This is a genomic window from Vibrio sp. 10N.222.54.A3, assembly GCF_041474095.1.
Classification (GTDB): Bacteria; Pseudomonadota; Gammaproteobacteria; order Enterobacterales; family Vibrionaceae; genus Vibrio; species Vibrio crassostreae_C.
The window spans coordinates 1-57,671 of sequence record NZ_JBFRTN010000025.1; the positions used below are offsets into that span (position 1 = coordinate 1).

At 45.8% G+C, this 57,671-nt stretch carries 55 protein-coding genes (1 of these 55 running past the window's edge); 16 read left to right on the forward strand and 39 right to left on the reverse strand.

Features of this window, described 5'->3' with window-relative positions; genetic code table 11:
- From AB4507_RS07565 to fkpA, 9 genes are all read right to left on the reverse strand, one after another.
- On the reverse strand, nucleotides 1-142 hold a 142-nt coding region (locus tag AB4507_RS07565; RefSeq protein WP_242456805.1), incomplete at its 3' end, for a GTP-binding protein.
- Between the two features lie 147 nt (nucleotides 143-289).
- Nucleotides 290-2,386: an elongation factor G gene (gene fusA / locus AB4507_RS07570; RefSeq protein WP_017061101.1), complete on the reverse strand. Its 2,097-nt coding sequence runs from the start codon at nucleotides 2,384-2,386 to the stop codon at nucleotides 290-292.
- Nucleotides 2,387-2,552: 166 nt separating this feature from the next.
- Nucleotides 2,553-3,023 (reverse strand): 30S ribosomal protein S7, encoded by a 471-nt coding sequence (rpsG, locus tag AB4507_RS07575; protein ID WP_010435163.1) that lies wholly within the window; start codon nucleotides 3,021-3,023, stop codon nucleotides 2,553-2,555.
- Nucleotides 3,024-3,130: 107 nt separating this feature from the next.
- A complete protein-coding gene (gene rpsL / locus AB4507_RS07580) occupies nucleotides 3,131-3,505 on the reverse strand; it encodes a 30S ribosomal protein S12 (RefSeq protein ID WP_004737194.1) in 375 nt (124 codons plus the stop codon).
- A 182-nt stretch (nucleotides 3,506-3,687) separates the two neighbouring features.
- Nucleotides 3,688-3,963, reverse strand: a complete 276-nt coding sequence (gene tusB / locus AB4507_RS07585) for a sulfurtransferase complex subunit TusB (RefSeq protein WP_017063711.1) — start codon at nucleotides 3,961-3,963, stop codon at nucleotides 3,688-3,690.
- Nucleotides 3,964-3,971: 8 nt separating this feature from the next.
- The gene (gene tusC, locus AB4507_RS07590; RefSeq protein ID WP_017063710.1) at nucleotides 3,972-4,328 is read right to left on the reverse strand and encodes a sulfurtransferase complex subunit TusC; all 357 of its coding nucleotides are present in this window, start codon (nucleotides 4,326-4,328) and stop codon (nucleotides 3,972-3,974) included.
- Nucleotides 4,325-4,714, reverse strand: coding sequence for a sulfurtransferase complex subunit TusD (tusD, locus tag AB4507_RS07595; RefSeq protein WP_017063709.1), 390 nt, complete (start codon nucleotides 4,712-4,714; stop codon nucleotides 4,325-4,327). Before tusD ends, tusC begins: the two co-directional genes overlap by 4 nt.
- A complete protein-coding gene (locus AB4507_RS07600; RefSeq protein WP_004729851.1) occupies nucleotides 4,708-5,433 on the reverse strand; it encodes a transcriptional regulator in 726 nt (241 codons plus the stop codon). Before AB4507_RS07600 ends, tusD begins: the two co-directional genes overlap by 7 nt.
- A 205-nt stretch (nucleotides 5,434-5,638) precedes the next feature.
- Nucleotides 5,639-6,415, reverse strand: coding sequence for an FKBP-type peptidyl-prolyl cis-trans isomerase (gene fkpA, locus AB4507_RS07605; RefSeq protein WP_372182477.1), 777 nt, complete (start codon nucleotides 6,413-6,415; stop codon nucleotides 5,639-5,641).
- Between the two features lie 131 nt (nucleotides 6,416-6,546).
- Here fkpA and AB4507_RS07610 point away from each other — a divergent pair, with 131 nt between their 5' ends.
- Together AB4507_RS07610 and AB4507_RS07615 are read left to right on the forward strand one after the other, a co-directional pair.
- A complete protein-coding gene (locus AB4507_RS07610; RefSeq protein ID WP_017063707.1) occupies nucleotides 6,547-7,524 on the forward strand; it encodes a WD40 repeat domain-containing protein in 978 nt (325 codons plus the stop codon).
- 5 nt (nucleotides 7,525-7,529) lie between these two features.
- On the forward strand, nucleotides 7,530-7,757 hold the full coding sequence (locus AB4507_RS07615; protein ID WP_009848930.1) for a SlyX family protein: 228 nt from the start codon (nucleotides 7,530-7,532) through the stop codon (nucleotides 7,755-7,757).
- Nucleotides 7,758-7,937: 180 nt separating this feature from the next.
- On the opposite strand, the gene AB4507_RS07620 is transcribed toward AB4507_RS07615, so the two are convergent.
- From AB4507_RS07620 to kefG, 5 genes are all read right to left on the reverse strand, one after another.
- Nucleotides 7,938-8,903 (reverse strand): isoaspartyl peptidase/L-asparaginase family protein, encoded by a 966-nt coding sequence (locus AB4507_RS07620; RefSeq protein ID WP_372182478.1) that lies wholly within the window; start codon nucleotides 8,901-8,903, stop codon nucleotides 7,938-7,940.
- Between the two features lie 217 nt (nucleotides 8,904-9,120).
- Nucleotides 9,121-9,711 carry a peptidylprolyl isomerase gene (gene slyD, locus AB4507_RS07625; protein ID WP_017061108.1) on the reverse strand — a complete coding sequence of 197 codons (591 nt, stop codon included), beginning with the start codon at nucleotides 9,709-9,711 and terminating at the stop codon, nucleotides 9,121-9,123.
- Between the two features lie 94 nt (nucleotides 9,712-9,805).
- Nucleotides 9,806-10,006: a YheV family putative zinc ribbon protein gene (locus AB4507_RS07630; RefSeq protein ID WP_029235422.1), complete on the reverse strand. Its 201-nt coding sequence runs from the start codon at nucleotides 10,004-10,006 to the stop codon at nucleotides 9,806-9,808.
- A gap of 137 nt (nucleotides 10,007-10,143) precedes the next feature.
- The gene (gene kefB / locus AB4507_RS07635; RefSeq protein ID WP_017063703.1) at nucleotides 10,144-11,940 is read right to left on the reverse strand and encodes a glutathione-regulated potassium-efflux system protein KefB; all 1,797 of its coding nucleotides are present in this window, start codon (nucleotides 11,938-11,940) and stop codon (nucleotides 10,144-10,146) included.
- Entirely contained in the window at nucleotides 11,927-12,511 is a 585-nt protein-coding gene (kefG, locus tag AB4507_RS07640) for a glutathione-regulated potassium-efflux system ancillary protein KefG (protein WP_372182480.1), read from the reverse strand. Before kefG ends, kefB begins: the two co-directional genes overlap by 14 nt.
- Nucleotides 12,512-12,685: 174 nt before the next feature.
- Here kefG and AB4507_RS07645 point away from each other — a divergent pair, with 174 nt between their 5' ends.
- The 6 genes from AB4507_RS07645 to crp all read left to right on the forward strand — a co-directional run bounded on the left by AB4507_RS07645 (nucleotide 12,686) and on the right by crp (nucleotide 18,418).
- A complete protein-coding gene (locus tag AB4507_RS07645) occupies nucleotides 12,686-14,608 on the forward strand; it encodes an ABC transporter ATP-binding protein (protein WP_017061112.1) in 1,923 nt (640 codons plus the stop codon).
- Nucleotides 14,605-15,075: a TIGR02444 family protein gene (locus tag AB4507_RS07650; RefSeq protein ID WP_017066206.1), complete on the forward strand. Its 471-nt coding sequence runs from the start codon at nucleotides 14,605-14,607 to the stop codon at nucleotides 15,073-15,075. The genes AB4507_RS07645 and AB4507_RS07650 overlap by 4 nt, the downstream gene beginning before the upstream one ends.
- Nucleotides 15,076-15,280: 205 nt before the next feature.
- A complete protein-coding gene (locus AB4507_RS07655) occupies nucleotides 15,281-16,288 on the forward strand; it encodes a hydrolase (protein ID WP_372182481.1) in 1,008 nt (335 codons plus the stop codon).
- Nucleotides 16,289-16,386: 98 nt separating this feature from the next.
- Complete coding sequence (locus tag AB4507_RS07660; protein WP_010435208.1) at nucleotides 16,387-16,599, forward strand: YheU family protein; 213 nt, start codon at nucleotides 16,387-16,389, stop codon at nucleotides 16,597-16,599.
- Nucleotides 16,600-16,676: 77 nt separating this feature from the next.
- Nucleotides 16,677-17,546, forward strand: coding sequence for a phosphoribulokinase (locus tag AB4507_RS07665; protein ID WP_010435210.1), 870 nt, complete (start codon nucleotides 16,677-16,679; stop codon nucleotides 17,544-17,546).
- Between the two features lie 239 nt (nucleotides 17,547-17,785).
- Nucleotides 17,786-18,418, forward strand: coding sequence for a cAMP-activated global transcriptional regulator CRP (crp, locus tag AB4507_RS07670; RefSeq protein ID WP_004729651.1), 633 nt, complete (start codon nucleotides 17,786-17,788; stop codon nucleotides 18,416-18,418).
- Nucleotides 18,419-18,595: 177 nt separating this feature from the next.
- Here the strand turns inward: crp and AB4507_RS07675 are convergent, their stop codons facing one another.
- The 18 genes from AB4507_RS07675 to pilM form a co-directional block, all read right to left on the reverse strand.
- Nucleotides 18,596-19,387 carry a DUF1338 domain-containing protein gene (locus tag AB4507_RS07675; RefSeq protein ID WP_372182482.1) on the reverse strand — a complete coding sequence of 264 codons (792 nt, stop codon included), beginning with the start codon at nucleotides 19,385-19,387 and terminating at the stop codon, nucleotides 18,596-18,598.
- 213 nt (nucleotides 19,388-19,600) lie between these two features.
- Nucleotides 19,601-21,058, reverse strand: a complete 1,458-nt coding sequence (gene astD, locus AB4507_RS07680) for a succinylglutamate-semialdehyde dehydrogenase (protein ID WP_017071310.1) — start codon at nucleotides 21,056-21,058, stop codon at nucleotides 19,601-19,603.
- Between the two features lie 39 nt (nucleotides 21,059-21,097).
- A complete protein-coding gene (gene astA, locus AB4507_RS07685; protein WP_372182484.1) occupies nucleotides 21,098-22,117 on the reverse strand; it encodes an arginine N-succinyltransferase in 1,020 nt (339 codons plus the stop codon).
- 107 nt (nucleotides 22,118-22,224) lie between these two features.
- The gene (locus tag AB4507_RS07690; RefSeq protein ID WP_372182485.1) at nucleotides 22,225-23,436 is read right to left on the reverse strand and encodes an aspartate aminotransferase family protein; all 1,212 of its coding nucleotides are present in this window, start codon (nucleotides 23,434-23,436) and stop codon (nucleotides 22,225-22,227) included.
- Nucleotides 23,437-23,900: 464 nt separating this feature from the next.
- A complete protein-coding gene (locus AB4507_RS07695) occupies nucleotides 23,901-24,479 on the reverse strand; it encodes an aminodeoxychorismate/anthranilate synthase component II (RefSeq protein ID WP_010435229.1) in 579 nt (192 codons plus the stop codon).
- 200 nt (nucleotides 24,480-24,679) lie between these two features.
- Nucleotides 24,680-27,274, reverse strand: a complete 2,595-nt coding sequence (locus tag AB4507_RS07700; RefSeq protein WP_372182486.1) for an ExeM/NucH family extracellular endonuclease — start codon at nucleotides 27,272-27,274, stop codon at nucleotides 24,680-24,682.
- A 385-nt stretch (nucleotides 27,275-27,659) separates the two neighbouring features.
- Nucleotides 27,660-28,676, reverse strand: coding sequence for a tryptophan--tRNA ligase (gene trpS, locus AB4507_RS07705; protein ID WP_016796005.1), 1,017 nt, complete (start codon nucleotides 28,674-28,676; stop codon nucleotides 27,660-27,662).
- A gap of 150 nt (nucleotides 28,677-28,826) precedes the next feature.
- On the reverse strand, nucleotides 28,827-29,513 hold the full coding sequence (locus tag AB4507_RS07710; RefSeq protein ID WP_248638947.1) for a phosphoglycolate phosphatase: 687 nt from the start codon (nucleotides 29,511-29,513) through the stop codon (nucleotides 28,827-28,829).
- A gap of 102 nt (nucleotides 29,514-29,615) precedes the next feature.
- Nucleotides 29,616-30,290, reverse strand: a complete 675-nt coding sequence (gene rpe / locus AB4507_RS07715) for a ribulose-phosphate 3-epimerase (RefSeq protein ID WP_372182487.1) — start codon at nucleotides 30,288-30,290, stop codon at nucleotides 29,616-29,618.
- A 200-nt stretch (nucleotides 30,291-30,490) separates the two neighbouring features.
- Nucleotides 30,491-31,339, reverse strand: coding sequence for a Dam family site-specific DNA-(adenine-N6)-methyltransferase (locus AB4507_RS07720; protein WP_017061122.1), 849 nt, complete (start codon nucleotides 31,337-31,339; stop codon nucleotides 30,491-30,493).
- Between the two features lie 69 nt (nucleotides 31,340-31,408).
- Nucleotides 31,409-32,926, reverse strand: a complete 1,518-nt coding sequence (locus AB4507_RS07725) for an SPOR domain-containing protein (RefSeq protein ID WP_102428179.1) — start codon at nucleotides 32,924-32,926, stop codon at nucleotides 31,409-31,411.
- A gap of 79 nt (nucleotides 32,927-33,005) precedes the next feature.
- Nucleotides 33,006-34,094, reverse strand: a complete 1,089-nt coding sequence (gene aroB / locus AB4507_RS07730) for a 3-dehydroquinate synthase (RefSeq protein ID WP_017061124.1) — start codon at nucleotides 34,092-34,094, stop codon at nucleotides 33,006-33,008.
- Nucleotides 34,095-34,119: 25 nt separating this feature from the next.
- Entirely contained in the window at nucleotides 34,120-34,638 is a 519-nt protein-coding gene (gene aroK / locus AB4507_RS07735; RefSeq protein WP_017061125.1) for a shikimate kinase AroK, read from the reverse strand.
- A gap of 176 nt (nucleotides 34,639-34,814) precedes the next feature.
- Nucleotides 34,815-36,533 carry a type IV pilus secretin PilQ gene (locus tag AB4507_RS07740; protein ID WP_032545762.1) on the reverse strand — a complete coding sequence of 573 codons (1,719 nt, stop codon included), beginning with the start codon at nucleotides 36,531-36,533 and terminating at the stop codon, nucleotides 34,815-34,817.
- Nucleotides 36,534-36,568: 35 nt separating this feature from the next.
- Nucleotides 36,569-37,087: a pilus assembly protein PilP gene (locus AB4507_RS07745; RefSeq protein WP_017061127.1), complete on the reverse strand. Its 519-nt coding sequence runs from the start codon at nucleotides 37,085-37,087 to the stop codon at nucleotides 36,569-36,571.
- A complete protein-coding gene (locus tag AB4507_RS07750) occupies nucleotides 37,074-37,703 on the reverse strand; it encodes a type 4a pilus biogenesis protein PilO (protein WP_017068838.1) in 630 nt (209 codons plus the stop codon). Before AB4507_RS07750 ends, AB4507_RS07745 begins: the two co-directional genes overlap by 14 nt.
- Complete coding sequence (locus tag AB4507_RS07755; RefSeq protein ID WP_017061129.1) at nucleotides 37,696-38,295, reverse strand: PilN domain-containing protein; 600 nt, start codon at nucleotides 38,293-38,295, stop codon at nucleotides 37,696-37,698. Before AB4507_RS07755 ends, AB4507_RS07750 begins: the two co-directional genes overlap by 8 nt.
- Nucleotides 38,279-39,304, reverse strand: a complete 1,026-nt coding sequence (pilM, locus tag AB4507_RS07760) for a type IV pilus assembly protein PilM (protein WP_372182488.1) — start codon at nucleotides 39,302-39,304, stop codon at nucleotides 38,279-38,281. The genes AB4507_RS07755 and pilM overlap by 17 nt, the downstream gene beginning before the upstream one ends.
- 151 nt (nucleotides 39,305-39,455) lie before the next feature.
- Here pilM and AB4507_RS07765 point away from each other — a divergent pair, with 151 nt between their 5' ends.
- Complete coding sequence (locus AB4507_RS07765) at nucleotides 39,456-42,017, forward strand: penicillin-binding protein 1A (RefSeq protein ID WP_170963319.1); 2,562 nt, start codon at nucleotides 39,456-39,458, stop codon at nucleotides 42,015-42,017.
- A 111-nt stretch (nucleotides 42,018-42,128) separates the two neighbouring features.
- On the opposite strand, the gene oxyR is transcribed toward AB4507_RS07765, so the two are convergent.
- On the reverse strand, nucleotides 42,129-43,022 hold the full coding sequence (gene oxyR, locus AB4507_RS07770; protein ID WP_136974333.1) for a DNA-binding transcriptional regulator OxyR: 894 nt from the start codon (nucleotides 43,020-43,022) through the stop codon (nucleotides 42,129-42,131).
- Here oxyR and AB4507_RS07775 point away from each other — a divergent pair.
- The 3 genes from AB4507_RS07775 (at nucleotide 43,021) to AB4507_RS07785 (ending at nucleotide 45,715) form a co-directional block, all read left to right on the forward strand.
- Nucleotides 43,021-43,200, forward strand: coding sequence for a hypothetical protein (locus AB4507_RS07775; protein ID WP_017096544.1), 180 nt, complete (start codon nucleotides 43,021-43,023; stop codon nucleotides 43,198-43,200). The two genes, oxyR and AB4507_RS07775, sit on opposite strands and share 2 nt — an antisense overlap.
- A gap of 44 nt (nucleotides 43,201-43,244) precedes the next feature.
- A complete protein-coding gene (locus AB4507_RS07780) occupies nucleotides 43,245-43,973 on the forward strand; it encodes a glutathione peroxidase (protein WP_017061133.1) in 729 nt (242 codons plus the stop codon).
- 275 nt (nucleotides 43,974-44,248) lie between these two features.
- Entirely contained in the window at nucleotides 44,249-45,715 is a 1,467-nt protein-coding gene (locus tag AB4507_RS07785) for a dihydrolipoyl dehydrogenase (protein WP_372182489.1), read from the forward strand.
- 323 nt (nucleotides 45,716-46,038) lie between these two features.
- On the opposite strand, the gene AB4507_RS07790 is transcribed toward AB4507_RS07785, so the two are convergent.
- Nucleotides 46,039-46,386, reverse strand: a complete 348-nt coding sequence (locus AB4507_RS07790) for a RidA family protein (protein ID WP_004729674.1) — start codon at nucleotides 46,384-46,386, stop codon at nucleotides 46,039-46,041.
- An 87-nt stretch (nucleotides 46,387-46,473) separates the two neighbouring features.
- On the opposite strand from AB4507_RS07790, the gene AB4507_RS07795 reads away from it, so the two are divergent.
- Nucleotides 46,474-46,722: a DUF3624 domain-containing protein gene (locus AB4507_RS07795; RefSeq protein WP_029235423.1), complete on the forward strand. Its 249-nt coding sequence runs from the start codon at nucleotides 46,474-46,476 to the stop codon at nucleotides 46,720-46,722.
- A 255-nt stretch (nucleotides 46,723-46,977) separates the two neighbouring features.
- Here the strand turns inward: AB4507_RS07795 and argH are convergent, their stop codons facing one another.
- The 4 genes from argH to argC all read right to left on the reverse strand — a co-directional run bounded on the left by argH (nucleotide 46,978) and on the right by argC (nucleotide 52,330).
- The gene (gene argH / locus AB4507_RS07800; protein WP_017061136.1) at nucleotides 46,978-48,852 is read right to left on the reverse strand and encodes an argininosuccinate lyase; all 1,875 of its coding nucleotides are present in this window, start codon (nucleotides 48,850-48,852) and stop codon (nucleotides 46,978-46,980) included.
- A gap of 347 nt (nucleotides 48,853-49,199) precedes the next feature.
- Entirely contained in the window at nucleotides 49,200-50,411 is a 1,212-nt protein-coding gene (locus AB4507_RS07805; RefSeq protein ID WP_372182491.1) for an argininosuccinate synthase, read from the reverse strand.
- Nucleotides 50,412-50,524: 113 nt separating this feature from the next.
- On the reverse strand, nucleotides 50,525-51,313 hold the full coding sequence (argB, locus tag AB4507_RS07810) for an acetylglutamate kinase (protein ID WP_008219686.1): 789 nt from the start codon (nucleotides 51,311-51,313) through the stop codon (nucleotides 50,525-50,527).
- A 12-nt stretch (nucleotides 51,314-51,325) separates the two neighbouring features.
- Nucleotides 51,326-52,330: an N-acetyl-gamma-glutamyl-phosphate reductase gene (argC, locus tag AB4507_RS07815; RefSeq protein WP_017063685.1), complete on the reverse strand. Its 1,005-nt coding sequence runs from the start codon at nucleotides 52,328-52,330 to the stop codon at nucleotides 51,326-51,328.
- Nucleotides 52,331-52,483: 153 nt separating this feature from the next.
- Here argC and argE point away from each other — a divergent pair, with 153 nt between their 5' ends.
- The 3 genes from argE (at nucleotide 52,484) to AB4507_RS07830 (ending at nucleotide 57,397) form a co-directional block, all read left to right on the forward strand.
- Nucleotides 52,484-53,620 carry an acetylornithine deacetylase gene (gene argE / locus AB4507_RS07820; RefSeq protein WP_009848891.1) on the forward strand — a complete coding sequence of 379 codons (1,137 nt, stop codon included), beginning with the start codon at nucleotides 52,484-52,486 and terminating at the stop codon, nucleotides 53,618-53,620.
- A 252-nt stretch (nucleotides 53,621-53,872) separates the two neighbouring features.
- Entirely contained in the window at nucleotides 53,873-56,509 is a 2,637-nt protein-coding gene (gene ppc, locus AB4507_RS07825) for a phosphoenolpyruvate carboxylase (protein ID WP_170791819.1), read from the forward strand.
- A gap of 348 nt (nucleotides 56,510-56,857) precedes the next feature.
- On the forward strand, nucleotides 56,858-57,397 hold the full coding sequence (locus AB4507_RS07830; RefSeq protein ID WP_017061141.1) for a PadR family transcriptional regulator: 540 nt from the start codon (nucleotides 56,858-56,860) through the stop codon (nucleotides 57,395-57,397).
- A 124-nt stretch (nucleotides 57,398-57,521) separates the two neighbouring features.
- Here the strand turns inward: AB4507_RS07830 and metF are convergent, their stop codons facing one another.
- Nucleotides 57,522-57,671, reverse strand: the end of a protein-coding gene (gene metF, locus AB4507_RS07835; protein WP_004729683.1) for a methylenetetrahydrofolate reductase. It continues 750 nt past the right edge of the window; the window shows 150 of its 900 coding nt (coding positions 751-900); its start codon lies off the right edge, out of view; it ends in the stop codon at nucleotides 57,522-57,524.

The following is a 57,671-nucleotide window of genomic DNA, read 5'->3' on the forward strand; positions in this document are numbered from 1 at the left end:
CGAAATCTTTAGCAACACCGCCGTATACTTTTGCAAGAGTAGTACAGATAGCAGCAGTTAGAGTTGTTTTACCGTGGTCAACGTGGCCGATAGTACCAACGTTTACGTGCGGTTTCGTACGTTCAAATTTTTCTTTAGACACAATCGTGTTCCTTCCTAGTTATGATTCGCCACGTTCATTATTGAGCGAGACGCGCCAGAAATTGCTATTTTATGCGCCAACTCTCGTTAGCGCAATATTTGGACGCATTGTTCTTTCAAAAAATGAAAAAAAATGCCTTCCTTTTGTTTAACCACGCTCTGCAATGATTGCTTTTGCAACATTGTTAGGCACTTCAGCGTACTCACTAAACTCCATAGAGTAAGAAGCACGACCTTGTGTCGCAGAACGTAAATCAGTTGCGTAACCGAACATGACAGACAACGGAACTTGTGCACGAATTATCTTCAGGCCAGCTGTCCCCTCGTCCATACCTTCGATGATGCCGCGACGACGGTTAATATCGCCAACAACGTCACCCATCCAGTCTTCTGGAGTAGTTACTTCAACTTTCATCATAGGCTCAAGCAGAACCGGTTGCGCTTCAAGTGCACCCGTTCTGAAAGCCATAGAGGCAGCGATTGTAAACGCCATCTCACTTGAATCTGTTTCATGGTAAGAACCATCATATAGTGTAGCTTTGATATCCAAAACTGGATAGCCAGCAAGCACACCATTGTTCATCTGCTCTTCAACGCCTTTAGCAACTGAAGCGATAAACTCTTTCGGTACGATACCATTGGCAATTTCATCCACAAAGACAAAGCCTTCGCCAGCTTCTGATGGTTCTAGTTTCAGCCATACGTGACCGTACTGACCTTTACCACCATGTTCACGGATAAATTTACCTTCCGCTTTCGCTGTACCACGAATAGTCTCACGGTAAGCCACTTGCGGGTTACCAACGTTGCAGTTCACGCTAAATTCGCGCTTCATACGGTCAACGATGATATCTAAGTGTAGTTCACCCATACCAGAAATCAGAGTCTGGCCAGTTTCCGCATCCATATCAACGCGGAACGATGGGTCTTCCGCTGCTAGTTTACCTAGAGCGATAGTCATTTTGTCTTGATCAGCTTGAGAGCTTGGCTCTACAACGATCTGAATAACTGGGTCTGGGAACTCCATGCGCTCAAGAACAATCTTATGGTTCTGGTCACAAAGGGTTTCACCAGTAGTCACATCTTTCAGGCCAATGATGGCTGCGATGTCACCTGCTCGTACTTCTTTTACTTCTTCTCGCTTGTTTGAGTGCATTTGAACAATGCGACCTAAGCGTTCACGTTGTTTCTTCACAGAGTTATAAGCTGTTTTACCGCTTTCAACAACACCAGAGTAAACACGGATGAAAGTTAAAGTACCAACGAATGGGTCTGTTGCAATCTTAAATGCTAGCGCTGAGAACGGTTCTTTGTCGTCTGCGTGACGCTCTGCTTCGTTCTCATCTTCATCGATACCTTTAATTGCAGGTACATCGACTGGAGAAGGAAGGAAATCAACAACTGCATCTAGAACAGCTTGTACACCTTTGTTTTTGAATGCACTACCACAAGTAGCAAGTACGATTTCATTATTAAGGGTACGAGTACGAAGACCTTGTTTGATTTCAGCTTCTGTTAGTTCACCTTCTTCAAGGTACTTATCCATCAGCTCTTCATTTGCTTCTGCAGCAGCTTCAACAAGTTCTGTACGATATTCTTCAGCCATTTCTTGCATGTCTGCAGGAATATCTTCGTATGTGAAAGTCATGCCTTGGTCAGCTTCATTCCAGTTAATTGCCTTCATCTTGATAAGATCGACAACGCCTTGGAAGTTTTCTTCAGCACCAATGTTCAGTTGAATTGGAACAGGAGTTGCGCCTAAGCGGTCCTTGATCTGTTCAACTACGCGCAAGAAGTCAGCGCCGGTACGGTCCATTTTATTAACGAAAACCATACGTGGAACTTGGTACTTATCAGCTTGACGCCATACTGTCTCTGACTGAGGTTCAACACCAGATGAGCCACAAAACACAACAACTGCACCATCAAGCACACGCAGAGAACGTTCTACTTCGATTGTGAAGTCAACGTGTCCAGGAGTGTCGATGATGTTAATACGGTGGTCCGAGAACTGAGCTTCCATACCACGCCAAAACGTAGTGGTTGCTGCTGAAGTGATCGTAATACCGCGCTCTTGCTCTTGCTCCATCCAGTCCATGGTTGCTGCACCATCGTGAACTTCGCCGATTTTGTGAGAAAGACCGGTATAGAACAGAATACGTTCACTTGTGGTTGTTTTACCTGCATCTACGTGAGCAACGATACCGATATTACGGTATTGCTCTATAGGAGTTTTACGAGCCACGGTTGAATCCTCTTATTAGAGACTTAGGGACTATTGCTATGTCTAGATTAGGCGTTAAAAGCGATGCTTCGCTAAAAATTGCTTGCCCTAGAAATAGCAATAGTTCCTAGCATAAGCATAGGAACTAAAGAAGTGCTGCAAGGAACCTTGCAGCACTAAAAAGGTATTACCAACGGTAATGTGCGAACGCTTTGTTTGCGTCAGCCATGCGGTGAACGTCTTCACGTTTCTTAACCGCAGTACCTTTGTTCTCAGACGCGTCTAGCATTTCAGCAGCTAGGCGTTGAGCCATAGATTTTTCACCACGCTTACGCGCAGCTTCAACTACCCAACGCATAGCAAGAGCGTTACGGCGAACCGGACGAACTTCTACAGGTACTTGGTAAGTTGAACCACCTACACGGCGAGATTTAACTTCTACCGCTGGGCGAACATTTTCAAGAGCTTCTTCAAATACAGCTAAGTGGTCTTTACCAGACTTCTCAGCCATTGAATCTAGTGCAGTGTAAACGATTTTTTCTGCAGTAGATTTCTTTCCGTCAACCATAAGGATGTTAACGAATTTTGCCAGCAATTCAGATTTGAACTTAGGATCTGGAAGGATCTTACGCTGACCTATTACGCGACGACGTGGCATGGATATTCTCCGTTGTCTTCTTCAGGTTTTTTCCAAAACTTTTCAGAATAATAAATAAAATAGTGTTTGGCCTTACTTAACGATTTCTTTTTAAAAAAGAGAATCAATTAAGACTTAGGACGTTTCACACCGTACTTAGAACGACCTTGTTTACGGTCGTTAACGCCAGCACAGTCAAGTGCGCCGCGAACAGTGTGGTAACGAACACCCGGAAGGTCTTTTACACGACCGCCACGGATTAGTACAACACTGTGCTCTTGTAGGTTGTGGCCTTCACCGCCGATGTACGAAGTTACTTCGAAACCGTTAGTTAGACGTACACGACATACTTTACGTAGTGCCGAGTTAGGTTTTTTAGGTGTAGTAGTGTAAACACGAGTACATACACCACGTTTTTGTGGGCACGCTTCTAGTGCAGGCACGTTGCTTTTAACAACTTGCTTTACACGAGGTTTGCGAACCAACTGGTTAATAGTTGCCATTAACTAGCTCCTGAAATTTACTTGAAAGTAAGCTTTGTGAAAAATCTATCCCTAATCACAAGTCGTAATTAGGGACGCAAAATTCTATTCAGCAGTGGGAGGTGTGTCAAGAAATATACAGATCTTTTTTAGCCGTCTAGAGCTCAGGATGGTCTACTTTCAACCAAACTGATAAAACACAGCTACCAAGTGACTGATTTGTCGTTCAAAACCGTCAGTTTAACGAAGCCATCGAAGTCAACTTGATCAATGGTACTTGAGACAAGTAGTTGTAAACCTCGGCTATCGAGATCTGGTTTTAACACCGACACCTGCTCTACTGCGCAGATTTGAGTGAATAACTCATGATTGGGAAGGCAAACATACACCGCATCTTCCACCAAAAGATACTGATCTTGTGGCTGAGAATAGGTCAATGCGAGTTTAAGTTTGTCGACTGATTTTACAATATGAAGCATAGCGTCCCCTAGAAAGTCAGTATCTGTTGGCACTGAGCTAACTTCTGCGTTAACTCGTCGGCTTCAACGGTGGTCACATCGATCAGCAGGTTGTCTGCTGAAAGACCAAACTGACTCAGACTACGCTGACACACATACACCTGTTCGATGTCGTACAGGTCCATAAGTTTGAATGCAGAGATGTAGTCACGCGATAGTGTTTCGTCGGGCTGCTGCGCTTTGAGAAGCTGTGTCACGCCATCGCCAACAAAGAACACGGCAATGTCTTCACTATATGCGGACGCAGCAAGCAGGGCGTCTAACCCTTCTCTACCCGCTGCGGTCGTATGAGGGAAACTGTTAAATATAAAGGCTAACTTTCTCAAAACTGCACAACCCTATCTTGCGTTAGTAGCGCTTCCGATAAGCTCCCTAATCCGGCTTGAGTAAATCCAGTGGCTAGGTTAGAGGCACTTAGTTGATGTTGCTCTGCTTCTTCAGAGCTAATCACTCCGCGTCTTAGCGCAGCTGCCACACAGGTTTCAAGGCTAACATCGTGCTCATCAGCCAGCTTTTGCCAAGCAGAAGCTAAATCAAATTCATCGTTAGCCGGTACGGTAAGGTCTGAGCCGTTACTGACGCCATCTTGATAGAAGAACACACTGTGAAGTTTGTGGCCCTGTTTAATCAGAGCCACGGCAAACTGGTAAGCACTTCTTGCTGACTGTGAGCCATAGACTGGCCCATTCACTAGGAGTGTATAGCTTAGCAACCCTCTTCATCCTCTGTTTTACGTTGGCGGATGTATAGGTACACGGTGTGCTTAGAGATGTTCAGTCGCTCAGCAACGCGGTTGATCGCGTCTTTAATATCGAAAATACCTTTGTCGTACAGCTCCATCACGATCTGACGGTTCTTAGTATTGTTCGATACCGATTTGTCAGCGTTAATTTCTTCAATGGTGCGTTCAACCGTTTGGTCGACAAGTTCTTCAACGTCACTAGCGAAGTTAACCGATGATGCGGCTTCGTCTGCGTCTTGTGTAGGCATGAACGATTGCAGCACTTGTGAGAATGGCGCGTCTAGATTCACGTTAATACACAGTAGGCCAATCACTCGGTCTTCACCGTTGCGGATAGCAACCGTGATCGACTTCATCAACACTCCGCCTTTAGCGCGAGTGAAGTATGAACGTGAGAAGTTACGCTTAGAGCCTTCAATATCTTTTAGCATCTTCAATGCAAGATCGGTAATCGGCGAGCCAACCTGACGACCTGTATTTTCGCCGTTGGCAATTTTAATCGCAGAAGTATTGAGGTCTTCTAAAGAGTGCAAAACGATTTCACAAAACGGACCAATAAGGCTCGCAATACCGTCAACAACGGCCTCATAAGATCTTAGAATGATTTTATCGTGTTCACTGAATGGCATAACGTGGACTGATTCCATTTCAAGTAACACATCTGCATTGACTGTTTCTGTAGTAGTCACTTATTCCTTACCTTCGTGTGAAAAATCAACAAATTTATGTAAGTTTATCAGAAAATTTTAATTGCACACCTAGCTAACATTGCAACTAGTGATTTAGAACAAGTTTAAAAATCAAATACTCATCTTCAAATCATAAAAAAAGCCTAACTCAAAGTTAGGCTTTTTATTCAATCAACGTATTTTAGTACGAGGCTTTTAACCGATATTACTGTGCAGGAGCTGCTTCAGCGTTATCGATGTTTAGTAGTTCTACTTCGAATACTAGCGTTGAGTTAGCTGGGATAGTCGGTGTGTCTTGCTCACCGTATGCTAGCTCTGGCGGGATAACGAACTTGTACTTAGAACCAACTTGCATCAGTTGTACGCCTTCAGTCCAGCCTGGGATTACGCGGTTTAGTGGGAATGTTGCTGGTTCGCCACGATCGTAAGAGCTGTCGAACTGAGTACCGTCTGTTAGCGTACCTTTGTAGTGTACTTGAACGGTATCAGTGTCTTTTGGAGAAGCGCCTTCACCAGCAGTCATTACTTGGTAAAGTAGACCAGATTCAGTTTGCTTAACGCCTTCAGTTTTAGCGAACTCAGCGCGGAAGTCATCACCGGCTTTCTTCACTTCTGCAAATTTTTCTGCCGCTTGTGCTTGCATCGTTTCAGCAACACGCTTGTCTAGAGCTTCAAGAGCTGCGCGAGTTTCTTCTTCGTTCAGTGCAGTTTTCTCTGCGAATACGTCTTCGATACCTTGAAGAACCATATCTTTGTCTAGGTTAATACCTAGCTCGCTTGGCTTATCAATGCTTGTGCTTAGGTAGTTAGCGAAAGATACGCCGATTGCGTATGCCGCTTTGTCGTCTTCTGTTTTAAAGTTTACTGCTTCAACTTTAACTTCTTCTACCTGTGGAGCTTCTGCCTTTGGTTCTTCTTTCTGACAACCAACTGCTAGCATAACCGTTGCGGCAAGCAGTGATACTTTTAAAACTGATTTCATTGAATTCTCCAATTAATGGCCAAGCCATTGGTTATTGTGCACAAATCTAATGATTAGATTGGTGTGAATACGTTAGTTATAACAATATACTAGTCATATGTCTTTCGACACAAACCGGATTATTAGATGTGATGCGAATATTTTTCCACTCATTGCTATGTACAATTGTCATCACCTTGTTAAATGGTTGCTTTTTCTTCCAAGATGATGAGCAGCGTTGGGAAATTGAGCCCAATGGTGCCACCAGCTTTGCACTCAGCAGAGATGGACGCTTCGCCCTGCTCTACTCTCAGCAAAAGCAACTGCTCCTTTGGGACCTCGCCGAAGACCAAGAGTTGGCTCAGCTTGGTCCACAAGACCAGTTAGAAAACCAAGTATCGCGTATCCGTATCTCGGACAATGGCCGTTTTGCCATTACCGCTAGCCAGATGAACTTCGCCGTTTGGGACTTATCTTGGACTCAAGCACAAGGGCTCTGGTCTATCTCCGACGGCTTGATTCGCGATGTCGATATCTCTAGCAATGGTGAAAAAGTACTGCTTGGCCTTTCTAATGGAAAAGCCATCTATGTGGACTTAGTCACCGGACGCCGTCTGGAGTTCCTTGCTCACCGAGAAAAAGTGAATTCAGTCTCCCTCTCTTCTAATGGCCGCTACGCATTATCAGGCGGCAACGACTACAAAGCTTACCTTTGGGATACCGAGTCGGGCTTGGTGTTGCGCACCTTTGAGCATGAACAAAGAGTAGTACGAGTCGCGCTACAACGCGATGGTGAACTGGCTTTTACCTCTGATGGCGGCAATCAAGCGATGATTTGGGATCTTGAAACGGGCGAACCTCAAGCGCAATTGCAAAGCTGGTCTCGACAGTTGATTTTCTCGAGTGCGCGTTTTTCTGATGACGGCAGTATGTTGGTGACGGGCACACCATCCAGCCAAGTGAGTGTGTGGAATACTCAGGATGGCAAGCGAATTTCTCGCCACGATGCTGAGCCATTAAAAGATGCTCGCCCTCCTCGTGCGGTAGTGTATGATGCAGCCTTTGATGATAAGAACCGTGTGATATCGGGCACCTCTGCGGGCATTGCCCAAGCTTGGAATGTGGATTAAGAACGATGACAGAAAAGCGAGTTGAACAACTAGAAAGCCGCGTAAATGACCTAGAGTGTCAGCTAGCTTTCCAAGAACAGACCATTGAAGAACTCAATGAAGCGCTTAGCCAACAACAAATGTTAATCACGAGAATGCAAGATCAGATGAAGTTCGTGGTTGGCAAAGTAAAAAATATGGATGGCTCTAATCTAGCTGACGCATCAGAAGAGACGCCACCTCCACACTATTAAGTGCGGTTCAAAATAACCAATTAAATCTAACGACGCATATCGTTAGTTTCTCGTCCTCAATGTGTAAACACATTTCAGGACGGGACATAGAAAACTAAGAGGGCGACAGATACTTATCTGTCGCCCTTTTGTTTATTTCATCTCAGTGAATAAGCTAAAGCCAATTAAGCCGATACCAACTTAGTCGTCGGCATAAATCTTCACTTCAACACGACCTTGAGTATCAACGCTTGCACGATACATTCCTGAGCTGTTCATACCAAAATGTATATCGCCTTGGCCATCGATAGCGATCAAGCCACCTTCTCCACCCATGGTTTTCAATTCACCTTGAATGATCGTTTCACAAGCGGTGTGCACATCTTCTTTCAGATAACGCATTCGTGCTGCGACATCACTGGCGACCATTTTACGTAGGAAGAACTCACCCATCCCGGTTGTTGAGACGGCAACATTGCCATTTTCAGCGATGGTTCCTGCACCAATGATCGGAGAGTCACCCACACGACCGTATTTCTTATTGGTCACGCCACCGGTACTGGTTGCTGCCGCTAAGTTACCCGCATGGTCTAATGCGACCGCACCAACCGTGCCGTACTTTTTATCGTCGGGGTATTTCTCAGCTTGCTGCTGATCATATTTCGCTTCAGACAGAGCAAAGATGCCTTTCTCTTTCATCGACTGAAGTTGGTCATAGCGACGCTCAGTAAAGAAGTAGTCTTGCTCGGCAAAGGTGTACTCATGCTCAAACGCAAACTTCTCGGCACCTTCACCAATCAGCAACACATGGTCGCTTTTCCGCATCACATCACGTGCAAGCTCAATTGGGTTTTTGATATGGCGAACGCCTGCAATAGCACCTGCATCCATTTCGCGGCCATGCATCACAGAAGCGTCCATCTCAACAAATTCATCATGCGTTAAAACAGAGCCCCTACCGGCATTAAAGTGCGGGCTGTCTTCCATCACCTTAACCGATGCCACTACCGCATCCAGAGCATCACCACCCGATTGCAATATTTGATAACCAGCCAAAACCGATTTTTCCAAAGCCTCGGTAATACCCGCTTTTAATTCATCGCTCATTTGCTCGCGCAAGATGGTTCCTGCACCACCATGAATGGCAATTGAAAAAGGCTGTGACATACAAACTCTCCACTGACGTCGTCTTATAATGTTGTGCTATCAATACCACATCCATGGTTCGATGTCTGATAACGAAAACCAAACTTTTACGAATGCTTAGATTTGCGGACACTTAGTTTGGTAGAGAAAAGCGAGGTCAAAAAGCGAGACTCCTAAACGCAAAAAGCCTCCACAAGGGAGGCTTTCAAGATTCTTAAACTAAACCGTTAATTCGGTATTAGTGAGAACCACAGCTACCGCCGCCGCAGCAGCCGTCTTTTTTCTCTTCACCGTGGTCATGGCCTTCGCCACCACAGCAACCGCCTTCGTGGTCATGATCGTGGTCGTGACCGCCACAGCCGCCTTCTTGGTGTACGTGACCGTGTTGAACTTCTTCTTCAGTCGCTTCACGAACCGCTACAACTTCAACGTCAAACGTTAGAGTTTGGCCAGCTAGCATGTGGTTACCATCAACAACAACTTCGTCGCCATCTACTTCAGTAACTTCAACTGGGATTGGACCTTGGTCAGTATCCGCTAGGAAACGCATGCCAACTTCGATTTGCTCAACACCTTGGAATACGTCAGCAGGAACACGTTGAACTAGTGCGTCGTTGTGTTCGCCGTATGCGTCTTCTGGAGTAACAGTTGCAGAGAACTTGTCGCCAGCTACTTTGCCTTCAAGCTCTTTTTCAAGACCTGTAATTAGGTTGTTGTGACCGTGAAGGTAATCTAGTGGAGCTTCTGCAGTTGATTGGTCAACTACTACGCCATCTTCAAGTTTCACTTGATATGCAACACTAACTACTACGTTCTTTTCAATTTTCATGAGAGCTCCAAGGAGGTTTGGACTAAGCTCGAACAGTTGAGCTTAGGAAAAATTCTGTACCGGGATATTATGGGGATCAATTAACGAAACTCAATCATTCTGGCTTAAAAATACCGATCATTTCTTGATTCGCGTGTTCAGATTTCTCTACAGTTTTCGGTTTACGCTGTTCTGTGAAGTCACAATCGACACATTCCACCAGCTCGATATTATTTTCAATCCACCAACGGAGTGTGTCTTGAGTGTTGCAACTTGGGCAGCTTGCCCCTGCGATAAAGCGTTTTTTCTGTTTCACGTTCATATCCTTTACTGCTCTGGATTCGCGGTTCTTCCCACTCACTTTATTGATAAGTTAAGCAGAGACCGCGTTTATTATTAGGTTAGTTCTATAGTCTGTTATTTCTAAGCTCAAGCATGAGTTATCACTTCAAGCTACTGCCAATAGTTTCGAGATTGGTGATCGTTTTCCATCTCGTGTCCAAAGATCTCTTCAAGTTCTTTACGAGCCTCTTTCGCTCTTTGGGCTAACTCGGCATCTTCGTTATGCTGAGGCAGCAACTCTTTCAGCATACCATTATCCAACTTTCTAAAGTGTGCTTCTGCTCGCTTCGCTTTATATGGATGCATGCCAAGTTCAGTCAATGTTTGACGACCTAAATCCAATGCTCCAAGGAAGGTTTCACGCGAATAGTTACTTACACCGTGGTTAAGTAGTTGATACGCTTCAACACGGCTTCGTGCACGCGCCAAGATCTTTAAGCGTGGGAAGTGCTGCTTACATAAATCGACGGTTTTCATGATTTCATCTGGGGAGTCAGTACACAACACAATCGCCTCTGCTTTATCAGCACCGGCTGCGCGTAATAGCTCTAGGTGAGTCGAGTCTCCGTAAAACACCTTGTAGCCGAACTTTCTAAGGATGTGTATTTGGCTGGCATCACTTTCAAGGACAGTGATACGAATCTTGTTGGCATACATCAGACGACCAATGATCTGACCAAAACGACCAAAGCCCGCAATAATCACTCGAGGGCTGCGATCAACCACATCCGAAGACATCGCACTTTCACTGATTTGATTAAGCTGACGTGCAAAGAATCGGTCTTGCAGTTTAAGCATCAATGGCGTGGTCACCATAGAAAGGCTCACAACCACCAGTAAGAACGACACTTGTTCGCCACTTAAGATGCCTTGAGCACTCGCCGCAGTAAAAATAACGAAAGCGAACTCACCACCTTGGCTAAGGATCATCGCCATTCGGCTGCGTGCTTTAGCTTGAGTGCCGAAGATACGAGCCAGCGCATACAGCACCAAACCTTTCAATACGACTAGCGACGACACTGCAATAAGTATTGCGAATGGGCTTTCTGCCAGTAGACCTAGGTTTACCGCCATACCCACAGAGATAAAGAACAGACCAAGCAGTAAACCTTTGAATGGATCAATCGCGATCTCAAGCTCGTGTCGATATTCACTTTCAGCCAGAAGTACGCCCGCTAGGAAGGTACCTAATGCCATCGACAAGCCAATCCGTTGCATGATCACAGCAATACCAATCACAAGTAACAGCGCCGCGACGGTGAATAACTCACGCACACCACTCATCACTACGTATCGGAAAAGTGGTCTCAACAAGAAGTGGCCACCGACCAGTAGGCCAATCACGCCACCCAGCATCCACAGCATGTCAGCCCAGCTACCGCCGGTATTACCCGCAAGTAGAGGCAACATTGCTAGCATTGGAATAACAGCGATATCTTGGAAAAGCAGTACTGCAAAGCCCGACTGCCCGGCTTCTTTGCCGCCGAGCTCTCGCTCTTCAATAACACGCAAGGCAATCGCAGTCGAAGACAGCGCCAAACCCATACCTATCACGAGACTGGTTTGCCAGGTTAATCCAAATAGACAGGCGATGGCGGTAATAATTAGAGTGGTGATCAGCACTTGCGCGCCGCCCAACCCGAGAATGGGGGCTCGCATCTGCCACAGTTTTTTCGGGTTAAGCTCTAAACCAATCAGGAAGAGCAGCAGTACCACCCCGAATTCGGAGAAGTGCAGAATCGCCTCTACATCACTGATTAAGCCCAGCCCCCATGGGCCAATTGCCACACCTGCTAATAGGTAACCGAGGACTGAACCCAAACCAGCGCGCTGTGCGATAGGAACCGCAACCACAGCAGCCGCTAAAAATATAACGCTACTTTGTAGAAAATCATTAGTCAGAGCCATCATCTGCTCCTATATCTTGTAGCGGATCTCGCAACCAATTTCGATATTCTTCAGCGTGTTGGTAACGCGTCATATCCGAGACATTTCTAGCCCAATGTAAAACTAAAGGTGACATCCAGTGCATCTGGCACAAAGCGGCAGTTAGCTCAAACGGTTGCAAGATCTCTTGTAAGGGATACTTATTATAGCCTGCAGCACCAAACGCCTCTTCTTTACCACCCGTGGTGATAACACTGCGCCAATGCTTACCCTTAAGTGCACTCTGCTCACCGAATGCAAATCCTTTTCCTAACACACGATCAAACCACTCCTTCAATAACGAAGGACAGGAATACATAAACAGAGGATGCTGGAACACAATCACATCGTACTCTAGGAGTAAATCATGCTCATAAGGCACATCGATAAAGAAGTCTGGGTAGATGGCGTAGAGATCGTGAATTTTGACATGACCGAGCGACTCGACCTTTTTAACCATCATTTGATTAGCAATAGAGGTGTGCGGCTCTGGGTGTGCGTAGATTATTAACACCTTTGGCACGGCTTTGTCTGTCGAGGGAGTATTACTCATTCCTTTGAAACATTCCTTTGAGGGCTAAACGGTGGCAAGGCCACAAGAATTTAAGCAAAAGTTATTAATATGTTATTGGCATCATAACGCAAATTGCATTGTGATCGACTTTTATCTGGTTTCAGCCTACTATGCAGGCGTCTGTTCACCTCTAATTTCTATGCTATTTCAATTATGATTACTTTCTCTGATATTCAATTGCTACGCGGCGGTAAGCCACTCCTCGACCAAGCATCTGCGACTTTTCACCCTGGCGACAAGATCGGTTTGGTTGGTAAAAACGGCTGTGGTAAATCTACGCTATTCGCCTTAATTAAGGACGAACTGTCTATTGATGCGGGCTCATTCAGCAAACCTGCCCATTGGGAAATGGCTTGGGTTGCTCAAGAAACCCCTGCATTAGAAAGAACAGCAATTGAATACGTGATTGATGGTGACCGTGAATACCGCGGCCTTGAAGATCAACTAGAGAAAGCTGAACAAGCCGACAATGGCACATTGGTAGCAGAGATCCACGGCAAGATTGAAACCATTGGTGGTTACAGCATAAAGGCACGTGCTGCCGAGTTACTGGATGGCCTAGGCTTTAGCCAAGAACAAATGACATGGAACCTGACTCAATTCTCAGGTGGTTGGCGTATGCGTTTGAACCTAGCGCAAGCCCTACTGTGTCGCAGTGACCTACTGCTACTCGATGAGCCTACCAACCACTTGGATTTAGACGCAGTAATGTGGCTCGAGCGTTGGTTACAAAGCTACCCTGGCACGCTAGTGCTTATCTCGCACGATAGAGACTTCTTAGACCCTATCGTCAACCGCATCGTGCACGTTGAAAACCAACAGCTCAATGAGTACACGGGTAACTACTCATCGTTCGAAACCCAACGAGCGCAAAAACTGATTCTGCAACAAGCGATGTACCAAAAGCAGCAGAAACAGATGTCTCACATGCAGAGCTACATTGACCGTTTCCGTTACAAAGCTTCAAAGGCTCGCCAAGCGCAAAGCCGTATTAAAGCGCTAGAGAAAATGGAACAAGTACTACCTGCTCAGTTTGATAACCCATTCAGCTTTGAGTTTAGAGAGCCAGACGCACTACCAAACCCAATCATGATGATGGATGAGGTATCTGCGGGCTACGACGACAACCTAATTCTAGAAAAGATTCGCTTGAACCTAGTACCGGGCAGTCGTATTGGTTTGCTTGGTCGAAATGGTGCTGGTAAATCCACGCTGATTAAGTTGCTTTCAGGCGAACTGAAACAACAAGGCGGCGAACTGAGCTATTCGCAAGGCGTTAAGATTGGTTACTTTGCACAGCACCAGTTAGAAACGTTGCACCCAGAAGAAACACCGCTGCAGCACATGATGCAGATTGCCCCTAAACACACCGAGCAACAATTGCGTGATTACCTAGGTAGCTTCGGTTTCCAAGGTGAAAAAGCGCTCGATAAAGTGGCACCCTTCTCTGGTGGTGAAAAAGCGCGTTTAGTTCTGGCGCTACTGGTATGGCAAAAACCGAACCTGTTGCTACTCGATGAACCAACCAACCACTTGGATCTCGACATGCGTCAAGCGCTGACTTTTGCCCTGCAGACGTTTGAAGGCGCAATGGTTATCGTATCGCACGACCGTTACCTACTGCGTGCAACTACCGATGATTTATACCTTGTACACGACCGCCAAGTCGCACCGTTTGATGGTGACTTAAGCGATTACTACAAGTGGCTAACCGAGCAACAGAAAGTTGAGCGCAAAGAAGCACAAGCATTGGCACCAGCCAAAGACGGCGCCAACAGTGCAGCAGCGAAAAAAGAGCAGAAACGTAAAGAAGCCGAGTTCCGTAAACTGACGGCACCACTTCGTAAAAAGCTCACTCAATTTGAAAAGCAGATGGATAAATTAACGCAGGCTCTTGAAGAAGCTGAGCAAGAATTATCCGACACATCACTGTATGAAGCTGAAAATAAGGCTAAACTGAATAAAGTACTCGCTCTCCAAGCGAGCAGTAAGTCACAGCTAGAAGAAGTTGAAATGGATTGGATGTCCACTCAAGAAGAGCTTGAGCAGATGGAACAGGATATGGATAGCTTATGAGCCCAGAGCACGCCCCAATATCACTAACACTGGAACGACTATGGCAATTTAGCCTTCAGTATTACAGTGTGCGCGGTGTAAAGGATGCGTGCTTAGCTTTGCAAAACCAGTTCCACGGCAACGTCAATCTACTGCTGCTTCTCAAATGGCTTGATGAGCAGCAATTGTCTTTTGCTGAAGAAGAGTGGCATAAAGTTCAACAGTGTTTAAGCCGCTCTGAAACCCTGCTTCATAGCTATCGAGAGCTACGTAAACATCTCAAAGCACACGTTGTCGACTCTCTATACCGTGAAGCGCTAAAGTTTGAGTTACAGCTTGAAAAGCAACAACAGTCCGATCTGGTCGACTGTATAAACTCCCTACAACTGTACGCTAACCAGCAATCACCGCTCACTTTTCAGTACTGTCGTTTATTAGGGGCTGAAAACCTCTGCGACGCTTTTTCTGAACCAGCACCACAGCCCTAGCTCGTTCTCTTTCCCTTTTATTCAATCAAGATCCAAGCTTAACCTTGATATTATTCAAACGGTTACCCATAGTCTGCTTTTGTATCTCGTATAAGTGAAGCCTTGCGCTTATGCCGAGAATCAACCAAGCTCAAATAAAAACATGGGCGTTTCACTAAAAGCTCAACACTTTATCAAAGCCCATAAAAGAAGCATGGACTGTTTTATGACAATATTTACCGCAGCGGCTGGTCTCTCTAATCCGCACTTACAAACCTTAGTGCCACGGTTTATTAGAAAGCAGGCGTTATTTGATCCTCAATGGCAAACCTTAGAAACTCCCGACGGTGATTTCCTCGACCTTGCATGGAGCGAGGACCCGAAGGGAGATAGCCCCAATAGTGATAATAAAAGCAGAGGAGATGCGAATAATAAGCCCATTTTCGTTCTATTCCACGGTTTGGAAGGCAGCTTTGAAAGCCCTTACGCCAATGGACTGATGAATGCGTTTGCTAAAGATGGTTGGTTATCCGTGATGATGCACTTTAGAGGATGCAGCGGAAAACCGAATCGCTTGGCTCGCGCGTACCATTCAGGAGAAGTAGAAGATGCTCGTTTCTTTCTACGACACTTACACGCGCAATTTCCCAATAACCCAAAGGTTGCGGTTGGTATATCTCTAGGCGGAAACATGCTGGCGAACTACTTGGCTGAGTATGCGGACGACCCATTACTGTCGGCGGCAACGATAGTTTCTGCTCCTTTTGATTTAGCTTGCTGCTCCAGTCGTATTGAAAGAGGCTTCTCTAGGCTCTATAAAAAATACCTGCTCAACTCACTCAAATCGAATGCCTTGAAAAAGGTTAACCTGTTACAAGAAAAAATAGGTATCTCCGCTGAAACCATCAAAAAAATAGACAAACTGTATGAGTTTGATGAAAGGATCACTGCGCCTCTGCATGGATTTAAGAATGCTCAAGACTACTATGCTCAATGTTCAGCGCTTCCAAAACTGAATAAGATTAAGCTACCGACTCAGATCATTCATGCTAAAGACGACCCTTTCATGACTGATGATGTTATTCCAAAATTCGTACTACCAGACAATATTGATTATCGCTTGTTTCAGAAAGGTGGCCATGTGGGGTTCATTACCGGTAGCACGCTCAAGCCCAGGTTTTGGCTAGAAGAAGCATTGCCAGCCTACTATGAAAGTATCCAAGATTCGGCATAATGACCGAGCCTTTTTAAGGACTGAGTGGTAGACGTCACTAGACGCAGTAATCAACACATCAATAAACCTATTTATGAACATAAAAGAGAGAAGTATTTATGATCATCCCATGGCAAGACATTGCACCAGAAACACTGGAAAACCTCATCAAAGAGTTCGTGCTGCGTGAAGGTACAGACTACGGCGACGTAGAGGTTTCATTGCAAAACAAGATTGACCAAGTGAAACATCAATTAGCCTCAGGAGAAGTCAGTATCGTATTTTCTGAGCTGCATGAAACCGTTGATATTCAAGTCACAAAACGCTTCTAGGCTGCGCTCATAAAGGAGCCGTGTTATAGTGGTAAACGATTGCTAACAAGTAAGTTACTCAAAAGACAAGGGTTGTCATGTCCGCTAAACATCCAATTATTGCGGTGACGGGTTCATCAGGAGCCGGCACCACCACCACCTCAGAAGCCTTCCGTAAAATGTTCAATATGATGGACGTGAAGGCCGCTTGGGTTGAAGGGGATAGTTTCCATCGCTTCACTCGACCAGAGATGGATGTCGAGATCCGTAAAGCGCGCGAGCAAGGTAAGCACATCAGCTACTTTGGTCCACAAGCCAACGACTTTGGTGCGCTAGAAGAGTTCTTCCGTAAATACGGTAACGAAGGTACAGGCAAGGTACGTAGCTACCTGCACACGTTCGATGAAGCCGTTCCTTACAATCAAATGCCAGGCACCTTTACGCCATGGCAAGAGATCCCAGAAAATTCAGATGTGATGTTTTACGAAGGCCTGCACGGCGGTGTGGTTGATGGCGATATCAATGTTTCTCAACACGTCGACTTGCTGATCGGCATGGTACCTATCGTCAACTTAGAATGGATCCAGAAATTCGTTCGCGACACACGCGATCGTGGTCATTCTCGTGAAGCAGTAATGGACTCGATTGTTCGCTCGATGGATGATTACCTTAACTACATTACTCCTCAGTTTTCGCGTACTCACATCAACTTTCAGCGTGTTCCAACGGTAGACACATCAAACCCTCTCAACGCTAAAGGGATCCCAAGTTTAGACGAAAGCTTCGTTGTTATACGTTTGCGCGGCATCAAAAACGTCGATTTCCCTTACCTTTTAGCTATGATTGATGGCTCATTTATGTCTCGCCACAACACGCTTGTGGTACCAGGAGGGAAGATGAGTTTTGCTATGGAGCTCATTGTAAGGCCGATCCTACAACAACTCATCGAAACCGGAAAAATTGGTTAACAGAGCACCATTCTGGTTGATTACTTTTCATACCGTGATCATGTGCACAATTTTGCGTAAAAAATCGTAGCTTGGTCACGATTAAAATCAAGAAATAGTACCTGAAAAAGGATACTATTCTTAAACGAAACACAAGATAGCTTGCAGCGCTCAACGAGTGCTCTTATCCTACAAGTCAATCCAGGCTTAGCTAAAATACGGAAAGCGGCAAGCATACCCTGCAGAGGAAGTGAGATATTATGGTTCTAGGTAAACCTCAAACCGATCCAACATTAGAGTGGTTCCTTTCACACTGTCATATTCATAAGTACCCATCAAAAAGTACTTTGATTCATGCTGGTGAAAAGGCAGAAACCTTGTACTACATTGTTAAAGGTTCTGTGGCAGTTCTTATCAAAGACGAAGAAGGTAAGGAAATGATTCTTTCTTACCTAAACCAAGGCGACTTCATCGGTGAGCTAGGCTTATTCGAAGAAGACCAAGAGCGTACAGCTTGGGTTCGTGCAAAATCTCCTTGTGAAGTAGCTGAAATTTCTTTCAAGAAATTCCGTCAACTTATCCAAGTGAACCCAGACATCCTAATGCGTCTATCAGCGCAAATGGCAAACCGTCTACAAGTAACTAGCCAAAAAGTTGGTGACTTAGCGTTCCTTGACGTAACTGGTCGTATCGCACAAACGCTACTAAACCTAGCAAAACAACCAGATGCAATGACTCACCCTGACGGCATGCAAATCAAGATCACTCGCCAAGAGATTGGCCAGATCGTTGGTTGTTCTCGTGAGACAGTTGGTCGTATCTTGAAGATGCTAGAAGAGCAGAACCTAATTTCTGCACACGGTAAAACTATCGTGGTATATGGCACTCGTTAATCTCGATTAACTGAGCCTAAAATTTGAAAGCCACCAAATGCAAATTTGGTGGCTTTTTTGTTTTCTAAAGATCTACAAAGAAAATACGAATGAAACACCTACAGCTTCGAAGCGCAAACACTCTCGAAGCGAAGCCTATCTGCATCTTTAGGGTAAAGTCCGTACTCGTATCTTTCTTTAACCGTTAGTGCTTTCGAAGATCTTGTCAGCCGATGCTGCCACAAAACCGGTATAAAGCTCACCATTAGCCATCGCATAACGCTTAGCGAACTCATAGAAGCCTCCAGGAATCATCTCATTGCCCTCAACAAATGAAACTGGGACTTTATCTGCCATTGTTGATGATTGCTCTAATAAGACCTCTGGAGAGCCTTTAACCTGGCCACCAGATGCATTGATCGTGAAGCCTGATTCGCTCAAATAATCATTCACTGCCTGCACTTCATCAAAAGCATCGAGTTGATTAACGCTCACTGTAAAGTGGTTGGCACCGTAACCATGAGCTGCGAGCCAAGACGCGTATTCACTCTCTTTTGCAAGCACTTGGAAATCTGCGAAGCTCAAGTCCCATAGACGACCACCAAACAAGAATTCATGGCCTTGAAACTTGCTTGCATCAACCTGCTCAACTAACTTAGCAACGATCTGTTGTAATTCACTAGAACACTCTTCGACCTTCAATTCACTAATGAACACTTTTGGCTGCTTCGGGTCTGGGTGCTCGTAGTGTTTAGCCACTAGCTTCTTGCTCTCAAACAGGTAGTCGCCACACGCCTTGTAACCCAGTTCCAGGAAAGGCTTAGCTAGTGTTTCAATACCGAGAGGGGCAACATTAAAAGTACGCAGTGCAATATGGTCGTTGATCAGCGCTTCATCTTCTTTCAGCAAGTGATGCACTTTCTCAGCCGATGGACAAAGCCTGTGAATGTAATCGTCCCAAAGTGATTTAAAGAGTAGATCGGGCGTCATGGTGACTCCTTGTCAAAGGTTCTAGCAAGCTAGTAATTTGGATAAGAGAGGGAGAGGCTGAGACACAGAGTCAGCAGCCATCAGCCTGTGACATACTTTTTCTATTATTATCTACCGCCCAATCTAGGTGTCGGACGTGATGGAAAAGGAAAGCGATAACACCACTTCCCTATTTCAAGCTTAACGCATGAGCCTAAGACTCATTAGCCTAAATTAAAGCTCAATACCCGGGCTAAACGTTGCTGGAAGTTGAGTTTCACCGCCTTCCATTGAAGCCATAGGATAAGCACAGTAGTCCGCCGCATAGTAAGCACTTGGGCGTAGGTTGCCTGAAGCACCCGGACCACCAAATGGTGCATCACCACTTGCGCCAGTTAGCTGACGGTTACGGTTAACAATACCCGCACGGATATGGTCAACGAAGTATTCCCATTCAGAATCATCTGTTGATACAAGACCCGCAGACAAACCAAAACGAGTGTCGTTAGCTAGCTCAACCGCTTGCTTTAGCGATTGGTAACGAACCACTTGTAGCAGTGGACCGAAGTACTCTTCATCCGGCAGCTCAGCAATGTTGGTTGCGTCGATAATACCCGGAGAAACAAACGCCGCTTGACCCGCTTTTGCTTCTACTAGGCTGACGCCGCCTAACGATTGTAGATTCGCTTGCGCGTCCAGAATGAACTTAGCCGCAGCTTCAGAGATCTGAGGACCCATGAAGGGTGCTGGTTCAGCGAATGGCTGATCAACACGAATCTTTTGCGTCGCTGCGACCAGCTTATCGAGTAGCAGATCCCCCTTCTCGCCAACAGGCACGTACAAACGACGAGCACATGTACAACGTTGACCCGCACTGATGAACGCCGATTGGATAATGGTGTATACCGTTGCGTCTGCGTCACCATATTGGTCACTGATCACCATAGGGTTATTGCCACCCATCTCTAGTGCCAGCATCTTGCCCGGTTGGCCCGCGAATTGACGATGCAGGATATGCCCAGTATTAGCGCTACCTGTGAACAGCACGCCATCAAGACCTTTAGCATCGGCCAGTGCGATACCTGTCTCTTTAGCGCCTTGTACTAAGTTGATTACGCCAGCAGGAAGACCCGCTTCTTGCCATAATTTCATCGCAAACTCACCCGTCCAAGGTGTCTGCTCTGAAGGCTTAAATACCACGGTATTACCCGATAGCAGTGCAGGAACAATATGACCGTTAGGTAGGTGACCAGGGAAGTTATAAGGACCAAATACTGCCATCACGCCTAATGGACGGTGACGCAGTACAATCTGGTTGCCTGCCGCTTCACGAGAAGCTTCACCGGTACGCTCATGGTAAGCACGAATTGAAATAGCAATCTTGCCCGCCATTGCGCCCGCTTCAGTGCGAGTTTCCCAAATCGGTTTACCCGTCTCTTTCGCGATGATTTGCGCGATTTCTTCGCTGTTCTCTTTAACTTTCTCAGCAAAGTTCAACACGATCGCTTCACGCTCTGCAAAGCTCAGTTTTTTCCAAACCAAGAAGGCTTCACGAGCTGCTGCTACTGCAGATTCAACCTGTGCTGGTGTCGCGCTATCACCCTGCCACACTACTTCATTGTTGTATGGGCTTACTGATGTCATGGCGTCACCTTGACCTGCCACCCACTGTCCTGCTATCCACTGAGTCATACTTCTATCCTTAAAATCTTCGACAGATAATCGCCGCTCTTATTGAGCCAACATGCGAACGAATTCGCCTTCTTTTACTTCAAGAGCGCTTGCTACTTCAGATGATAAAATCACTGTGTCGCTTGCTTGGTCATACGCACCTTTCGCGGCTACTGCGCGGAAGTTCTCAAACGAGGTATTACCAATTAGGAAGTCTTTAGAGCTAGAGTGCTCTGCAATTTGAACCTGTGCTCGAATTGAGTGACGCACAGATTCGATATTTCTTAGATCACACTCAACCGTTGGGCCCCCATCAAAGATGTCGACATAGCCACGGTTGGTGAAACCTTCACGTTCCAGCAACTTAAGTGCAGGGCGCGTATTGTCATGAACCTCTCCGATCACAGCTTGAGCTTCTTTGCTCAGTAGGTTCACGTAGATAGGTAGCTTAGGCATTAGGTCAGCAATGAAGCCTTTCTTACCAATACCGGTTAGGTAATCGGCAAGCGTGAAGTCAATCGAGAAGAAATGTTCTTGCAGCCATTGCCAGAAAGGAGAATTGCCTTCCGCATCTGATACACCACGCATCTCAGCAAAGATCGTTTTTGAGAAACGCTCTGGGTGCTCAGCCATCAGTAGGAAACGACACTTAGACATCAGTCGACCGTTTAAGCCTTTGCGGTAATCAGGACGTAAGAACAGCGTACAAATTTCGCTGCAGCCTGTGTAGTTATTACCAAACGTCAACAGCTTAACCACGTTATTCACTTTAAGGCGCTGTGAAGAGTGAACCACTTTACTGATGTGGTACGAGTAAAAAGGCACATCCCAGCCAATGGAAGCTTCGACACCCGTTGTACCAGCAACTTCGCCAGTTTCAGCGTCGAAACCCACCATTAGATAGCCTTCATCACCGGGTTCGGTCACGTCTGCTTTCGCAAAGCTGTATTCAGAATGAGTAATACGGTTGGTTAACAGTTCTTCGTTAACCGGAAGAGATGTGAATCCATGACCTGATTCAACTGCACAGGTGTGCAGCGCATCGTAATCAGACAGTTTTATTGGGCGAACAACTAGCATCAATATTCCCTCCAGATGCAAAATAGGCCCAAAACCAGAAGCTTGGGCCTTTAGCAGTACGTCATGAGATCGCTCTAATGGCGATCATTCCTATGACGCCGCTCAGGCTAAACTAGCGTAGCGATTGCTTTGTCTAGTTTTGATAAACCTTCTTCAATTTCTTGTTTAGTGATAACCAGTGATGGAGTAAAACGAACCACGTTTGCACCCGCAACCAGTACCATTAGGCCTTGCTCGCCTGCTGCTACTAATACGTCACGCGCACGCCCTTGCCATTCGTCATTCAGTGCAGCACCTAACAATAGGCCTTTACCACGAACTTCACTGAATATTTGGTATTTGTCGTTAATCTTAGTTAGACCATCACGGAATAGCGCTTCACGCTCTTTTACGCCTTCTAGAGTCTCAGGTTGGCTAACTACGTCAACCACTGCTTCAGCTACCGCACACGCCAGTGGGTTACCACCGTATGTAGAACCGTGCGTACCAACCTTAAGGTGTGTAGCCAGTTCAGACGTCGTCAGCATTGCGCCGATAGGGAAACCGCCACCTAGAGACTTCGCTGTGCTTAGAATGTCTGGCGTCACGCCCAGACCTTGGTAAGCATAGAAGTTACCAGTACGACCATTACCTGTTTGTACTTCATCAAAAATCAACAATGCATTGTGCTTGTCACACAGTTCACGAACCGTATTCACGAACTCAGCCGTTGGAGAGATGATACCGCCCTCGCCTTGCAGAGGTTCCATCATGATGGCACAAGTGCGATCAGAGATATGCGCTTCTAGAGCGGCAATATCGTTGTAAGGTAGGTGAGTTACATCGCCAGGTTTTGGACCGAAGCCATCTGAGTAAGCTTCTTGACCACCAACGGTTACAGTAAAGAAAGTACGACCGTGGAAACCTTGTTTGAATGCAATGATTTCAGATTTCTCAGGACCGTGAACATCCGCAGCCCAACGACGAGCTAGCTTAAGTGCTGCTTCGTTCGCTTCTGCACCAGAGTTCGCAAAGAATACTTTTTCTGCAAAACATACGTCAGTTAGCTTCTTCGCTAGACGCAGTGCAGGTTCGTTAGTCATTACATTACTTAGGTGCCAAATCTTGTTTGCTTGCTCGGTAACAGCATTAACCATTGCTGGGTGACAGTGACCCAAACAGCTCACAGCGATACCACCAGCAAAGTCGATATACTCTCGGCCTTGTTGGTCCCAAACGCGTGCGCCTTCCCCTTTTACTGGGATCATTTCCATTGGGTTATAACAAGGCACCATCACCTCATTAAACAGACTACGTTCTACTTTATTTTCCACTGTCATCGTACATTCCTTCTCGATACCGCAAGCTTCGCAAATAAGCGTAATGGTTCATAAGTGAGACAAAGATATTTTGTCTCGCCATAATCCCGCTGCAGCATTATATTTACATTTAATTAACCTTTTCAATAGTAGATTATTCTTTAGCCATCCCTTACAACCAGCTAAACGTCACTACCTATGACTATTTATGCATCAATTAATCTGTTTTATGAAGCTTTTTTTACCTAAACGTATAACCAGCAACAGCAAAGCCTTACTGGCATTGCGGTATATTGGGTTCGAGACGAAATAACGCGAATAATTTTGCATAGGCTAAAAACTTAGCCTGACGAGGGAGAAATGTTATAAAAAGTGATCGGCGTCAGAGGGATGAAGACGCGTAGCGCCCGAATTTAAACGCTTAACGGGTAATGGAATACGTTAAACTGGCTTATTTAGACGGAGAAAGAGTCAAATTTAAACACTCAGCGTGCTAGGAAGTTAGCGAGAAGCTGGTGTCCTTGCTCTGTTTTAATCGATTCAGGGTGAAATTGGACGGCATCAATCGGCAAGGTTTTGTGTTGATAACCCATGATCTCATCCATGCTACCATCTTCAAATTCCGTCCAAGACGTCAGCTCAAAACAGTCTGGTAATGTGCCGTTTTTCACCACTAAAGAGTGGTAACGAGTCACAGTCAGAGGGTTATTGAGACCTTGAAAAACACTCTTCCCGTTATGACGAATAGGCGAGGTTTTACCGTGCATCACTTGTCTGGCTCTCACCACTTCACCACCAAAGACTTGAGCAATGGCTTGATGACCAAGACACACACCTAAGATCGGCAACTTACCCACGAAGTGCTCAATGACTTGCAGAGAGATACCCGCATCATTCGGCGTACAAGGACCCGGAGAGATAACAAGATGGCTAGGGTTCAGCGATTCTATACCCGCAATATCAATCTCATCGTTGCGAACAACTTTCACAGTGACCCCTAACTCACAGAAATACTGATACAAGTTATAGGTAAAAGAGTCGTAGTTATCGATGATAAGTAACATGGGTCGAAATCGTTTGCTAAATACTAAATGATTGAGAGATATAGGGGCGGTATTGTGCAATACCCATGGCGAAAGGCAAGTGGAAACTGCATTTCGCCAATAATTAAGGCCAACCTAAGTTGACCTTAATTGTTTACAGATAGCCCTAAGTTATCTGAATTGGCTTACTTGTATGGCAAGCCAATCTATTTGTGATTGAGCTACTTACGACGACGCCACATTGCTAAGCCAAATAGTGACATAAGAGCACCGAAGCCAAATGAACCGCCTACTCTTAGCTCAAGAACGGCAGGATCATGATCCGATGAACGGAAGTGATCTTGGTACTTAGGTAGGTCACCTTTGTACTCTTCGTTGTAGTCAAACAACGTCGACTCACCACCATTGATGTGCCAATCGGTAGCATCGACAACCCTATCTTTCAGGCTTTCGCTGATCAGCAGGTGGTCTAGAGCGCCAACTTCATCATTGTATGAGTAGCTCCAGCTGTCTGGGTGCTTTTGAGCCACAGCATTGATATAACCGTAGTTCTTCGTAATCACCGCACCGCTATCACCAAACTGCTCAACACCATCAATGTAGGTATTACGAGCTGCTTTGATCTGCTTGCCGTATTTCTCTTCCGAGTAATCGGTTAGCACCAGCATTGGATCTTCCATGCCGTACGAGTTCATATCACCCAGGATCACTTTGTGACCTTTGATGCCATCGAGCGCTTCACCTAATGCAACCGCCGCAGCAACACGGAAGTTCTCACATGAACCTTGCTTATCGGCATCAACGCCGCCTTGGCCGCCCTGCTCAATCGGAGCAGCATCTTCCCAACACTTAGAGCCTTTCGATTTAAAGTGGTTGATCGCTACGGTGAGTTTCTCTTTGGTGCCTTTAACTTTAAAGGTTGGCGCCAATGAGTCACGTTGGTAGTTCTTACCGTCTTCAATCACCTTGCCTGAATCGTCTAACACCTCTGGTGCTTGTTGGCTTGGCATCGCGATAACACGGCTGTCTTTAAGCTTAACCACCTTCTTACGGTAGATAACACCGGTTGTGATTACATCGGTACCAATCGAGTCCATCTCGTCGGTTACGCCGTCTTCGTTCGAGTCGACAGCCACAAAGGTATAACGGTCTTTCTTACGCTCAATGCGATCATTCAGTTGGTTTACAAGTTGCTGAATGGCAGAGCCTTCACCAAAGCCATTGTTCTCAATTTCCATCAAGCCAATGATGTCTGCATCTAAGCGAAGAATCGCGTTCACAATCTTCTCTTGCTGCATCTCAAACTCAGTGATGGTGTTCGCGCCACGGTTATTGCCGTGCTGATTCGCGTCGCCACCAAATGGAGAGTTGAAGTAGTTCAATACGTTGAAGGTCGCAATACGTAGGTCGCCTTCATCCATGTCTGGTTTGTCGGTACGCGGATCGTTACGCACATAGTTTTCAGCCGAGATCTGGTTAGTCGCAATTAAACGGTACTCACCGTAGCTGTAAGTCAGCACGCCTTCTAGGCCAACAATGGTGTCATCAATGCGGATGTAATCTTCTGTTGAACCATCTTGGTCGATATCAGTGCGGCCAAAATCTGGGTAGAAAGGGACTTGTCCATCAGCCGCTTTTTGATCGGTTTCAACGAAAAGACGGCGGTCTGCGTTGTCTTCAGTTTGCTGCTTCGCTTCGTCAGATCCCGCGGCGAAAAGCTGGTTCGGCTGCATGTTAATACGCTCATGCGCCAGTACCATGTTGTTACGACGACCTGCGTAGTCATAACCAAAGGTACGCGTCACACGCATATCAAGCGCTTCGGTTGTTTTCACCAACATGCCTTCGTAGCGTTCAAGCGTTGCAGCGAAGTTCTCGTCACTGTCTAGCACTTCAATCGCCGTAGCTTCAGGTGCCTGCTGCTCGCCCTGTTTTAGCCATTGGTTGTTTTCTACTTTCAGCTGAGTGTGGCTGTAGTATTCTTGAACCTTGCCTTTCACACACACTACATCACCGGCTACTAGCTCTGAGCTCGACTGGTTGGTATGAATAAATAGCCCCTCAGAAGTGCTTGAGTTGAAATCATCCTCAAGTGCTTGCAGGTAGAAGCCTTTAGTTAGGCCTGTTGTTACCGCACTTACCACACCTTTTACGAAATATTCATCGTCGGTGATGTACGGGTAGCCATCGATGAATGGCGATGTAGCGCCCTCACCTTGGATTTCTTGAATGGTGGTGAATACTGGGTCAGAGCCATCTTGTGTACAAGTGAACGCTTCTGGCAGTTCAACGCTGTCTAGTGAACCTAGGCCTTCAATGCTGTCTTTTGGTAGCGATACCCATTGTGAAGCATCAAACGTCGCAGAAGGTGTTTGTGTCGCACGAACCAAAGTAACATCTTTGCCCCAGTCCACATCGCCCATCAAACCAACAACATCATGTACCGAGCCGTCTGAATTCAAGATAGCCAGCGGGTCGTCACCATTATGATTAGCCAATGAAGCATTTAGAATGTCAGCGACCGCCTTAATCTCATCACTAGCACTGGTATGAGCAACAACAAGCACCTCACCGGGCGCTAAAACGTGGCCATCTAAAGGTAAAGTGGCGCCCCATGATCCGTTGCCATTGGCAGACTTCGCCAGTGAGTAACCATCTAAGTTAATGCTGCTATCGCCGTTATTGGCGATCTCAACCGCTTTGTTGTAGCTGCCGCCTTCCACATATTGTGAAATAAACAAATCAGCGTGTGCGCTTGTGGTTAACAAGCTACCAATTGCCACTGCTAGCAATGAAGGTTTGTGTAAAAGAGCCATCCGTTTCACCTGAGTTCATCGAGTTATAGTCACTGCCATCTATGGGCAGTCATGTATTTTGTGGTAACTATCAGGTTTATTTATGAAAGGAATAAGTCAGTTGGCAAGAAAATGAGGAACTTATCACTTTGGAATCATCAATTGTTTGGCACGTTATATATTTCCAACATATATAGAAACGAGTGTAATTTTATAAAGCTTGAGGGTACCAAATAAGATCATCTGCACAGCATTACAGCGATGGATATGCTAGCTAAATACTGGGTAAATTATCAATTCAAACAAGGGGGTTTCGAGGAAGGCAAATGGAATGGGCATGAAAAAGCCCAAAGTAAACAACAGCTACTTTGGGCTCAAATTCTCAAGCGAGTTGTGTTAGTTCACCCTATGGGCGAGTAACAAAACCTACTGCTTCGTATGCTTTTTTCAGTGTCACTGCAGCACGTTCAGAGGCTTTTTCAGCACCGGCTTTCATTACTGCGTCCATGTAGGCACGGTCAGCACGGATACGGTGATATTCAGCTTGAATCGGCTCAAGCATCTCAACCAATGCTGCGCCTACGTCTTTCTTGAACGGACCGTACATTTCAACGCCTTGGTACTGCGCTTCGATCTCTTCGAACGTTTTACCTGTCGCTGCAGAGTACAGACCCATTAGGTTAGAGATACCCGCTTTGTTTTCCCAATCGTGAGCAATGCGTGGTGGTGTTTCTGCATCGGTTTGCGCTTTGTTGATCTTCTTGATGATCGACTTAGGCTCTTCTAGCAGAGTAATCACGTTCTTACGGTTGTCGTCCGACTTAGACATCTTCTTCGTCGCGTCTTGCAGGCTCATTACACGTGCATTCACTGTTGGAATGTAAGGTTCTGGTACTTGGAAGATTGGCGTTTCAGGACCGTAGATGTTGTTGAAGCGAGTTGCGATATCACGCGCTAGCTCTAGGTGTTGTTTCTGGTCGCTACCTACAGGTACTTGGTGAGCACCGTAAAGCAGGATGTCTGCAGCCATCAACACTGGGTAGTCGTATAGGCCTACGTTTACGTCATTTGAGTGGCGTGCAGACTTATCTTTAAACTGAGTCATACGGCTCAGTTCACCCATTTGCGTGTAACAGTTAAGAAGCCAACCAAGTTGAGCATGCTCTGGTACGTGTGACTGAACAAATAGCGTGCTCTTCTTTGGATCAACACCGACAGCAAGACAGATTGCTAGTGCGTCTAGAGTCGCTTCATGCAGTGCTTTCGGGTCTTGGCGAACCGTAATTGCGTGAAGGTCTACAACACAGTATTGGCAATCGTAATCATCTTGCATCTGTTGCCATTGACGTAGAGCACCCAAGTAGTTACCGATACTTAGTTCACCAGATGGTTGAACACCACTCAATACGATGGGCTTGCTCATGGTTTTAATTCCTTTGCTTATTCGCTAAGTTTATTGAACGCTTAGCTTCTTAACTTAAATATAGAAAAGCCGCACAGCTCTTCTGTACGGCTCATCCAGTGTACTCATTGATAAGTATTTTGCTAGTAGGTTAGCTAACTTTTGTCCGCTTTATGCTGAAACTAGAACGACATCTAGTAATTGCGCGACGTTATCCGCGACATAGTCAGGGTTTGATGCTGAAATCGGCTCGCCGTGGTTATAACCGTAAGTCAGACCAAACGAGTGACAACCTGCATTCTTAGCCGCTTTAATGTCGTTGCTTGAATCGCCAACCATCAACATCTCTTCCGCTTTTACATTGTGCTTTTCTAGCAACCAGTTCAGAGCGACTGGGTTCGGTTTTTTCTCTGGGAAAGAGTCGCCACCCAACACATCAACAAAGTACTTATCAATACCGTGTTGCGCCAGTACGTCTGGTACAAACTTCGATGGCTTGTTGGTAACCAGCGCCATAGTGAAGCCGGCTTTATCCAGCTCAGCCAGCGTCTCTTTAACCGATGGGTAAAGGTGACTTAGCTTGTGACCGCCCTGCTCATAGAAATCATCAAACAGGATGCGCGCTTTTTTCAGGAGCTCTGGCTCAAGGCTTGGGTCAACCGTCAGGTTGCGGCTGAGTGAACGTCCGATAAGAACATCAGCACCATTACCTACGTAGTCGCGAACTTGTTCTTCGCTCACTGAAGGGAAGCCCAACTCCTGACAAGCTTGGTCAGCAGCAACGGTCAAATCAGGCACGCTGTCTAACAAGGTTCCATCCAAATCAAAGGCGATCAGTTTTATTGAGCTTAATGACATCTTACTTTCCTATTTATTATATTCGTCTTATGAGTTGAGCGATAAGACGTAAAAAAGGGGCAAATTAGCCCCTTAATATTCAATCTATCTGTAGTTTTACGATTATACGTTTACTTTTGCAAGCTCTGCACGCATCTCATCAATCACTTCTTTGTAATCCGGTTGATTGAAGATAGCTGAACCCGCAACGAACATATCTGCGCCCGCTTCTGCGATTTCACGGATGTTATCAACCTTCACGCCGCCATCAATCTCAAGGCGAATATCACGGCCTGACTCATCAATCAGCTTACGAACAGCACGTAGTTTATCTAGCGTGTGAGGAATGAAAGATTGACCGCCGAAGCCTGGGTTCACAGACATCAGTAGAATCATGTCTACTTTGTCTAGGATGTAATCTAAGCAAGAAAGCGGCGTTGCAGGGTTAAGAACCACACCCGCTTTACAGCCGTGCTCTTTGATTAGCTGTAGAGTGCGATCGATGTGCTCTGAAGCTTCAACGTGGAAGGTAATCATTGATGCGCCGGCTTTAGCAAACTCAGGCACGATGCTGTCTACTGGCTTAACCATAAGGTGAACATCGATAGGAGCCGTAATACCGTAGTCGCGCAGCGCTTTACAGATAGGCGCGCCAAAAGTCAGGTTAGGTACGTAGTGGTTGTCCATCACATCGAAGTGCACAACATCAGCACCAGCTGCGAGTACTTTTTCTACGTCTTCACCAAGACGAGCAAAATCTGCAGACAAAATCGATGGAGCGATTAGAAAATCTTTCATACCAAACCTCTTAAGAGTGAGTAAATTGCGAATATCACCGCCTTGTGACATCTCATATACAAATACAAGACTCAATTCCAAGACTATTTGGTGTGCAATTCTACCTAAGCAACTAAGCAGATCCTAGCAGTTCGAAAGATTAGTTTATGAAAGTACCCGTTGGTCACTCAATTTAATGAGTTCGAGGGTTATGTTGGCCGCTACAATTCTTCTGAAGCGTGTTGCTGGTTTTTCTCTTTATGAAAAAGTGCCAGTAACTCATCGACTTTATTGCGCCCTGCGCCATTACGGCTAATGGTGCGCTTAACCTTGACCACGTTCAGTTCTGCACCATGGTATAAACGGCGCGTTAAGGTGGTGTCATGGTTTGAGATCAAGACAGGGATGCCTCGTTCCATCGCTGCTTTTTCAGCAACATCCGCCAGTGCAGCTTGGTCATCTAAGCTAAAGCCATTACCTGCGTAAGAGGTAAAGTTTGCCGTGTTCGACAGTGGTGCGTATGGAGGATCGCAGTAAACCACACAGCCTTTGCGCGCGCGGCTAAAGGTTTCATGGTATCCCTCACAGACGAAAGTGGCTTTTTTCGCTTTCTCGGCAAAAAATTCCAGCTCAGCTTCTGGGAAGTAAGGTTTTTTATAAGAACCAAATGGAACGTTAAAACCGCCCTTCTTGTTGTAACGACATAGGCCATTGAAGCCAAATCGGTTCATATACAAGAAAGCCAATGAACGATACATGACGTTATCTGTACCATTGAACTCAGCGCGAATATCTAAGAAGGCTTCTTTACGGTTGTTCTCAGGACAGAACCAGCGCTTCGCTTCCGTGATATAAGTTTCAGGATCGGTTTTAAGCAGGTTGTACAGGTTGATAAGATCGGGATTGATATCTGCAAGCAGGTACTGTTCAAAGTCAGTATTCAGAAATACTGAGCCGGCACCGACAAACGGTTCTACCAATTTACGAGCAGGTGGCAGGTGACGTTGGATGTCTTCAACTAGGCCATATTTACCACCAGCCCATTTTAGAAAGGCACGCTGCTTTTTCATTTACTGCTCTATCTATCAACTCAAAAATAAGGCTGCGGAATGTAACATATTTTGAGGCTAAGCTCAGGGTTATTTCGCACGTTCTATCTCTCGATGCACTTGATTCATCGATTTTGCCCAAGGTTCCAACTGTTGAAGGGGTTTTGATAACGCACTTACCGCGTCTCTCGCCACTTGAATCGTTGGGTAATCTTGATAAGTGATAATAAACCACTTGGTGTCGTTGCGAAGTGTTGGGTAAATACGAACCTTGTTCTCAAGGTCATACTCTTCAATGAAAGACTGTACGTCGTCCAATGAGGTCATCGCACTCAACTGCAAAGTATAAGCTCGCGGAGAGATAGCTTGTAACTCTTCGCGAGAAAATGAGAATGTAATTTTCTTAGTCGGTGGCGTGGACTGTGTTAGGTCTGTTGCTTCATCGGCTGAAGGCTGTGACTCCACTTTGTCTGCATCTGATTGCGAACTCACCGCGGCACCTGTGTTTTCTTCAACAGCAGCATCAATCGCACTGGTATCGGCACTTTCAGGTTTATCATCAAGCAAGGCATCAACCACATCAGAGGTGATTACGACACGCTGCTGATCTTGTTCGACTTCTCCAACACTCGCGGTATCTTCAACGACAGTCGGTGGCAAAGATGAGCTGTCGTCATCAGCACCTTGATAACTCATGTCAGCTTCGGCTTCAGAATCGTCCATTCCGTCGATTCCAGCTTGCTCGGTACCACTTTCCACTTCAAAAGTTGGGATAGCTGTCTGTTCAATCGGAGCGATAAGCGACTGCGCTTTATCGTCTGGTGTTGGTTGACTGAACATCCACCAATAACCACCACCAATTAACAACAATAACAAAGCCACCACGATCGCGATATTGATGGGTGAGCCAATGATTGAGCGAATAATAATCCTTTTTTCCACTTTCAATTCTCCTAAAGCCATTAACTCGCCGGGCAGAGGTTGCGCTTTACTAAACGCACGTCGCACGCGAGTTTCAGACTCATCATCAACATATCTAATCACCAGTGATTCAAAGAAATGTTCAGCTTCTGGTTGCGAAAGGTCATCGATCTCAAGATCGATAGGTTTGTGTTGTTGACCGTAGCTCAAACGCGTTAATAACGTATCTAAGTGGCCAGGTTCCGAGAAGAGAACGATATTGATCGTCCATTGAGGGTTTGATTGAGCTTCCAGTACCAACATCCATAATTCGGATACCAATAGCTCAGAAAGTCGTTGGGCATCATCAACGACGATAACCACATTACACGGTTCTCCATCCAGTAACCTTGTTAGGCTATCCGATAAAGAATCATGTTGATTAAACAGGGGATCAGAAACAATTTGGCTAAGAATGAGCGCACGGCGTTGTTGATCGTCTTGGCTTGGATGACAAAGCAGTAAACACTGATTTTTTTCTGTCGACCATGCTTCCAGATAACGCTGAGCCAACCAAGATCGGCCAGAGCCAGCTTTGCCAGCAACCGTCACAAGGTTTGAACCAAAGTTAGTCAAAAGCTGTAAGCGCTCTAGCAGCTCAACTTGAGATTCTAACTCTAATACTCTTAATTCATGAGCCAAACTCATTGGGGATCCCTACTGATAAGATCGATCAGTAAAACGCTTCAGTTGCCTAGAGTTTAGCTAGGCAACCTCACAACCAAATTTAAAGAGTACGGCAGAAATCGATCGCTTGTTTAATGATATCTTGAGGCACATCAGCAACCACTTCAGCAGTACCAATACTTGTTGGTAATACCAAACGCAACTGACCAGACAGCACTTTTTTATCGCGCATCATGTGCTTCATAAAGTCTTCAAAAGACATGCTTTCTGGCGTATGGATTGGTAGTTTCGCATTCTTGAGTATAGAAATAATTCGCTCAAGTTGCTGCTGAGAGATCAGTCCCTGTAATTGAGCTGTTTTAGCTGCCATTACAGTGCCTGACGACACAGCTTCACCATGTAGCCAATTACCATAGCCTAGTTCTGCTTCAATCGCATGACCAAATGTATGACCTAGGTTCAATAACGCTCTGATTCCTGACTCTTTTTCATCTAGAGCCACCACTTCAGCCTTAATTGCACAACAACGAGCAATCGCGGTAATCAGTGCTTCTTCATCAAGTTGATAAAGTTTCTCTAGATTCTGCTCCAACCAATCAAAGAAGGCTTCATCGTAAATGATGCCGTATTTGATCACCTCAGCAATGCCCGCTGCAAACTCACGCTCTGGAAGCGTTGATAAACAGTTGGTATCGATGATCACAGATTTCGGTTGGTAAAAAGCGCCGATCATATTCTTACCAAGAGGATGGTTTACTGCGGTTTTACCACCAACAGAAGAGTCCACTTGAGAAAGAAGGGTCGTCGGGATTTGAATGAAATCAATACCGCGCTGGTAACAAGAGGCAGCAAAACCGACCAAGTCACCGATAACACCACCTCCTAAAGCAATCACCACCACATCGCGGCTGTAATTTCCTTCAAGCATGTAGCTCATCACTGAATTGAACGTTTCAAGGGTTTTGTACTGTTCACCGTCTGGCAGCTCGAGAAGAGATGTCTGACAGCCGACTTGATCCAATAGCGATAAAATTTTATCAGCATAAAGAGGCGCTACTGTCACATTACTGATAACAACAACTTTCTGCTTACCTGATAAAAAAGAAAGGTACGCCGGGTCTTCAAATAACCCGGCGCCAATAGAGATAGGGTAGCTACGCTCAGCTAGATTGACCGTAATCCGTTCCATGGGTTTGCTCTCCGAAAAAATGAACTTAACGTTCTTCTAGCATTTTTACGATCTGGTTGGCTACCACTTTTGCACTTTGGTCGTCAGTACGAACTGTGTAGTCCGCCACTTCTTCGTATAGTGCGTTGCGAGATACAGCTAGATCTTCTAGCACATCACGCGGGTTGTCTGTTTGAAGTAGAGGGCGTTTCTTGTCGCGGTTAGTGCGAGCAAGTTGCTTTTCAATTGTTGTCTCTAGGTATACAACAATGCCTCGTGCAGATAGACGGTTACGGTTTTCTTTGCTCAACACTGAACCACCACCTGTCGCAAGAACAATACCTTGTTCTTCTGTCAGATCATTGATTACAGATTCTTCGCGCTTACGGAAACCTTCTTCGCCCTCAACATCAAAAACCCATGCGATGTCTGCGCCAGTGCGCTCTTCGATCACAGTGTCAGAGTCTAGAAACTCCATATGAAGTTGGGAAGCTAGGTGTCTACCAATTGTACTTTTGCCGGCGCCCATTGGGCCAACAAGAAAAATATTGCGTTTCTCAGCCATGTTTTTAGCAGTAATTTACAACGTTAATTCAATGACATCGCCACAAGGTAGGTCAGTACAAGTACTGAAATTAAAAGGCCCGTGGCACCGATTCCTCACAGATAATTCGTGATAAGACCCGAAATTATCAAGGTTAGGTGCCACTAATGCAACTTTATTTTTAATCTAATTGTTCATTACTGAATCACAACTTTGGGTGTGACAAAAATAAGTAGTTCACTTTTACCCACATTTTCATAGCTGCGACGGAACAATGCGCCCAAAACTGGCAGGTCCCCCAACAGAGGAACTTTATCCACTGTACTGCTCACGCTGTGCTGAAATATCCCGCCAAGCACGACAGTTTCACCATTATTAACAAGCACTTGCGTACCTATTCTTTGCGTATCAATGGCGACCGCTTCACCGGTTCCAGTTTTTACCACTTGCCCTGGCCTATCTTGAGTCACGCTCAAATCCAATACCAAACGATTATCGGGCGTGATCTGCGGTGTCACCTTAAGACTCAACACGGCTTTCTTAAATGCAACCGACGTAGCGCCACTTGAAGATGACTCTAAGTAAGGAATTTCAGTACCTTGCTCAATATAAGCCGGCTTTTTATTGGTGGTGATTAAGCGTGGACTAGAAATGATTTCAGCTTTTGACTCTTGTTGCAGTGCCGACAGTTCAAGATCGAGTAAGGTATCTGAACCCAGTTTGGCCACCTGAAACGCAATACTCGAGGCGTTCGGCGATGTTGCCCCTAAATTGACGTTGAGATAGTCATCAATCACGCTGCTGCCGCTATCGTCGTCATACGGCGTAATCGCTGATGGGTGGTTACCTTCGATTGAGCCACCAACGGTGAAGCTTCCGTTGGTTGAGGAAACGCCCCAGCGCACGCCAAGCTCATCAAGATTACCCTCAGTAACTGTGACAATACGTGCCTCTATCTGTACCTGCTTCACGGGAATGTCTAACGATTCAATGATGCCTCGGATCACGGCAATGTTTTCTTCCAATTCACGAATGAGCAGTGAGTTGGTGCGCTCATCAATGGTAATCGAACCACGATCGGACAACATGCTGACCGCACCTTCACCTCCAATCATGTCAGCGATGTCGGTGGCTTTAGCAAAGTTAATCTTGATGATTTCCGATTTAAGCTCCCCTAACTCCTCTTCTAAGCGCGATTTCTCTAACGCTTGTTGCTCTCGAAGGTCGAGCTCCGCTTTCGGCGCGACCAAGATAACATTGCCATCAACACGCTTATCCAAGCCTTTAACTTGCAAGATAATGTCGAGAACTTGCTGCCAAGGTACGCCATCTAAGCGTAACGTCAGGTTTCCGGCTACCGAATCAGACACCACGAGATTGAAGTCGTTGTAATCGGCAATCAGTTGCAGGACATTTCGTACCGGGATATCCTGGAAGTTAATCGATATCAGCTTGCCCTCTTTCTCTAGAACGCTTTTTTCTTTGGTCGCTTCATCGAGCACCGGTTTGCTGATCACCACCTCAATAAAGCGCCCCTTTAGGTTGTATTCATACTGATAGTCATTGCTAATCGTCGCTAGAAGCCGAGTGCTTGGTGTCTCTTTATAGACTTCAATGCCTTCAACCAAGGTAGCGAAATCCTTCACATCCAGCAGGTAGAGCTTGTCATCATCAACTTGAGTATTGATTAGCTCGATACTTAACCCTTCCTGAGCTCGTTGAACATCCACCACTGCTGTGCTGGTCGCCAGCTCAATAATGATGACGGCGTCTTTATCCTTATTGACCCTAAAATCAATATTCTCCAATTTGTTCGGTAAGCTCTCGGCATGGCTGAGCACGCTAACAACCAACATCACAGACACAGCAAAACCTTGTAGAGCCTTGCTCACTAATCCACTTATTCCTTTAATCATATTTACATCTCATATCCACATCATGTGACATTGGTTTACTTCAGAGCCAGCCTAACGTTGCGCTTATGCCAACAACCTAAGCCATCTGGAAGAGTTTCATTAATCTGAACGTATTGGCTCGTCACCTTAGTAACTCGGCCATTGTTTAAGCCGATAAACTGGCCTTTCTTGACGTTTACCACGTTGCCTTTGGGTGTTTGCACTAAGCCAAACACGCTTGAGCCATTGCCCATCACGCCTCTTAAACGAAGCTTACTCAGCGGGTACTTCTCTAACTTGCCATTACGAGAACGGGCGCTGGGTTGCCAACAGTCTTTCTTAACCAAGGGTTGGTTTTGCACAATGGCTTCTTTAGGCAGTTCAAAGGGAGGACGCAAAGATCGGCGCTGATAAGTCGCCGCCGTGAATTCAGTTGCTGGGACAAGTTGCTCGACATCTTTTCTCGCCTTGGCTTCAACCTGCGCCACAAAATCTTGCAGTGAGTCTTGATTAGCTTTGCAGCCTGACAACGCAAGCATCAATACGATTGAGTAAAACGCGCTATTGGGTTTCATCATTAACCTCCGATTTAAACTGGTAGGTATAAGCTCGAACCCTAAAGTGCAGCGTGCTACTTTCTTGACTGACTCGCTGCCAATTCACATCATCAAAGCTAATAATACGCGGCAGCTTGGCGATGGCAGCAGAGAAGTCACCAATCTCGTGATAGTCACCTGTCAGCTCTATATTGAGAGGCAATCGATAGAGAAACTCCTTGTTCTGTTTTTGTCCCCAATCGATTCGAGTAAAGGTCAGCGAATTATCCAAGCCGAGTTCATTCACAGACGCCAACATACTTGCTAGCTCTTTTTGAACAGGCAGCTGCTCTAACAGGTAATCGTAGCGACTGGTTAGTTCATCCAGCTGACTCTGCAATTTAGGCAAGGCTGCAACCTTGTTGGCCTTTATTCGCAAGGTCGTCTTTAAGGTTTGTTCTTGTTGCTTCATCTGTTGCAGTTCATCGTCGAGTGGCAACACATAAAGCCAAGTGCCTACACCTTGGATTAACACTATCAACACCAGAATCACGAGAAGCTGAGGCAACAATGGCCATTCGGTGATCTCATCAACATCGAGATCTTGCAAGCTCATCCTGTTTTGCCTACTAATCCTATTTTGAAGGTTAGCCATGATGCGCCCCCTTATCTTTTCTGCTCGCGGTTGTGTTTTCTAAAGACACAGGGCTAAACACAAAAGAGACCTTAAAGGTCTGAAACTCTTTATTGAAGCGCTTTCGGTTATGAACGATAGAGTGCATCTCGACCCCTTTCAAAGAATCTGAACGTTCGAGGTTGTCCAACATGGTGGCGAGACGAGCAGTGCTGTCGCTGATGCCCGACATTTCAATCTCCTGACCATTCATCTTTATCTTGTCGACATAGACACCCTCTGGAATCAGCTCCGGCATCAAGTTCATGAAGTCGGTGGTCTTATTACGGCCAAGCTGCAGCGACTCAACCACATCAAGTCGAGTCAGAATGGCTTTGTGTTCTTGCTCTGCGACTTTTAACGACTGAATTTGTCGGTCGAGCTCAGCAATGTACTGATTGAGGTAATTGAGGCGAGCTTGCTGCTTGGCTTGTTGATCGTGAAAATAGTGACCAACCGCCCATTGCCCTATAAGCGCAATGATGACGCCAAGAATGACCAGATGGATAAAACGCTTCTTGTGCTGAGCACGAATCTCATCACGCCACGGCAGCAGGTTAATTTGATGCAACATGCTTCTCTCCCTGCCACTTGAGCCCACTCATCGCCATACCCGCCGCGATACCAAAGTGTTGCCAGTCAATCGGCAGTCGGCGTCTCTTGGCGACCTTATTCTCAAACAGAGACAAAGGATTCAATGACTCGCAGCTCAACTGAAAATGGCGTTCTAGCTCTTCGGTTACCATAGGGATGCTGGCGCCCTCGCCCATCAACCAAATCCCTGAGATAGGTTGCTGCGCATTTCCCGATGAATAGAGCTGCAATTGACGCTTGAGCTTCTCAATCAGGTTAACAATGAATTGATGTGTCTCTTCCATAGTACCGAACACGCTCTCGATATCACTCGGGTCATCTGAGCTGCGAAGATCTTGAGTGCCAAAGGCGATGTCTTTATAGAAAGGCGCCGAATTCTGCGGGATAACCCCTAGCGAGGTTTGGTCGATTCCAACATCCACCAGCAACCAGTTTTTCTTATCGGGATACAGGCGCGAGGCCAATTGCCAGATATTAAGTAGCCCATGCGCCTGTGTATCCACCACCACAGGTTTGAAGCCAGCCTTGGTTAATGCATCCGCTCGGCTATCCACAACTTCTTTACGAGTGGCGTATACCTGATAACTGCTTGTCGAACCTTTACCAAATCGTTTGTCTTCCAGCTCTACAAAATCTAAACTCAGCTCCTCGATAGGGAAGGGAGATTGATGGGCGAAGGTTTGATAGATAGAAAACTCTTTTTCTCTGTCTTCTAACTCACTCTCTATTTGCAGTACTTTGCTGATCACCGTGTTATCAGGTACCGAAATGGCGACGTTGCGACAGCCAAAAGGCAGTCCTTTCCTAAGTTCTTTAAGTTTCTTAACAGTTTTCTGATACTCCAAAGTATGGTTAGCTGTAAAAATGTCGTCCGAAATCGGCAGCTCTTTGTATCCCACTAGGGCATACAACTCCCCCAAGGGTTTTAGTACCACGGCTTTGATGCTGTGATGATTTATATCTATACCTGTAATTAATGATGAACCCATGTGACCTAGCTCCTGAAGTGCCAAGCATTTCGTTGATTATCTAGGGGTTGTGATTATTAGTTAAATAAGCGTTAATAAACGAAAGCTAAGTTTTTAGCCTAGAGTACAAGGGTTTGCTGCTTATCAGCCTTAACTAATCAGGGATTATCCGGTGAAGTTCATAAAGCGATTATTCATATTTACATTGATTTGCATGATTCTTGGAGTCAGTACAATTTTCGGGTTTTATTTTTACGTAAAACCAGAGTTGCCTGATGTTGCCACTTTGCGCGACGTAGAACTCCAAACGCCGATGCAAGTCTTCAGTCAAGACGGTAAGCTGATCTCTCAATTTGGTGAAAAGCGTCGTAATCCAGTCACTTATGACGAGATTCCTCGCCACTTAGTTGAGGCTCTGATTGCCACCGAAGATAGCCGTTTCTATGAACACCCAGGTATTGACCCAATCGGTATCACACGTGCAGCACTCGTGGTTGCAATGTCGGGTTCAGCCAAACAAGGTGCTAGTACCATTACTCAGCAGCTTGCGCGTAACTTCTTCTTATCTAATGAGAAAAAGATCATGCGTAAGATCAAAGAGATCTTCATTGCGATCCACATTGAGCAACTTCTTAGTAAAGAAGAGATCATGGAGCTTTACGTCAACAAGATCTTCCTTGGTCACCGTTCGTATGGTTTTGGCGCGGCAGCACGTGTTTACTTCGGTAAAGATCTTCCTGATCTCACGCTGAGTGAAATTGCGACCCTTGCGGGTATGCCAAAGGCACCTTCGACAATGAACCCTATTTACTCTGTTGAGCGCGCGACTAACCGTCGTAACGTTGTATTGCGTCGTATGTTAGACGAGAAATACATCACTCAAGCAGAGTTCGATGACGCTCGTAGCGAAGAGCTTATCTCGAAATACCACGGTGCAGAGATCGAACTGAGCGCGCCATATGTTGCTGAAGTTGCACGTGCTTGGATGGTGGAACGCTATGGTGAAGAAGCTTATACATCAGGCATGAAGGTCTACACGACCGTTGATTCGAAACTGCAAAAAGCAGCGAACCAAGCCGCAATTAAGAACCTACTTGGCTACGATGAGCGTCACGGCTACCGTGGTGCTGAAAAAGTATTGTGGCAGACTGCGCAATCAGCGTGGGATCAAGAACAAATCGTTAAACACCTTAAGTCTCAACCAACCTATGGTGACCTAGTCCCTGCTGTTGTTACCGCGGTTGATTCGAAAAGTGCTCAAATTTGGGTTAAGAACCAAGGTGAAGGCACTATCGAATGGCAAGGCATGAACTGGGCGCGTAAATTCCTAACGGATAACCGCCAAGGACCAGCGCCTTCTCAAGCGAAAGAAATTCTGGCGGTTGGTGAACAAATCTGGGTTCGCCATGAAGCCGTTACCGGCGATGAAGTCTCTGAAGAGCCGACAGAAGAGTCAGCGACTGCAGAATCAGAAACACCGATTGTATGGCGACTAAGCCAAGTACCGAATGCGAACACAGCATTTGTTGCAATGAACCCGAACAACGGCGCGGTATTGTCGATGGTCGGTGGCTTTAACTTTGTCCACAACAAGTTCAACCGTGCAACGCAATCTATTCGTCAGGTGGGTTCTGGTATCAAACCCTTTATCTACTCAGCAGCGATTGAGAAAGGCTTAACGCTAGCCTCACTGATCAACGATGCACCGATTAACCAATGGGATAAGAGCCAAGGTACCGCATGGCGACCAAAGAACTCGCCACCGACTTACGTGGGTCCAACTCGTTTACGTATTGGCTTAGCTCAGTCTAAAAACGTAATGGCGGTACGTGTACTGCGCGAAGTAGGTCTAGATGATACTCGTAACTACCTAACTCGATTTGGCTTTGATATTGATGAAGTTCCGCGCTCTGAAACCATTGCTCTGGGTGCGGGTAGCTTAACGCCAATGAAAGTAGCTCAAGGTTACTCAGTATTCGCTAATGGCGGCTACTACGTTGAACCTTTCTACATCAGCCGCATTGAGACACCATTTGGTGAGACTGAATTTGAAGCGACACCAAAAGTGGTTTGTAAAGACGATTGCCAACAGCAAATGACCTCAGACCCAATGGCTGATGTGTTTGCAGAGCAAGATGTGGATGCCAAAGTACAATACGCACCTCAAGTTATCTCTGAACAGAACGCATTCCTTGTTCGTGAAATGATGTACAGCAACATCTGGGGTGGCGGTGATTGGAGCGCAGGTACGGGTTGGAACGGTACAGGTTGGCGTGCACAGCCGTTGAAGCGTCGTGACATTGGCGGAAAAACGGGTACCACCAACGATTCGAAAGATACTTGGTACAGCGGTTACGGCCCTGGCATGGTTGCAACGGTATGGGTTGGTTTTGATAACCACAACCGCAACCTAGGCAGAACCAAAGCGAACTCAAATCTTGGTAAGAACCAAATTACGGGTGCAGAAGCTGGCGCGAAAACAGCAGAACCTGCATGGGTTGATTTTATGGGTACGGCGTTAGCGGGTGTTCCTGCTGAGCGTAAAGAGATTCCTGAGAACATCGTCCGTGTTCGTATCGACCGTGAAACTGGCTTACTGACCAACAAGTTCGATAGCTCATCAATGTTCGAGTACTTCGAGAAAGGCACAGAGCCAACCGAGTACATCACTGAACGTTTCAATGACGACATCTACTCAACCTCATCAGGTGAAGCAGTAGAAGAGCTGTTCTAACTAGGGTTTGTTGAACCTAGTAACATGAACCAATAAAAAGGGTTGATATGCATTCATATCAACCCTTTTTTTATATCTATATCTGACCAGACTAGGCTCTATACTCAAGCACTAAGCCGTCTTCTCCAGTTGAGTTCGAATCGTATCAGCCAATTGCTCGAAACGTCCCTTCAATGGAGAGCCCGGACGGTAAGCCACGACAATTCGACGTGAAGGTGTTGGATTCACCGCAGGTACGTAACACACACCATCTTTCTGCTTTTCCTTTGGCACCGATAACTGAGGTAGCAAGGTAATGCCCGCCCCTGCTGCCACCATGTTACGTAGCGTTTCTAAGCTTGTCGCTTTAAAGCGCTCGTCATCTTTTGCACCCGCAGCAAAACAGAACCCTAGGGCTTGGTCTCTTAAACAGTGACCGTCACCTAACGCCAATACTGTCTGTCCATTGAGTTGGAGCATATCAACGGTGTCCTGCTGAGCCCACTCATGGTCACATGGAACCGCGACACTTAATGGTTCGTCATACACATCAATCTCTTTGAACACCGCGGTTTCATCAACCGCAGCCAGTACCAAGCAGTCCAGCTTGCCATCTTCAAGTTGACTCACTAACTGGTGGGTCTGAGCTTCATGAAGGTAAAGCTCAAGATCTGGGAAGCTCTCTTTAAGATGAGGAACAATCTTAGGCAGAATGTAAGGACCAACGGTTGGAATAAAACCAATGTGCATTGGTCCGGTCATCGCTTCACCGTGTCCACTCGCCATATCCTTAAAAGTTTTCACTTCATTGAGAATACGCTTGGCTTGTTCAACAAGTTGTAACCCTGATTCTGTAAATATTACCTTCCTTGGACTACGCTCGGTTAACTGAAGTCCAATTTCATCTTCTAGTTTGCGTATTTGACCGCTTAGTGTCGGCTGACTGACAAAGCACGCTTCTGCCGCTTTTCGGAAGTGTTTATGCTCTGCGAGCGCCACCAAGTATTCAAAGTCACGAATGTTCATGATCAGTCTCTTACCTCAGGTTTTAATAAGAACAAGAGTTCTAATAGAAACATTTAAAAGAAAAATGCTCTTGATAGAATTTACCTATCAAAACCATAACATCAAACGATTAGAGCTATCAAAGGATTTATCTAATAATGGGCTCAACGAAACGAAACAGAGCGAAGAAAAACGTTAAGCTCTGATAGAACAAAATTAAAAATACTATTTAAGGAAATCAATATGTTTGCATCTAAAGAAGGTCAATCAATCCCTCAAGTAACATTCCCAACTCGCCAAGGTGATGCATGGGTTAACGTAACTACTGAAGAGCTATTCAAAGACAAGACAGTTATCGTATTCAGCCTACCAGGTGCGTTTACGCCAACATGTTCGTCAAGCCACCTACCTCGTTACAACGAGCTACACTCTGTATTCAAAGAAAACGGTGTTGATGACATTCTGTGTGTTTCAGTAAACGACACATTCGTAATGAACGCTTGGAAAGCAGACCAAGAAGCGGAAAACATCACATTCATCCCAGATGGTAACGGTGATTTCACAGACGGCATGGGTATGCTAGTTGAGAAAAACGACATCGGCTTCGGCAAACGTTCATGGCGTTACAGCATGCTGGTTAAAAACGGCGTGGTAGAAAAAATGTTCATCGAAGAAGACGTACCAGGCGACCCGTTCAAGGTTTCTGATGCAGATACTATGCTTAACTACCTTGCTCCTGAGCACAAAGAGCAAGAGTCAATCACAGTATTCACTAAGCCAGGCTGTCCTTTCTGTATGAAAGCAAAACAGAACCTAATCGACAAAGGTCTGAACTACGAAGAAGTGGTTCTAGGTAAAGATGCAACAACAGTAAGCCTACGTGCAATCTCTGGTCGCACTACCGTTCCTCAAGTATTCATCGGTGGCAAACACATCGGTGGTAGTGAAGAACTAGAAACTTTCCTAGGCTAATCGCTTCATCGCCGATATAGGCTTAGAAGTATCAGCTAACCCACCCTCTTGTGGGTTAGCTATTCCAAACACTCTTATCTGAGTTTTGGGAAAAAGAATATAGCTGGTGACTCGCCTGTCTTTTACTAACCTATAGTTAGCAATAAAAGCAGAGTCACAAGCTAAACCTAATAAAACAGAATCACAAAACTGACCCGTTATCCTGACTCTCAAAAAAATCACCAGAGTTGGAGGGGTTCGTTCAAACTAAATTCAGCCATTGCGAGAAAATTATTATGAAACAAGTCAATGTAGATGTAGCAGTTATCGGGGGCGGTACGGCAGGTTTAGGTTCTTACCGCGCTGCAAAAGCACACACTGACAGTGTCGTGATGATTGAAGGTGGCCCTTACGGTACAACCTGTGCTCGTGTTGGTTGTATGCCATCTAAACTGCTTATTGCAGCTGCGGAAAGCGTACACCAAATCGAGAAAGCTCCGGCTTTTGGCGTTCACCCACAAGGTGATATCGTGATTAACGGCCGTGAAGTGATGGACCGAGTGAAGTTTGAGCGTGACCGTTTTGTTGGTTTTGTTTTAGAAGGTGTTGATGAAATCCCAGAGCAAGACAAGATCTCTGGCTACGCAAAGTTCTTAGATGACAACACACTACAAATTGATGACCACACGGTTGTCACCGCTAAGCGTATTGTTATCGCGACCGGTTCTCGCCCTGCATACCCTGCCGTTTGGAATGAGCTTGGCGATCGCCTGATCATTAACGACGACGTGTTCAGCTGGGATGATTTACCAGAATCGGTTGCGGTATTTGGCCCTGGTGTTATTGGTCTTGAGCTTGGTCAGTCACTGCACCGCTTAGGTGTGAAGACCAAACTGTTCGGTTTGGGTGGTCAAGTTGGCCCAGTAACTGATCCAGAGATCATGGCTTATGCAGATAAAGCTTTCAATGAAGAGTTCTATCTCGATGCCGACGTGAAAATCGAAAGCATGAAGCGCATTACCACTGAATCGGGTGAGCCACGTGTCGAAATCCAGTTCATCAATAAACAAGGTGAATTAGAAACTAACGTCGTTGAATACGTACTAGCAGCAACAGGTCGTCGCCCTAACACTGACAAGCTTGGCTTAGAGAATACCTCTCTAGAGCTTGATGAACGTGGTGTGCCAATCGCAGACCACTACACGCTACAAACATCACTACCATCAATATTTATCGCTGGTGATGCGAGTAACCAACTGCCTCTACTGCATGAAGCAGCAGACCAAGCTCGTATTGCGGGTGACAATGCAGGTCGCTTCCCAGAGATTCGTGCAGGCCTACGCCGCTCTAAAATCTCGGCAGTATTCTCTGACCCGCAAATCGCGATGGTTGGTGAAACCTACAAAGAGATCACCACACGCTTAGGCACATGTGGCTGTTTCGCAACGGGTGAAGTGTCTTTCGAAAACCAAGGTCGTTCACGAGTGATGCTTCGCAACAAAGGTATTCTGCACGTATACGGCGAGCAAGGCACAGGCCGTTTCCTTGGTGCTGAAATGATGGGACCAAACGCGGAACACTTGGCTCACTTGTTAGCATGGGCACACCAGAACAAAATGACGGTTTCTGAGATGCTGGATATGCCTTTCTACCACCCAGTAATCGAAGAAGGTGTACGAACAGCGCTACGTGACCTGAATGCAAAACTGCACCTAGGTCCAGAGATGGTGAAATACTGTCTGGATTGTGGTCCGGGTTGTTAATCTCAGACTAGCGCCAGTCAATTAGCAGTTAACAAACGTTAGATACTAAAAAGGAAAGCCATTGGCTTTCCTTTTTGTTTTTGGCAACGAGTAAACTATAGATTCCCGATTACGCTCCTTCGTCGCTCTCGGGAATGACAGCAATTTTCATACACGTCTAGGCGAAGCTAACCAGAATAACGGTGCTTTTCAAAACGCGTCTAAACTGAAGCAAATCAAAGTGACGCATCAGCTAAACCAAAACTAAACTCGTCATTCCAGAACCGAGGGACGAGGTATCTGGAATCTCTTGAAGCCATTGCGTCACTAAAAGCTTTAAGCAATTACTTCTCAGCAGCAATCACAGAGATCTCAACAAGTAGCGCTTCGCGAGCCATGTCGCCTGTCACACATGCGCGAGCTGGAGCGTGACCTTCTGGAACCCATGCATCCCAAACTGCGTTCATTTCTTGGAAGTCTTTCATGTCTTTCAAGTAAATCGTTGCTGACAGCATGTGCTCTTTGTCGCTGCCTGCTTGCTCAAGTAGCGCTTCTACTTTATCTAACATGGTTTGAGTTTGTTCAGTGATGTCTTTAGTTGCATCAGCACAAACTTGGCCACATAGGTAGATAGTACCGTTGTGTTTAACAATACGGCTCATACGTTGCTTGGTTTCTTGGCGCTCAATCATCGACTTTCTCTCTCTGTGTCACCGTGATCCAATATCTTGTGACGTGTTATTATCAGGGCAACAAGCATAACGCGAATCAAACCCAAGATGACATGCATTCATTGCAATAAAAGTGAAAAAATCCGTAACAAGCTCGGTCGCTGCCAGCGTTGCATGAATCAGCTGATGGTGTTGTCGATTTTGAGTTGGGGAGTATGGTGGCTGTTTTTCAGAGAAGACCCAAAAACCATCAATGCCATCGCGTTGATGATGGCCGCTTTCGCGTTCAGTGGCTTGCTGTCGTTGCATTGGGTCATGAAGTTTGTGGTGCTACCGTTAAAGGGCAAAAAACGTTAGCTGGAAGTCTTTATTGGATAAAGAGTAGTGATTAGAGACAGGGCTAAACAATCCGATAATTCATCATAATTTTCGAGCTATTGTCACTTCCCGAACAGCAGATAGAAAAAAGCCCCAGAACCAATCGATTCTAGGGCTTTCTTAGAAAATTCTAAGAAAAAGCAGTGGTACTTTAATAGACCGGACTTTTCTTAGTTTGTTCCCCAAAAAGATCATATTTTTGATCTTTTTTTTAGGAGCTATAAAATCAATGCCTTATGCAACATTAACCTTAGCAATTATCTGCTCTACCAAGTTCACTTCCAATGCCACTTCATCACACGCATGTTGACGAGGACACTGGTCACAATCTTTCAGTACCTTCTCAGGCAGCAGAGATTTCGATGTTGGTAAGAAATCATGCTTCATAAAGAACTCTGGAGTACGAGTCAGCACAAACACCTTCTTGATGGCCATTTGTCGCGCTTTCTCAACCAAGTGCTGCACAATTGCGGTACCCTGCCCTTGACCTTGCCAGCCAGCTTCGACACCCAGTGAACGGATTTCCGCTAGGCCAGAGTCATACACATAGAGTGATGCACAACCTGTCACCTCACCATGATGCTCTGCGACCGCAAACGAGCCAATATCACGCACCAGTTCATTACGAGAACGAGGTAGGTTTTCACCCATGTTCGCCCAGTAAGCGACCATACCTTCCAACGCTTCAATATCGGTCAGACGAGCAGGACGAACCTTGACGATGGACGTATCACGCTGTGATAAACGTTTCTCAGCTTGGTCAACCGCGTAAGCCACTTGCTGTGGAGATACACCGCCTAGCGCGCTACGTTTTTCAAGACACGATTCAATGGTCAGGATGTCATACACATCTTCCTCAATCACCTCAGAGAACTCTTTCATCTCTGCGATGGTTAATTCTTCTAATGCACAGCCTTTAGCAATCGCCGCCACTACCGTCACACCAACAATATGGTGAGCTTCACGGAAAGGAATCCCTTTCGCTACTAGGTAATCAGCCAATTCAGTTGAGTTCGCGTAGCCTTGTTTCGCGGCTTCAAGTGTACGTTCGCCGTTCACTTTAATGCCGTCAAAACAGAGTGCTGCCATTTCCATACAATCATTCCAAGTATCTAAAGCGTCGAACAGACCTTCTTTATCTTCTTGCATGTCTTTGTTGTACGCCAAAGGCAGAGCTTTTACTGTCATCATCATTGCCGCTAATGAACCGTAAACACGGCCAGTTTTGCCACGGATAAGCTCTAGCGCATCTGGGTTTTTCTTTTGTGGCATCAGAGATGAACCTGACGTCACGGTATCCGCTAACTCGATGAAGTTTGATTCACCTGAGTTGTAGAAAATCATATCTTCTGCAAGACGCGAAAGGTGAAGCATAGAGATAGAAGCAATCGACATTAGCTCCATCACATGGTCGCGGTCAGAAACTGAATCTAGAGAGTTGCGCGTTGCACGACGGAAACCTAAGTTGTGAGCTAACTCTTCACGGTCCATCGGGTAAGCTGTTCCAGCAAGGGCACCAGAACCCAGCGGACATGTGTCTAGACGCTTAATCGCATCATTCAAACGTGAATAATCACGCTCAAGCATTTCAACGTAAGCCAAGCACCAGTGAGCAAAAGTTACCGGCTGAGCACGTTGTAAGTGAGTGTAGCCAGGAAGCACGGTTTCTTGATGCTGAGAAGCAACGTTCACCATTTGGCTTTGTAGGCGATCCAATGCCAGTAGCAGTTGGTTACCTTGCTGACGACACCATAGTTTCAGGTCTGTCGCCACTTGGTCGTTACGAGAACGGCCAGTGTGAAGTTTTTTGCCCAAGTCACCGACTTTGCCGATAAGTTGCTGCTCAACCCAGCTGTGAATATCTTCTGCATCAGAACGTAGAATCTGTTCAGGATCTTCCATCACCTCAAGTTTTAGCTCATTCAGCGCTAACTCAAGCTTCTGTTGCTCTTCTTCTGTTAATACGTTGACCGACAGTAGAGCTTTAGACCAGGCAATTGAGCCCACAATGTCTTGCTCAGCCAATCGGTAATCAAAACGAAGAGAATCGTTAAAATCTTTGAACCGGGTGTCTGCTGCTTGGGTAAATCTACCGCCCCATAATGCCATTGTGTATCTCCTAATTGCACAGTGCTCACTGTTTTTGCAAATGATAATTCTGATTAAGATTCAGTATTTTTCTGATGGTTTAAACTTACGGCAATTCAAAATGAAAATAAAGTATTAATTCATTATTTTCACATATTTATTCACCAACAGTTCAATCCATTGATTATTTTTAGCGTGGAGCGCGAATTATATGCCATCCGATAGGAAAAACCGAAGCTGATTTATTAGGCAAATAGAAAGTAAAAAGCCCACTCACTAATCAATAGTGAATGGGCTTTGCATAATAATGTCTGTTTACTAACCTTCAATCTTTCATCAAAGGCTAGCTCACTAACTCATTGTTAGGATTACTTTTGGCTATTCAAAGCACGGATACGGCTTGATAGCGAGTAAAGGCGGATGAAGCCTTCAGCATGGCTTTGGTCGTAAACTTCATCTTCACCAAAGGTTGCAAACTCTTCTGAGTACAGGCTGTTGTCAGAACGCTTCTGAGTCACCGTTGCATGGCCTTTGTAAAGCTTGATAACCACTTCACCATTCACGTCTTGTGCTAGCTCTTCTGTCGCGGCAAGGATTGACTTACATAGTGGAGTGAACCAACGACCATCGTATACAAGGTGAGAAGCCTTAACACCGAGCTCTTCACGGAATTCGAATGCCGCTTTATCAAGAACCAGTTGCTCTACTGCACGCAGTGCTTCCATCATGATTGTGCCACCCGGAGTTTCGTAACAACCACGAGACTTCATGCCAACAAGACGGTTCTCTACGATATCGATACGACCAACACCGTGCTTAGCACCTTTCTCGTTTAGGTAAACCAGTGCGTTGTATGGCGTCATTGTTTCGCCATCAACCGCAACCACTTCGCCTTTTTCAACTTTAAGCGTCACTGTTTCAGATTCGTTTGGCGCTTGCTCAGGGTCTACAGTCCAAGCCCAGCAATCTTCGTTAGGTGCATTCCATGTGTTTTCTAGAACGCCACCTTCTGTCGAGATGTGCCATGCGTTTGCATCACGCGAGTAGATCTTAGTCAGAGAAGCAGTACAAGGGATGTTACGCTCAGCTAGGTAATCCAGGCATTCTTCACGGCTCACTAGATCCCATTCACGCCATGGTGCGATTACGTGTAGATCTGGTGCTAGTGCAGCAAATGCACCTTCAAAACGAACTTGGTCATTACCTTTACCCGTACAACCGTGACACAGTGCATCTGCACCTACTTTACGCGCAACTTCAACCTGTGCTTTAGCAATGATTGGACGAGCCATTGACGTACCTAGAAGGTATTTGCCTTCGTAGTAAGCACCGGTTTTTAGCGTTGGGAAGATGTAGTCAGCAACCATCTCTTCTTTAAGGTCAGCGATGTAACACTCAGAAGCACCCGAAGCTTTTGCTTTCTCTTCAATGCCTTCTAGTTCTTCAGCGCCTTGACCAACATCCGCGACAAACGCCACAACTTCACAATCATAGTTCTCTTTCAACCATGGAATGATTACTGATGTGTCAAGACCGCCAGAGTAGGCTACTACAACTTTCTTTACGTTAACTTTGCTCATTTTCTTTCTCCTAGTTTCCATACTGCACATGGCGGTCAGCGTTGGAAATGACTTCATAATTATATGTTTATTTAATTTGTCTAAATTCTTTAAGTAGCGACTCGCTGTGAGACCTACTGAGGTAAAAACTGTGTTCCTATGCTTTTACCTGAAAACAGTTGTGTTAGCTTTTCTGGGTATCGCCACGTCGCGACTTCGATTGGTCGTCCAAGGTCGTTGGCTGCTTCTAGTGCGGCTTGAACCTTAACGATCATGCCGTCAGTAATCACTTTACCTTCGATAAGGTCATCAGCTTGCTGTTGGTTAAGGCTTGGAATTAAGTGACCTTTGCCATCTAGTACGCCGCTTACATCAGAAAGCAGTACCAGTTCAGCATCAAGTGCACCAGCTACAGCAACCGCAGCTTGGTCTGCATTGACGTTCATCAGCTGACCTTGTTCAGTCAAACCAATTGAGCTAATGATTGGCAGAGCGCCCGCATTAAGAATCGCTTGCAGAACGGTTGAGTCGCCCGGCTCCGCTTTTCCTACCGCGCCCAGTTCAGGGTTCAGTTCGCTCACTTTGCATAAACCACCATCTGCAAGGCTCAAACCAACGGCATTGATACCGTCTTTAATCGCCTGACCTTGAAGTAGTTTGTTGGCCGTGCCCGCTAATGCACCAGCGATCACTGGGATCTGGTCATAAGGAGTAACACGTAGCCCTTCTTTCTTAACGGTTTCGAGATTCAACTTATTCATCAAGTCATCAACAAGGTAACCGCCGCCGTGAACAATCACGATTGGTCGTTGTGCTTGTTGTTGGTAAGCAGAGATCGCACCAAATAACTTGCTAAGTGTTTCACCACAAGATAGCGCAGCGCCACCTAACTTTATGATTAATGGTTGATTATTAAGGCTCATATCTAGATTTCCTTACACTAACGCAGTTAATGGCGCAAAACCATAACGTAAATTTAAACACTGCATCGCTTGGCTAGATGCACCCTTTAATAAGTTATCAATCGCTGAAACAACGATGATGTGTTGACCTTGAACCTTCCAACCTAAGTCGCAGAAAGGTGTCTGTTCTACATCTTGAATTCTTGGCAGTGTCTCTTCGAGTAGTCTCACTGCTGGTTTACCTTGGTAAGCTTGTTCAAAGGCATCTTGTATCTGTTGTTCTGTCACGCCTTCAGCCAGTTTCATGGTGATGGTCGCTAAAATACCGCGCTTAAAGTTGCCGAGGTGTGGAGTGAAAATCACATCACATCCTAAATGTGCAGCCATTTCAGGTTGATGACGGTGATTGAAGACGCCATAAGCTTGCAGGCTTACTTCGCAGAAGCTGTTAACCATCGTCGCCTTGCGGCCTGCACCAGTCACACCGCTAGTCGCGTTAATCACTGGCCATTGGTTTTCATCCAGTAACTTGGCCTCAACCAAAGGTTTAATCGCCAGTTGTGATGCCGTTGGGTAACAACCCGCGACAGCGACAAGCTGAGCTTCTTTAATTTCTTGTTCGTTCCATTCCGCTAAACCGTAAGCCGCTTTGTCTAGCCATTGTTCGTGTTGATGTTCAAAACCGTAAAACTCTTGATAGAAGTTTTCGCCTTTAACTCTGAATGCACCCGATAGGTCGAAGACTTGGCAATCGTTCTCTAGAAAGATTGGCGCTAGGTCGTGACTGACCTCGTGTGCTGTTGCTAAGAAAATCACATCAGACTGTTTAGCCACTTCTTCCGGATTTGTTAAAGGTTGTACTGGCATATCAATCAAGCCAGCTAACTTACCGTGCAGTGCCGCAATAGGTTTACCTGCGTCTACACTATTGGCTGAGACATATAAACCTGATAGCGTGAGCTCAGGGTGTCTGTTTATCATTAGAGCCAGTTCTGCTCCTGTGTAGCCGCTTGCGCCAATGATCGTGGTTTTCAACATCTCAACACATCCATTTCTGAGGTAAGTTACATTTCAAATTTGACTATTCATACTTAATTTTTAGCTTTATTTGATTTCTTATGCATTAAATATGATTTAATATGTGTTTTACCGACTTATGGTTTTCCTGTCAATAGTAGAAGTGAAGTTATTATGCAATTACCGAGTTTTCTTGAGGTCTACAAAGGCCTAATTTCCACAGACTCTATTAGCTCGACCGATCCAAGCTGGGATCATGGCAACGAGAAAGTGATCGAAAAAATGGCTCAATGGTTTAAAGACGTAGGCTTTAGCGTTGAAGTCGTGGAAGTCGAACCCGGCAAGCATAATATGGTCGCTAAGATGGGATCGGGCGAAGGTGGCTTGCTACTCGCAGGACACAGCGACACAGTGCCATTCGATGAAGGACGTTGGAACTTCGACCCTCACGCACTAACAGAACACAACAATCGCTTCTATGGATTAGGCACAGCCGATATGAAAGGCTTTTTCGCTTTCGTTTATGAAGCGGCAAAGAAGATGGATTGGAGCAAACAGACCAAGCCGCTATATGTATTGGCAACCTGTGACGAAGAGACCACCATGCTGGGTGCGCGTCATTTCACTGAAAATGCACCGTTTAAACCGGATTACTGCATTATTGGTGAGCCAACCAGCCTTGTGCCGATTCGTGGCCATAAAGGCCATGTTGCTAACGCTGTGCGAGTAACGGGTAAATCAGGTCACTCTTCTGATCCTGCATTAGGTGTCAACGCCATCGAGATCATGCATGAAGTGTTGTTCGCTTTAATGCAACTGCGTGACAAGCTAGTCAAAGAGTATCACCACCCGGGTTTCGCAATTCCAAGCCCCACTCTAAACCTTGGCCATATTCACGGTGGCGACAGCGCGAACCGTATCTGTGGTTGCTGTGAGCTGCACTACGATGTACGTCCTTTACCGGGTATCAGCTTAGATGGTTTGGATAACATGCTGCGCAGCGCACTCAAAGAAGTAGAAGCAAAATGGCCGGGCAGAATTGAGATTACGCCACTGCACGAACCTATCCCGGGTTACGAGTGCCAACATGACCATCCATTTATCGGTGGCATGGAATCAGTTTGCGAAACTGAATCACAAACCGTGAACTACTGTACAGAAGCACCTTTCCTTCAAGAACTTTGCCCAACCTTAGTGCTGGGTCCAGGCTCAATCGACCAAGCTCACCAACCAGATGAGTTCCTAAGCTTCGATTTTATCGATCCAACGATTGATGTTCTGAGTAAGTCGATCCGCAAATATTGTTTCTAGTTATTACTTTTCTTCCAATATTTTCGTATAAAAGCTACCCGAAAAGGTGGCTTTTATTCTGTTATCCCAGACACAGCCTGATCTTGTAATTAAATTTCACTTTAATTCCGAACTATTGGGAAATTTACTTCTCCCGCATTTCGAAAACTAATAATTGCAAACTTAGAATGCTTTATTTGACTAGATACAGCACTTTTCGCTAGATTGTGTACTTAACAAGGAACAATGGATGTAATTTTTTTACGAGGCAGGATGACAATGAACGAGAAATACGCCGCTCTCAAGAGTAACGTAAGCATGCTGGGACGCTTGCTAGGTAACACAATCCAAGATGCACATGGTGACGTTATCTTAGAGAAAGTGGAGACTATCCGTAAACTTTCCAAATCCGCCCGCGCAGGCAACAAAGCTGACCGTGACAGCCTAGTTGAAGAAATCAAAAACCTGCCGAACGAACAACTCACTCCTGTTGCTCGTGCATTTAACCAATTTCTCAACCTCACCAACATGGCAGAGCAGTACCACACCATCTCTCGCCACTGTGAGGAGCATGTTTGTGAACCAGACGTGCTGCAATCTCTATTTTCCAAATTAAACCAGAATGACATCAGCAAGCTAGACGCGGCTCAAGCCGTTCGCGACCTGAACATTGAACTCGTTCTGACTGCACACCCAACAGAAATCACTCGTCGCACCATGATCAACAAGCTAGTTAAGATCAACGAGTGTCTGTCTAAATTAGAATTAAGCGACCTATCACACAAAGAGCGCGTGAAAACCGAACGCCGCCTAGAGCAACTGATCGCTCAAGGTTGGCACTCAGATGTGATTCGTCAACAACGCCCAACGCCACTTGATGAAGCTAAGTGGGGCTTTGCGGTTGTAGAAAACTCTCTATGGGAAGCCGTTCCTGACTTCCTACGTGAAATGGATGGCCGACTAAAAGGTTATCTTGGTGAAGGCCTGCCGATCGATGCACGCCCAGTACACTTCTCATCTTGGATGGGCGGTGACCGCGATGGCAACCCATTCGTAACGCACACCATCACTAAGGAAGTTCTGCGCCTATCTCGTTGGAAAGCTGCCGACCTTTACTTAGGCGACGTAAACGAGCTGATTACCGAACTGTCGATGACTAAGTGTAATGATGCCGTTCGTGAGCTAGCAGGTGATGAACACGAAGCTTACCGTGCAATCCTGAAGAACCTACGCACTCTACTGAACAACACGCTAGAAGTGCTGGATGCAAAATTGCATGACACAGAGGTTCCGAAGAAAGAAACACTACAGAACATCGAGCAACTTTGGACACCGCTTTACGCATGTTACCAATCGCTGCACGAATGTGGCATGGGCGTAATCGCAGACGGTTCTCTGCTTGATACTCTGCGCCGCCTAAAAGCATTCGGTGTGCATTTAGTTCGTCTCGATGTTCGTCAAGAAAGTACTCGTCACTCAGATGTACTGTCTGAACTGACTCGCTACCTAGGCATTGGCGACTACGACCAATGGAACGAGCAAGACAAGATTGCTTTCTTAACCAATGAATTAAGCTCTAAGCGTCCGCTTCTTCCTCGCGATTGGGAGCCATCTGAACAGGTTAAAGAGGTTTTAGACACCTGCAAGGTTATTGCTGCTCAACCTCGTGAAGCCTTCGGCGCTTACGTGATTTCTATGGCTCGTACTGCATCGGATGTACTGGCTGTTCACTTGCTGTTGCAAGAGTGTGGTTGCCCGTATCGCATGGACGTGTGCCCACTGTTCGAAACGCTAGACGACTTGAACAACTCAGAAGCGGTAATGAAACAGCTAATGAGCATCGACTTGTACCGTGGCTTTATCCAGAACCACCAAATGGTGATGATTGGATACTCTGACTCAGCAAAAGATGCTGGCGTAATGTCTGCAGGTTGGGCTCAATACGATGCGATGGACAAGCTGGTTAAAGTTTGCGACGAAGAAGGCATTGAACTGACTCTATTCCACGGTCGTGGCGGTACAGTTGGTCGTGGTGGTGCTCCGGCGCACGCAGCCCTACTTTCTCAGCCACCTAAGAGCTTGAAAGGCGGCTTACGTGTAACTGAGCAAGGCGAAATGATCCGCTTTAAGCTTGGCTTGCCAGATGTTGCTGTAAACAGCTTTAACCTATACGCAAGTGCGATTCTAGAAGCGAACCTTCTGCCACCACCAGAGCCTAAACAAGAGTGGCGCGACCTAATGGAAGTGCTGTCTCAAGTCTCTTGTGAGGCTTACCGTAACGTGGTTCGTGGCGAAGAGAAATTCGTACCTTACTTCCGTCAAGCGACACCTGAACTGGAGCTAGGTAAACTGCCTCTTGGCTCTCGCCCTGCGAAACGTAACCCGAACGGCGGCGTAGAAAGCCTACGTGCGATTCCATGGATCTTCTCTTGGAGCCAAAACCGTTTGGTACTGCCTGCATGGTTAGGCGCTGGTGAAGCGATTCAGTACTCTGTAGATCAAGGCCATCAAGCCCTGCTCGAAGAGATGTGTCGCGAGTGGCCGTTCTTCTCTACCCGTCTCGGTATGTTGGAAATGGTGTACTCGAAGTGCAACATGGAAATCGCTAAGTACTACGACCAACGCCTTGTTGACGAAGAGCTATTACCATTAGGTGAGTTACTGCGTGAACAGCTGCAAAAAGACATCAAAGCCGTGCTAAATGTTGAGAACAACGAGAACCTAATGCAGAGCGACCCTTGGGGACTTGAGTCAATCCGCCTACGTAACATCTACGTTGAGCCACTAAACATGCTTCAAGCTGAACTGCTTTACCGTACTCGTAAGTGTGAAACACCACCAGCAGAGCTTGAAGAAGCGCTAATGGTGACGATTGCAGGCATTGCAGCAGGCATGCGAAACACTGGTTAATTAGTGATTCCTACCATTCAACAGACAAAAGGTCGCCTAGTGCGACCTTTTTATTTCACAAAATAAGCAATACTGAGTTTTTTGTCAGTTTTTTGGGTTATTTTGTCCATGTATTCTACTTTATGCTTATTATTTAGATATACTACTGCTCCGCTGCGGAAACACTCCAAAAAATAATCTGCAGCATCTTGACCAATAAACTGGTCAACCTAGGTGATAAACGGCTTTGTAAGGTGACATAACCAACCGATGAGTTGGTGCTACTTAGACATAACCAATATAACGTGCCATTAGAAGCACACTTGTTGTTTAAGTATTTGTTTACTGTTTACCATTTGGATTTCAGATATGTCATTACCACACGTAATTCTAACCGTTTTAAGTACACGCGATGCTACTGGTTACGATATCACAAAAGAATTCTCCGCAAGCATTGGTTACTTCTGGAAAGCTAGCCATCAACAAGTTTACCGCGAGCTAAATAAAATGGCTCAGAACGACCAGGTAACTTGCGTGCTTGAGCCTCAAGAAGGCAAACCTGATCGTAAAGTTTACTCTATCACTGATGCTGGCCGTGGCGCGCTAGGTGAATGGTTTGAACAACCAACTGCACACCCAACCGTTCGTGACGAGTTCTCAGCTAAGCTAATGGCTTGTGCTGTACAACCTTCTGACGCTTACCGTGTACAACTTGCTGAGCTAGTAGAAGAGTCTCGCAAACTGGTTTCTCACTACCGTGAAATCGAAGCAGCTTACTACGCAACGCCATCGACACTAGACAAGCAAGCACGCCTTGAGCGTCTAACACTTCGTCGTAACCTACTTATCCGTGAAGCATGGATTGTATGGGCTGAAGAAGTACTGCTTGAACTTGGCGCTCTAGCTTAAGTTAAGCTAGAAAAGCAAAAGGCTTGAACTCTATGAGTCCAAGCCTTTTTTGTATCTATAGGATTTGAAATGTTACTGCCAGAGGCTTTTTACAAGTGCTTAGGCTTTACTTCTTAGACTTTTCTTACAGCGCAGCGACTTGCGGACGAACACCTAGCGTATGGCAAAGTGCATAAGTCATTTCTGCACGGTTTAGCGTGTAGAAGTGGAAATCTTTCACACCTTCACGGCTCAGTGTACGAACCATATCAATTGCTTGGCTAGCACCAACAAG

What these genes read in the sequence shown, in the direction of transcription:
- AB4507_RS07615 (WP_009848930.1), top strand. Translation starts at nt 7,530, where the DNA reads ATGACAGAAAAGCGAGTTGAACAACTAGAAAGCCGCGTAAATGACCTA.
- argE (WP_009848891.1), top strand. Translation starts at nt 52,484, where the DNA reads ATGCAATTACCGAGTTTTCTTGAGGTCTACAAAGGCCTAATTTCCACA.
- AB4507_RS07745 (WP_017061127.1), bottom strand. Translation starts at nt 37,087, where the DNA reads ATGAAACCCAATAGCGCGTTTTACTCAATCGTATTGATGCTTGCGTTG.
- AB4507_RS07780 (WP_017061133.1), top strand. Translation starts at nt 43,245, where the DNA reads ATGTTTGCATCTAAAGAAGGTCAATCAATCCCTCAAGTAACATTCCCA.
- AB4507_RS07690 (WP_372182485.1), bottom strand. Translation starts at nt 23,436, where the DNA reads ATGACAGTGGAAAATAAAGTAGAACGTAGTCTGTTTAATGAGGTGATG.
- AB4507_RS07755 (WP_017061129.1), bottom strand. Translation starts at nt 38,295, where the DNA reads ATGTTGCATCAAATTAACCTGCTGCCGTGGCGTGATGAGATTCGTGCT.
- oxyR (WP_136974333.1), bottom strand. Translation starts at nt 43,022, where the DNA reads ATGAACATTCGTGACTTTGAATACTTGGTGGCGCTCGCAGAGCATAAA.
- AB4507_RS07790 (WP_004729674.1), bottom strand. Translation starts at nt 46,386, where the DNA reads ATGATTGAGCGCCAAGAAACCAAGCAACGTATGAGCCGTATTGTTAAA.
- AB4507_RS07700 (WP_372182486.1), bottom strand. Translation starts at nt 27,274, where the DNA reads ATGGCTCTTTTACACAAACCTTCATTGCTAGCAGTGGCAATTGGTAGC.
- AB4507_RS07720 (WP_017061122.1), bottom strand. Translation starts at nt 31,339, where the DNA reads ATGAAAAAGCAGCGTGCCTTTCTAAAATGGGCTGGTGGTAAATATGGC.
- crp (WP_004729651.1), top strand. Translation starts at nt 17,786, where the DNA reads ATGGTTCTAGGTAAACCTCAAACCGATCCAACATTAGAGTGGTTCCTT.
- kefB (WP_017063703.1), bottom strand. Translation starts at nt 11,940, where the DNA reads ATGGCTCTGACTAATGATTTTCTACAAAGTAGCGTTATATTTTTAGCG.
- kefG (WP_372182480.1), bottom strand. Translation starts at nt 12,511, where the DNA reads ATGAGTAATACTCCCTCGACAGACAAAGCCGTGCCAAAGGTGTTAATA.
- AB4507_RS07665 (WP_010435210.1), top strand. Translation starts at nt 16,677, where the DNA reads ATGTCCGCTAAACATCCAATTATTGCGGTGACGGGTTCATCAGGAGCC.
- rpsG (WP_010435163.1), bottom strand. Translation starts at nt 3,023, where the DNA reads ATGCCACGTCGTCGCGTAATAGGTCAGCGTAAGATCCTTCCAGATCCT.
- AB4507_RS07650 (WP_017066206.1), top strand. Translation starts at nt 14,605, where the DNA reads ATGAGCCCAGAGCACGCCCCAATATCACTAACACTGGAACGACTATGG.
- fkpA (WP_372182477.1), bottom strand. Translation starts at nt 6,415, where the DNA reads ATGAAATCAGTTTTAAAAGTATCACTGCTTGCCGCAACGGTTATGCTA.
- AB4507_RS07750 (WP_017068838.1), bottom strand. Translation starts at nt 37,703, where the DNA reads ATGGCTAACCTTCAAAATAGGATTAGTAGGCAAAACAGGATGAGCTTG.
- AB4507_RS07695 (WP_010435229.1), bottom strand. Translation starts at nt 24,479, where the DNA reads ATGTTACTTATCATCGATAACTACGACTCTTTTACCTATAACTTGTAT.
- astD (WP_017071310.1), bottom strand. Translation starts at nt 21,058, where the DNA reads ATGACTCAGTGGATAGCAGGACAGTGGGTGGCAGGTCAAGGTGACGCC.
- AB4507_RS07655 (WP_372182481.1), top strand. Translation starts at nt 15,281, where the DNA reads ATGACAATATTTACCGCAGCGGCTGGTCTCTCTAATCCGCACTTACAA.
- argH (WP_017061136.1), bottom strand. Translation starts at nt 48,852, where the DNA reads ATGGCATTATGGGGCGGTAGATTTACCCAAGCAGCAGACACCCGGTTC.
- AB4507_RS07775 (WP_017096544.1), top strand. Translation starts at nt 43,021, where the DNA reads ATGATCAGTCTCTTACCTCAGGTTTTAATAAGAACAAGAGTTCTAATA.
- AB4507_RS07785 (WP_372182489.1), top strand. Translation starts at nt 44,249, where the DNA reads ATGAAACAAGTCAATGTAGATGTAGCAGTTATCGGGGGCGGTACGGCA.
- argB (WP_008219686.1), bottom strand. Translation starts at nt 51,313, where the DNA reads ATGAGCCTTAATAATCAACCATTAATCATAAAGTTAGGTGGCGCTGCG.
- slyD (WP_017061108.1), bottom strand. Translation starts at nt 9,711, where the DNA reads ATGAAAATTGAAAAGAACGTAGTAGTTAGTGTTGCATATCAAGTGAAA.
- AB4507_RS07830 (WP_017061141.1), top strand. Translation starts at nt 56,858, where the DNA reads ATGTCATTACCACACGTAATTCTAACCGTTTTAAGTACACGCGATGCT.
- AB4507_RS07805 (WP_372182491.1), bottom strand. Translation starts at nt 50,411, where the DNA reads ATGAGCAAAGTTAACGTAAAGAAAGTTGTAGTAGCCTACTCTGGCGGT.
- AB4507_RS07795 (WP_029235423.1), top strand. Translation starts at nt 46,474, where the DNA reads ATGACATGCATTCATTGCAATAAAAGTGAAAAAATCCGTAACAAGCTC.
- AB4507_RS07645 (WP_017061112.1), top strand. Translation starts at nt 12,686, where the DNA reads ATGATTACTTTCTCTGATATTCAATTGCTACGCGGCGGTAAGCCACTC.
- tusB (WP_017063711.1), bottom strand. Translation starts at nt 3,963, where the DNA reads ATGCTTCATATTGTAAAATCAGTCGACAAACTTAAACTCGCATTGACC.
- ppc (WP_170791819.1), top strand. Translation starts at nt 53,873, where the DNA reads ATGACAATGAACGAGAAATACGCCGCTCTCAAGAGTAACGTAAGCATG.
- AB4507_RS07620 (WP_372182478.1), bottom strand. Translation starts at nt 8,903, where the DNA reads ATGTCACAGCCTTTTTCAATTGCCATTCATGGTGGTGCAGGAACCATC.
- AB4507_RS07710 (WP_248638947.1), bottom strand. Translation starts at nt 29,513, where the DNA reads ATGTCATTAAGCTCAATAAAACTGATCGCCTTTGATTTGGATGGAACC.
- argC (WP_017063685.1), bottom strand. Translation starts at nt 52,330, where the DNA reads ATGTTGAAAACCACGATCATTGGCGCAAGCGGCTACACAGGAGCAGAA.
- astA (WP_372182484.1), bottom strand. Translation starts at nt 22,117, where the DNA reads ATGCTAGTTGTTCGCCCAATAAAACTGTCTGATTACGATGCGCTGCAC.
- trpS (WP_016796005.1), bottom strand. Translation starts at nt 28,676, where the DNA reads ATGAGCAAGCCCATCGTATTGAGTGGTGTTCAACCATCTGGTGAACTA.
- AB4507_RS07675 (WP_372182482.1), bottom strand. Translation starts at nt 19,387, where the DNA reads ATGACGCCCGATCTACTCTTTAAATCACTTTGGGACGATTACATTCAC.
- AB4507_RS07610 (WP_017063707.1), top strand. Translation starts at nt 6,547, where the DNA reads ATGCGAATATTTTTCCACTCATTGCTATGTACAATTGTCATCACCTTG.
- pilM (WP_372182488.1), bottom strand. Translation starts at nt 39,304, where the DNA reads ATGGGTTCATCATTAATTACAGGTATAGATATAAATCATCACAGCATC.
- aroK (WP_017061125.1), bottom strand. Translation starts at nt 34,638, where the DNA reads ATGGCTGAGAAACGCAATATTTTTCTTGTTGGCCCAATGGGCGCCGGC.
- AB4507_RS07725 (WP_102428179.1), bottom strand. Translation starts at nt 32,926, where the DNA reads ATGAGTTTGGCTCATGAATTAAGAGTATTAGAGTTAGAATCTCAAGTT.
- rpe (WP_372182487.1), bottom strand. Translation starts at nt 30,290, where the DNA reads ATGAAAGATTTTCTAATCGCTCCATCGATTTTGTCTGCAGATTTTGCT.
- rpsL (WP_004737194.1), bottom strand. Translation starts at nt 3,505, where the DNA reads ATGGCAACTATTAACCAGTTGGTTCGCAAACCTCGTGTAAAGCAAGTT.
- AB4507_RS07660 (WP_010435208.1), top strand. Translation starts at nt 16,387, where the DNA reads ATGATCATCCCATGGCAAGACATTGCACCAGAAACACTGGAAAACCTC.
- aroB (WP_017061124.1), bottom strand. Translation starts at nt 34,094, where the DNA reads ATGGAACGGATTACGGTCAATCTAGCTGAGCGTAGCTACCCTATCTCT.
- AB4507_RS07740 (WP_032545762.1), bottom strand. Translation starts at nt 36,533, where the DNA reads ATGATTAAAGGAATAAGTGGATTAGTGAGCAAGGCTCTACAAGGTTTT.